Source organism: Flavobacterium poyangense (assembly GCF_011751075.1).
GTDB lineage: Bacteria > Bacteroidota > Bacteroidia > Flavobacteriales > Flavobacteriaceae > Flavobacterium > Flavobacterium poyangense.
In genome coordinates, this window is record NZ_JAALLN010000004.1 from 230,686 (window position 1) to 282,524 (window position 51,839).

Annotated in this window: 43 protein-coding genes (1 of these 43 running past the window's edge); 21 read left to right on the forward strand and 22 right to left on the reverse strand. The window is 35.6% G+C overall.

All coding sequences use genetic code 11. From position 1 onward, the window contains the following. Window positions 1–515 carry the 3' portion of an MBL fold metallo-hydrolase gene (locus tag G3A47_RS10550; RefSeq protein WP_166922124.1) on the forward strand. It extends 250 nt beyond the left edge of the window, so 515 of the gene's 765 nt are visible here — the last part of the coding sequence; its start codon lies off the left edge, out of view; it ends in the stop codon at window positions 513–515. A 256-nt stretch (window positions 516–771) separates the two neighbouring features. Here G3A47_RS10550 and G3A47_RS10555 read toward each other — a convergent pair whose 3' ends face one another. Next, the gene (locus G3A47_RS10555; protein ID WP_166922125.1) at window positions 772–2,976 is read right to left on the reverse strand and encodes a B12-binding domain-containing radical SAM protein; all 2,205 of its coding nucleotides are present in this window, start codon (window positions 2,974–2,976) and stop codon (window positions 772–774) included. Between the two features lie 144 nt (window positions 2,977–3,120). On the opposite strand from G3A47_RS10555, the gene G3A47_RS10560 reads away from it, so the two are divergent. After that, on the forward strand, window positions 3,121–7,176 hold the full coding sequence (locus tag G3A47_RS10560) for an Ig-like domain-containing protein (protein WP_166922126.1): 4,056 nt from the start codon (window positions 3,121–3,123) through the stop codon (window positions 7,174–7,176). 125 nt (window positions 7,177–7,301) lie between these two features. On the opposite strand, the gene G3A47_RS10565 is transcribed toward G3A47_RS10560, so the two are convergent. The 5 genes from G3A47_RS10565 to G3A47_RS10585 all read right to left on the reverse strand — a co-directional run bounded on the left by G3A47_RS10565 (window position 7,302) and on the right by G3A47_RS10585 (window position 12,511). Further along, complete coding sequence (locus G3A47_RS10565) at window positions 7,302–8,582, reverse strand: MFS transporter (protein WP_166922127.1); 1,281 nt, start codon at window positions 8,580–8,582, stop codon at window positions 7,302–7,304. A 466-nt stretch (window positions 8,583–9,048) separates the two neighbouring features. After that, window positions 9,049–9,579 carry a tetratricopeptide repeat protein gene (locus G3A47_RS10570; protein WP_166922128.1) on the reverse strand — a complete coding sequence of 177 codons (531 nt, stop codon included), beginning with the start codon at window positions 9,577–9,579 and terminating at the stop codon, window positions 9,049–9,051. 93 nt (window positions 9,580–9,672) lie between these two features. Continuing rightward, the gene (prfH, locus tag G3A47_RS10575) at window positions 9,673–10,362 is read right to left on the reverse strand and encodes a peptide chain release factor H (RefSeq protein WP_166922129.1); all 690 of its coding nucleotides are present in this window, start codon (window positions 10,360–10,362) and stop codon (window positions 9,673–9,675) included. 14 nt (window positions 10,363–10,376) lie between these two features. Next, window positions 10,377–11,768 (reverse strand): RtcB family protein, encoded by a 1,392-nt coding sequence (locus tag G3A47_RS10580; RefSeq protein ID WP_166922130.1) that lies wholly within the window; start codon window positions 11,766–11,768, stop codon window positions 10,377–10,379. Beyond that, a complete protein-coding gene (locus G3A47_RS10585; protein ID WP_166922131.1) occupies window positions 11,768–12,511 on the reverse strand; it encodes a hypothetical protein in 744 nt (247 codons plus the stop codon). The genes G3A47_RS10580 and G3A47_RS10585 overlap by 1 nt, the downstream gene beginning before the upstream one ends. A gap of 1,122 nt (window positions 12,512–13,633) precedes the next feature. Here G3A47_RS10585 and bshC point away from each other — a divergent pair. From bshC to G3A47_RS10600, 3 genes are all read left to right on the forward strand, one after another. Next, the gene (gene bshC / locus G3A47_RS10590) at window positions 13,634–15,223 is read left to right on the forward strand and encodes a bacillithiol biosynthesis cysteine-adding enzyme BshC (protein WP_166922132.1); all 1,590 of its coding nucleotides are present in this window, start codon (window positions 13,634–13,636) and stop codon (window positions 15,221–15,223) included. Between the two features lie 119 nt (window positions 15,224–15,342). Then, window positions 15,343–16,614 carry an acyltransferase family protein gene (locus tag G3A47_RS10595; RefSeq protein WP_166922133.1) on the forward strand — a complete coding sequence of 424 codons (1,272 nt, stop codon included), beginning with the start codon at window positions 15,343–15,345 and terminating at the stop codon, window positions 16,612–16,614. Between the two features lie 165 nt (window positions 16,615–16,779). Continuing rightward, window positions 16,780–17,199 (forward strand): nucleoside-diphosphate kinase, encoded by a 420-nt coding sequence (locus G3A47_RS10600; RefSeq protein WP_026984871.1) that lies wholly within the window; start codon window positions 16,780–16,782, stop codon window positions 17,197–17,199. Window positions 17,200–17,313: 114 nt separating this feature from the next. On the opposite strand, the gene G3A47_RS10605 is transcribed toward G3A47_RS10600, so the two are convergent. The 3 genes from G3A47_RS10605 to G3A47_RS10615 all read right to left on the reverse strand — a co-directional run bounded on the left by G3A47_RS10605 (window position 17,314) and on the right by G3A47_RS10615 (window position 18,930). After that, the gene (locus G3A47_RS10605) at window positions 17,314–18,033 is read right to left on the reverse strand and encodes a hypothetical protein (protein ID WP_166922134.1); all 720 of its coding nucleotides are present in this window, start codon (window positions 18,031–18,033) and stop codon (window positions 17,314–17,316) included. A gap of 176 nt (window positions 18,034–18,209) precedes the next feature. Beyond that, on the reverse strand, window positions 18,210–18,506 hold the full coding sequence (locus tag G3A47_RS10610; RefSeq protein WP_047778454.1) for a DUF721 domain-containing protein: 297 nt from the start codon (window positions 18,504–18,506) through the stop codon (window positions 18,210–18,212). Continuing rightward, window positions 18,487–18,930 (reverse strand): lipocalin family protein, encoded by a 444-nt coding sequence (locus tag G3A47_RS10615; protein ID WP_166922135.1) that lies wholly within the window; start codon window positions 18,928–18,930, stop codon window positions 18,487–18,489. Before G3A47_RS10615 ends, G3A47_RS10610 begins: the two co-directional genes overlap by 20 nt. Window positions 18,931–19,153: 223 nt before the next feature. Between G3A47_RS10615 and G3A47_RS10620 the strand changes: the two genes are divergently transcribed. After that, window positions 19,154–20,218, forward strand: a complete 1,065-nt coding sequence (locus G3A47_RS10620; protein WP_166922136.1) for a serine hydrolase domain-containing protein — start codon at window positions 19,154–19,156, stop codon at window positions 20,216–20,218. A 672-nt stretch (window positions 20,219–20,890) separates the two neighbouring features. Here G3A47_RS10620 and ftsY read toward each other — a convergent pair. The 10 genes from ftsY to G3A47_RS10670 form a co-directional block, all read right to left on the reverse strand. Continuing rightward, entirely contained in the window at window positions 20,891–21,844 is a 954-nt protein-coding gene (ftsY, locus tag G3A47_RS10625; protein ID WP_166922137.1) for a signal recognition particle-docking protein FtsY, read from the reverse strand. Window positions 21,845–22,085: 241 nt separating this feature from the next. After that, window positions 22,086–22,238 (reverse strand): DUF4295 domain-containing protein, encoded by a 153-nt coding sequence (locus tag G3A47_RS10630; protein WP_166922138.1) that lies wholly within the window; start codon window positions 22,236–22,238, stop codon window positions 22,086–22,088. Between the two features lie 7 nt (window positions 22,239–22,245). Continuing rightward, window positions 22,246–22,428, reverse strand: a complete 183-nt coding sequence (gene rpmG / locus G3A47_RS10635; protein WP_047778459.1) for a 50S ribosomal protein L33 — start codon at window positions 22,426–22,428, stop codon at window positions 22,246–22,248. Between the two features lie 27 nt (window positions 22,429–22,455). Then, window positions 22,456–22,692, reverse strand: a complete 237-nt coding sequence (gene rpmB / locus G3A47_RS10640; protein WP_008468080.1) for a 50S ribosomal protein L28 — start codon at window positions 22,690–22,692, stop codon at window positions 22,456–22,458. A 71-nt stretch (window positions 22,693–22,763) separates the two neighbouring features. Further along, on the reverse strand, window positions 22,764–24,017 hold the full coding sequence (locus tag G3A47_RS10645) for a CinA family nicotinamide mononucleotide deamidase-related protein (RefSeq protein WP_166922139.1): 1,254 nt from the start codon (window positions 24,015–24,017) through the stop codon (window positions 22,764–22,766). Window positions 24,018–24,229: 212 nt separating this feature from the next. Beyond that, the gene (locus tag G3A47_RS10650; RefSeq protein WP_035690254.1) at window positions 24,230–24,574 is read right to left on the reverse strand and encodes an Hpt domain-containing protein; all 345 of its coding nucleotides are present in this window, start codon (window positions 24,572–24,574) and stop codon (window positions 24,230–24,232) included. After that, entirely contained in the window at window positions 24,574–25,185 is a 612-nt protein-coding gene (locus G3A47_RS10655) for a fumarylacetoacetate hydrolase family protein (RefSeq protein WP_166922140.1), read from the reverse strand. Before G3A47_RS10655 ends, G3A47_RS10650 begins: the two co-directional genes overlap by 1 nt. Window positions 25,186–25,304: 119 nt before the next feature. Then, a complete protein-coding gene (locus G3A47_RS10660; protein ID WP_166922141.1) occupies window positions 25,305–26,075 on the reverse strand; it encodes a 3'-5' exonuclease in 771 nt (256 codons plus the stop codon). 165 nt (window positions 26,076–26,240) lie between these two features. Continuing rightward, window positions 26,241–27,590: a dihydrolipoamide acetyltransferase family protein gene (locus G3A47_RS10665; protein WP_166922142.1), complete on the reverse strand. Its 1,350-nt coding sequence runs from the start codon at window positions 27,588–27,590 to the stop codon at window positions 26,241–26,243. 84 nt (window positions 27,591–27,674) lie between these two features. After that, complete coding sequence (locus G3A47_RS10670) at window positions 27,675–28,838, reverse strand: glycosyltransferase family 2 protein (protein WP_166922143.1); 1,164 nt, start codon at window positions 28,836–28,838, stop codon at window positions 27,675–27,677. A gap of 294 nt (window positions 28,839–29,132) precedes the next feature. Between G3A47_RS10670 and G3A47_RS10675 the strand changes: the two genes are divergently transcribed. After that, a complete protein-coding gene (locus G3A47_RS10675; protein ID WP_166922144.1) occupies window positions 29,133–29,696 on the forward strand; it encodes a hypothetical protein in 564 nt (187 codons plus the stop codon). Between the two features lie 7 nt (window positions 29,697–29,703). Then, the gene (locus G3A47_RS10680; RefSeq protein WP_166922145.1) at window positions 29,704–30,105 is read left to right on the forward strand and encodes a hypothetical protein; all 402 of its coding nucleotides are present in this window, start codon (window positions 29,704–29,706) and stop codon (window positions 30,103–30,105) included. A 163-nt stretch (window positions 30,106–30,268) separates the two neighbouring features. Here the strand turns inward: G3A47_RS10680 and G3A47_RS10685 are convergent, their stop codons facing one another. Next, a complete protein-coding gene (locus G3A47_RS10685; protein ID WP_166922146.1) occupies window positions 30,269–31,459 on the reverse strand; it encodes a DUF5009 domain-containing protein in 1,191 nt (396 codons plus the stop codon). Window positions 31,460–31,594: 135 nt separating this feature from the next. Between G3A47_RS10685 and G3A47_RS10690 the strand changes: the two genes are divergently transcribed. Next, window positions 31,595–32,332 carry a tyrosine-protein phosphatase gene (locus G3A47_RS10690; RefSeq protein ID WP_166922147.1) on the forward strand — a complete coding sequence of 246 codons (738 nt, stop codon included), beginning with the start codon at window positions 31,595–31,597 and terminating at the stop codon, window positions 32,330–32,332. A gap of 150 nt (window positions 32,333–32,482) precedes the next feature. On the opposite strand, the gene G3A47_RS10695 is transcribed toward G3A47_RS10690, so the two are convergent. Beyond that, complete coding sequence (locus G3A47_RS10695) at window positions 32,483–33,901, reverse strand: undecaprenyl-phosphate glucose phosphotransferase (protein ID WP_166922148.1); 1,419 nt, start codon at window positions 33,899–33,901, stop codon at window positions 32,483–32,485. Window positions 33,902–34,469: 568 nt separating this feature from the next. On the opposite strand from G3A47_RS10695, the gene G3A47_RS10700 reads away from it, so the two are divergent. The 6 genes from G3A47_RS10700 to G3A47_RS10725 all read left to right on the forward strand — a co-directional run bounded on the left by G3A47_RS10700 (window position 34,470) and on the right by G3A47_RS10725 (window position 42,301). Then, on the forward strand, window positions 34,470–35,435 hold the full coding sequence (locus tag G3A47_RS10700; RefSeq protein WP_166922149.1) for a T9SS C-terminal target domain-containing protein: 966 nt from the start codon (window positions 34,470–34,472) through the stop codon (window positions 35,433–35,435). 304 nt (window positions 35,436–35,739) lie between these two features. Beyond that, complete coding sequence (locus G3A47_RS10705) at window positions 35,740–36,147, forward strand: HYC_CC_PP family protein (RefSeq protein ID WP_166922150.1); 408 nt, start codon at window positions 35,740–35,742, stop codon at window positions 36,145–36,147. Between the two features lie 78 nt (window positions 36,148–36,225). After that, window positions 36,226–37,611, forward strand: a complete 1,386-nt coding sequence (locus G3A47_RS10710; protein ID WP_166922151.1) for a TolC family protein — start codon at window positions 36,226–36,228, stop codon at window positions 37,609–37,611. 11 nt (window positions 37,612–37,622) lie between these two features. Then, window positions 37,623–40,772 carry an efflux RND transporter permease subunit gene (locus G3A47_RS10715; RefSeq protein WP_166922152.1) on the forward strand — a complete coding sequence of 1,050 codons (3,150 nt, stop codon included), beginning with the start codon at window positions 37,623–37,625 and terminating at the stop codon, window positions 40,770–40,772. Between the two features lie 4 nt (window positions 40,773–40,776). After that, on the forward strand, window positions 40,777–41,862 hold the full coding sequence (locus G3A47_RS10720) for an efflux RND transporter periplasmic adaptor subunit (RefSeq protein ID WP_166922153.1): 1,086 nt from the start codon (window positions 40,777–40,779) through the stop codon (window positions 41,860–41,862). Between the two features lie 4 nt (window positions 41,863–41,866). Next, window positions 41,867–42,301, forward strand: a complete 435-nt coding sequence (locus G3A47_RS10725) for a hypothetical protein (protein ID WP_166922154.1) — start codon at window positions 41,867–41,869, stop codon at window positions 42,299–42,301. Between the two features lie 268 nt (window positions 42,302–42,569). Here the strand turns inward: G3A47_RS10725 and G3A47_RS10730 are convergent, their stop codons facing one another. Then, the gene (locus tag G3A47_RS10730) at window positions 42,570–43,004 is read right to left on the reverse strand and encodes a DUF6326 family protein (protein ID WP_166922155.1); all 435 of its coding nucleotides are present in this window, start codon (window positions 43,002–43,004) and stop codon (window positions 42,570–42,572) included. Between the two features lie 234 nt (window positions 43,005–43,238). On the opposite strand from G3A47_RS10730, the gene G3A47_RS10735 reads away from it, so the two are divergent. From G3A47_RS10735 to secA, 6 genes are all read left to right on the forward strand, one after another. Next, entirely contained in the window at window positions 43,239–45,101 is a 1,863-nt protein-coding gene (locus tag G3A47_RS10735) for an ABC-F family ATP-binding cassette domain-containing protein (RefSeq protein ID WP_166922156.1), read from the forward strand. Window positions 45,102–45,247: 146 nt separating this feature from the next. Next, window positions 45,248–46,039, forward strand: a complete 792-nt coding sequence (locus tag G3A47_RS10740) for an O-methyltransferase (protein ID WP_166922157.1) — start codon at window positions 45,248–45,250, stop codon at window positions 46,037–46,039. 323 nt (window positions 46,040–46,362) lie between these two features. Next, window positions 46,363–47,049 carry an ABC transporter ATP-binding protein gene (locus tag G3A47_RS10745; protein WP_166922158.1) on the forward strand — a complete coding sequence of 229 codons (687 nt, stop codon included), beginning with the start codon at window positions 46,363–46,365 and terminating at the stop codon, window positions 47,047–47,049. 104 nt (window positions 47,050–47,153) lie between these two features. Further along, window positions 47,154–47,723, forward strand: a complete 570-nt coding sequence (locus G3A47_RS10750; RefSeq protein WP_166922159.1) for a cob(I)yrinic acid a,c-diamide adenosyltransferase — start codon at window positions 47,154–47,156, stop codon at window positions 47,721–47,723. A 318-nt stretch (window positions 47,724–48,041) separates the two neighbouring features. Then, window positions 48,042–48,263, forward strand: coding sequence for a DUF2795 domain-containing protein (locus tag G3A47_RS10755; RefSeq protein ID WP_007138072.1), 222 nt, complete (start codon window positions 48,042–48,044; stop codon window positions 48,261–48,263). Window positions 48,264–48,350: 87 nt separating this feature from the next. Continuing rightward, window positions 48,351–51,692, forward strand: a complete 3,342-nt coding sequence (gene secA, locus G3A47_RS10760; protein WP_166922160.1) for a preprotein translocase subunit SecA — start codon at window positions 48,351–48,353, stop codon at window positions 51,690–51,692. Window positions 51,693–51,839 lie beyond the last annotated feature (147 nt).

A 51,839-nucleotide genomic window follows, 5' to 3' on the forward strand; every position in this document is an offset into this window, starting at 1 on the left:
GAAAATCGATTCCTGTAATTTGTAGTGCAAAAGATGAAAATGCGCTGACAAAAAGAGGGGTTACTATTGCTCAAACTTTAGAGTATTGGCAACCGCAAGATTTTTTAGACGGAAAAATTACTGGTATACCTGCAGTACACGGTTACGGTTTTGTCTCAAAATTAATGGGAAATGTAATGGGTTTTCATATCGAACTCAAAAATGAAAAATCGGTTTACATTAGTTCTGATACTATACTCACAAAAGAGGTAGAAAAAGTACTGACAGAATTAAAACCAGATATTGCAACAGTTGCCTGTGGCACCGCAAGATTAGATTTTGGACAGCCTTTATTAATGAGAATGAATGACATTTTGAAATTTATAACATTAGCACCCGGAAAAGTTTTTGCCAATCATTTAGAAGCCTTAAATCATTGCCCGACAACAAGGGATGAATTAAAACTTGTTTTAGAATATAATAGTCTTTTATTTAAAACGGCTATTCCCAATGATGGTGAATGTGTGGAATATTAATTAACTCAAATTTTTAGTTGAATAATAATGTATACTGTAAAATGTATACCGTAAAATGTATACTGTAAAATGTGAAAAGTAATAAGTTTTGGTTAATTGACTACTATCACATCGTACGAACATATAGTTGTGTCAGATTACTTAAATTCTAACGCTTCAGCTAAAGGGAAGAAAATCCGTTAATTAAAGCCTCGCTCTTTCAGGCTATCATCTCACATTTTACATTTCACATTTTACAACTAGTAACTTAAATTAATTACAAAACCAACAACCCAAACTCTCGCAAAGTATTAACAGGCTTTGAATACCAGAACAATTCAAAATCATCCAGTTGCGTTTCGAAATCTGTTTTTATTTCCTGGAAAGTGTAATTTTTACTGTTTGAAATGGTTATTTTTTTCAGGATTTCAACAAGCCATTCTCCTTCATTGGTATTGGTTTGAATCTTAAAACTTTCTTTTTTATCGTGAAAAGTAAGTGTTAGCATTTCCCAGGTTCTGCCTTTTTTAGATTTTGTAAAATGTTCTACAGTCGGTTTTCCACCTAGCCAAACTACTTTTGCATTTGGTTTTGTATTAAAATCGTTTCCTTCTTCAAGTGCATTAAAGATAAAATCGGGATCAATTTTTGTCTTCGGAATTTTAAAGTCAAACCAATCCTGTAATTCGTAATCAAAACAGATTCCGTGCATGAAATTAAAGAGCGATTTTTTTAAACCGAAACTAAACTTATCATGATTAATTCCGGTAGAATCGGTATAATCGATATCGTTATTAGCGAAAGTTCCAATAGCTTCTGTTGCTTTGGTTACGCCAAACTTCTCCGGATATAATCCAACCGGACTGTGTGCGGTCATTGCAAACTGATGCCAAAAACCGGATTGCAAAATTCCGGCTTCAAATAGTTGTCGCACCATTTCTAAACTGTCAACGGTTTCCTGAACGGTTTGCGTTGGATATCCGTACATCAGGTAGGCATGCACCATAATTCCGGCTTCGGTAAAATTTCGGGTTACTTTGGCCACTTGTTCTACGGTTACTCCTTTGTCAATTAATTTTAACAATCGGTCTGAAGCTACTTCTAAACCTCCGGAAACGGCAATACAGCCTGAGGCTTTCAACAGTAAACACAAATCGGCAGAGAAACTTTTTTCAAAACGAATGTTGGTCCACCAGGTTACAGCCAGTTTTCTGCGCAAAATTTCCAGCGCCAAAGCACGCATCAAAGCAGGTGGAGCGGCTTCGTCAACAAAATGAAAACCATTCTGACCTGTTTGCTGCATCAAATCTTCCATTCGATCACAAAGCAAATTGGCCGCCACCGGTTCATACACTTTTATATAGTCTAACGAAATGTCACAGAATGTACATTTTCCCCAATAACAACCGTGCGCCATGGTCAATTTATTCCAGCGACCGTCGCTCCACATTCGGTGCATTGGATTTACAATTTCGATTACCGAAATATATTTGTCCAAAGGCAGATCGGAATAATCCGGCGTACCTACATAGGCTTGCTTGTAATCGTGTTTAAGCGAATTGTTTTTGTAAACAACTTCTCCATTTTCCAATAAAAAAGTTCTTTTATAAGAATTAGAATTTGGATTTTCCAGATTGAAAATTAACTCTTCAATTGGCACTTCACCATCGTCTAAAGTGATAAAATCGAAAAACTCAAAAACTCGTGTGTCAGAAAGAGAACGCAATTCGGTGTTTGGAAAACCACCTCCCATTGAGATTTTAATTTCGGGATGATTCGTTTTTACCCATTGTGCGCATCTGAAAGCACTATATAAATTCCCAGGAAAAGGAACAGAAATCAGAAATAAAGTCGGTTGAACAGTTTCTACTTTAGCTTTCAATAGCGAAATTAAAATAGAATCTATATAGGTTGGCTCTTGCTGCAAGGCTTCATATAATTCATCAAAAGAATTGGCGCTACGTCCTAAACGCTCAGCATATCGGCTAAAGCCAAAATTCTCATCGACACATTCTACAATATAATCGGAAATATCTTCCAGGTATAAAGTAGCCAAATGTTTGGCCTTATCCTGCGTTCCCATTGTTCCGAAAGCCCAATCAAGCTCTTCTAATTGTGCAAAACGAGAGGCTTCCGGCAAAAAATCTTCCTGACAGATTTGCAACGCCAATGTTGGGTTCTTTCCTTGTAGAAACTGAATTACCGCATCAATCGTTTTGATGTATTCGTCCTGTAAAGCAAAAATACGTTTGGAATTATCGGAAACTTCAGCACTGGCTTTTTCAAATTTGAAACCTGAAACGGCAAATAAATCAATCAATCCTTTCTTAGAAAACAATTCCAGAATCACATCAATACCCAAATCAGCCTGAACGGATGCTACATTTTTTGTATTCAGAAACCCCTTAATATAAGCGGTTGCCGGATACGGAGTATTCAGTTGAGTAAATGGTGGCGTGATTACAAAAAGCTTAGTTTTCAAAAGGAAATATTTTCTGCAAAAATACGGGATATTTCTAATCTTTTCAGGAAAAGATTTCGGCGGTTTTACTATTGCTTGGAGTTGGGATTTTTGGCTTTATTTTGTGGATATTTAATTACATTTGTGAAGTACTAATACCTACCTATGAAGCGGATTTTATTTTTTCTGTTGTTACTGATTTCCATGCCAATATTTTCTCAAAACAAAAACCAATCTATCGGTTTTAAGGAGAACAAAGGGCAAATTATCGATCAGAAGGGCAAGTCGAATCCTGTTGTAAAATTTTTACTTAACACAGGAGGATTGAATGTTCAATTGAGAAAAAATGGCTTCTCCTATGACATTTATGAAGCTAAAAAAATATCGACAGTACGCAAGGAAACATCCAAGACACTTCCCTATAAAAACCCTAAAGAAGATATCCCTGAAGAACCGGAATATAACTTAGAGTATAAATTTCACAGGATTGATATTGACTTTGTAAATTCGAATCCTAAGGTTGAATTCATCACCGATCAGGTAGCAAAAGATTTTGACAATTATTACAATGTACCCAATAAACCTGAAGGTATTCTTGGAGTACATCAATACAAGCAAATCACTTACAAAAACATTTACCCTAATATTGATGTTGTTTTTACAATTCCAAACGATCCGAAAAAAGTAGTGGAATACAATTTTGTTGTTCATCCAAAAGGAGAAATTTCGGCTATTAAATTAAAATTTAGCGGTGCTGAAACAGAATTGGTTGATAACAAAATCCAGATGAATGTTCGTTTTGGAAAAATGGAAGAAACACTTCCCGCAAGCTGGACTGAGGAAGGCACAACCAAAAAAGAAATAGCAGTTGGGTACAGAAAAATAAAAAAAGGAGTTTATGGTTTTGAAACTTCTGATCCTGTTTCTGATAAAACTGTGATTATTGATCCGGTGCCTAATCGATTGTGGGGGACTTTTTATGGAGACCAAACCGGAGTACATTATTCTCTTAAACCATCAAGTATTAGTACGGACTCTTTTGGAAATGCATATGTAGCAGGGAGTACAAGTGCCTTAAATTCATCATATGCTACAACAGGTGCTCATCAAACGACACCATCTTCTCCATATTTAAATGGAGTGATTGAAAAGTTTAGTCCTGGTGGAATACGTTTATGGGGGACTTATTATGGCGGGCAAAATTACTGTGATATAGCTGATATAAAAATAGACTCTCAGAATAATGTTGTGGTAACAGGCACGACACAAGATCAAACAAATATAAGTACAACAGGATCTTATAGCCCGACTTTATCAGGATATCAGGACGCTTTTCTGGCAAAATTTAATAGTTCAGGTGTTCGATTATGGGGGACATATTTTGGTGGTGAATATCAAGAACTGGGCAATGCTATCGATGTTGATACTAACAATAATATTTATATGATTGGCGAAACTACTAGTACAACTGGTATTGCTATAAATAGTAACTTCCAAACACATCTCAATCAAGATCCTAATTCTACTATTGACGGGTATCTAACTAAATTTGGATCGGCAGGTAATTTAATTTGGAGTACTTATGTAGGAGGTGAAAATCGTGATCAGCTTAATACCATTGCAGTAAAAAACAATTTCTTAGTTCTAGGTGGTACAACATACAGCTTTAACCATATTTCTACACCTGGAGTTTTTCAAGAATTACATGACCCAATTACTCATCCGGATGGAGTTGTCTACAAATTTTCACTAAATGGCCAAAGAATATGGTCTACTTATTATGGAGGAGAACAGGTTGACTATATATATGCAGTTGAGATTGATGATGAGGATAATATTTATGTTGGTGGACAAACAGCAAGCAATAATAATATCACTACTCCGAACCGTTTTGACAGTAGTAATTCCTATATGTATAAGGGTTTTTTAGCAAAATTAAACACGAATGGGAAAAGAATCTGGGGTACCTATATTGGTCAGACTCATGTTTATTCTATTGTATTCAGAAACAACTCCCTATATCTTGGTGCTGAAAACTTTGGATTTGCTTATCCTAAATTAACTACCACTTGTTCCTATAGGTCAGAAAAAGATTCTGAAGGATATATTGCCAAATTTTCTAAAGAGGCAGATTTTATATGGGGAACAGATATTGGAGGAGATTCCAGTTATAATCCAGTAAAAATAGCATTAGACAGAAACAATAACATATTTGTTAGTGGAATCTCTAGTGAAAATAATGGTATTGCAGATGCCAGTTCTTATCAATCTAACGTTCTTGGGTTTTATAATTATTTCTTAATGAAATTTCAAGAAACCAATATACTAGGTAATCCTAAGGTAGAAAGCAACTCCCCAGTCTGCATAGGAAATTCAATAGAACTAAAAGCCTCCGGAGGCACAAATTATGTATGGACAGGACCAAATGGTTTCACATCTACAGTACAAAATCCAATTATAACTAATGCAACCATAGTAAACAATGGAGAATATAATTGTGCCATCACCGGAACCGGTGGTTGTGATGACACTAAAAAAATCAATGTTGTCGTTGGTGATTTTGTCGCTCCTATTCCTGATTTAGCTACACTTCCAACTATAACCGGCGACTGCAATACAACAATAACGATAGTTCCTAAAGCTACCGATGCCTGTGCAGGCGTAATTACAGGAACAACCACAAACCCGTTATCGTATGCATTAACCGGAACCTATACCATTGTCTGGAACTACGATGATGGAAATGGAAATACTGTAAACCAAAATCAAACAGTTGTCATAAGCAGTCCTCCATGGCCAAATATAAATTCGTCTCAGTTTTTCTGCATTCAGGAAAACGCAACTTTAAATACAATCAACATTACAAGTGGACAAAATATAAAATGGTATGATGCTATAATTGGCGGAGCACTTTTACCCAATACTACCTTACTTCAGGACAATACCAGTTATTACGCATCGCAAACCGTAAGTGGATGCGAGAGTGAGAGAACTGCTGTAAAGATACAAATTTACGATACTCCCGCCCCAACCGGAGATGCCAATCAACCTTTTTGTACGGGTCTAAATCCGACATTGGACAACATTGTCGTTACGGGAGAAAACCTAAAATGGTATGACGCACCTACCAATGGAAACAGCTTACCGAATACTACTAATCTGCAAAACGGTATTACTTATTATGTTTCGCAAACACTGAATTCTTGCGAAGGTAAAAGATTAGCCGTTACAGTTTCCATTCAAAATACACCGGGAATCCCTACGGGTGATTTAAATCCTAAGTTTTGTAAAAGCGAAAACGCCACGCTAAATGATATTATTCTGAATGAACAAAATCTAAAGTGGTACAATTCTGCTATTTCTGCAGCTACATTGCCGGGCAACACACTGTTACAGAACAACACTACTTATTATGTATCACAGTCCATAGGATGTGAAAGTGACAGAATAGCGGTATTGGTAACCATCAATGATACTCCTTTACCTACCGCCAAAACCACACAAACTTTCTGCATTGATGCGAATGCCACACTAAATGATATTGTTATTATTACGGGGCAAAACCTAAAATGGTATGATGTGGCAACGGCAGGAAATCTTCTAAACGGTACAATGGCTCTTGAAAACCGCACTTATTATGTAAGTCAAACCGATACCAACTGCGAAAGCCAAAGGCTGGCAATTAATATCGAAATTCAAGATACGCAAGCGCCGATTGCTCATGCAAATCAATCTTTTTGCGTACAGGAAAACGCTACTATTGACAAAATAAAAGTTAATGGACAAAACATAAAATGGTACAATGCGATAACAGCCGGGGCAACTTTATCTGAATCAACTCCTCTTAAAAATGGAGTGACTTATTATGCTTCTCAAACCATTAAGGAATGTGAAAGTGTACGAACTCCAATAACCATAAAAATCGCTGAAGCCACAACTGCTGAATGTGCTAAATATATAAATGAACTCCCTTATCCGAAGTTCTTTACTCCTAATAATGATCCTTATAATGATACCTGGACTATTGATTTTAATTATTTAGCTCCCAACACAGGAATCCGAATATTTGACCGATATGGAAAATTCATCAAAGAACTAACTGTCAATACTTCCTGGGACGGGACTTATAACGGTCAGGATATGCCAGCTTCTGATTATTGGTTTACCGTTACCCGTTTGAACGGAGCAGAATTTACGGGGCATTTTGCTTTGAAACGATAAAACAAAAAAGGTTGTCCAAAATATAAATTGGACAACCTTTTTAGTTTTGTGTGTCAATAAATAAGTCGAATCTTTTCTACTTGAGAAAAATTTATACCCTGGAACAATTTCACTTAACCTGCACTCTAAAACTTATGTTCTTTTTTGCTGATTGCCAATAAAGAAAACAGGGAAATACAGGCCGCTATAGTCAGATAAAAACCTACGTAGGTTAAACTGTATTTACTAGCAAGCCAAATCGCGATCATTGGAGCAAAAGCGGCACCAAGAATACCTGCCAGATTAAAGGTTAAAGAAGCTCCCGAATACCGAACGTTGGTAGGAAATAATTCGGATAAAAATGTTCCCAAAGGTCCATAAGTAAATCCCATTAATGCCATTCCCAAACAAACATAAAAAGTTACCAAAGCTGGACTTCCTGAATTTAAGAAATAAGAGAAGAAGAAACCAAAAACAGCGATAACAATTGTCGTTATAACCAATACTTTACGACGTCCTATTTTATCTGCAACAAGTGCTGAAACCGGGATAAACAATGCAAAAAACAATACCGAAAACATCTGAATCAATAAAAAATCTCTTTTCGCAAAACCCAAATCAGAAGTTGCCCAACTCAAAGTGAAAACGGTCATTAAATAAAAAACCAAAAATGTTGTAATAGCCGCCAATGTTCCAAAAATCAATTGATTCTTATAGGATTTAATCAGCGTTAAAAAAGGCACTTTTACTTCTTCCTGCTCTTTTTTTGAATTTTCAAAAGAAGGGGTTTCAGTAATTTTAGTTCGAATATAAAACCCAACAACAACCAAAAGAGAACTGGCTATAAATGGAATTCGCCATCCATAATTCATAAAGTCTTCGCTATTCATAGTGTCCGTTAGCAACAGAAAAGTTCCTCCCGAAAGCAACAATCCGATTGGTGCTCCTAATTGCGGAAACATACCGTACCAGGCACGTTTATTTGGTGGTGCATTTTCGATCGCCAGTAAAACAGCTCCTCCCCACTCACCTCCTAATCCAACGCCCTGCCCAAAACGGCATAACATCAATAACAAAGGAGCAGCGACCCCAATACTGGCATAACTTGGTAAAAAACCAATGGTAACCGTAGATACACCCATTGTCAACAAGGCAGCAACTAAAGTAAATTTACGCCCGATTTTGTCGCCATAATGTCCAAAAAAAGCTGAACCTAAAGGGCGTGATAAAAAGGCTATTGAAAAAGTCGCCAGTGATTCTAAGGTTGCCATGGTCTTGTCGGAACCCGGAAAAAATAGTTGTGGGAATACCAACACTGCTGCATTAGCATAAATATAAAAATCAAAAAATTCGATTGTAGTACCAATTAAGCTGCCAAAGAGAACGTGTTTTAAAGAGTTCTTCTTTTGATTTGGGTTATCTTTCATTAAATTCTGATATAGTTTTATTTTAAGAAAATAGACCACAAAAATGAACCTAATTCCTGAAATCAACAAATATTTATCTGTTAAAATAAAATATCATTGTGAAAAACTCATAATCCCACTACTACTAAAAAAGGATGCCTTTGCGAACTACACCTAAAAGTTCAAAAACGATTTGGCTACAGCTCATACTGGCATCCTAATTAATTCAAGTTACTAGTTGTATAATGTGAAATGCCAGTCTGAAAGGGCAAATGATTTAATTAGCGGATTTCCTTGCCTTTAAGCGAAGCGTTAGATAAGTATTATTACTGTATTTTAGCGACTTGACACAACTATATGTTCGTACAATGTAAGATACAAATCAATTAAACAAAACTTATTACTTTTTACATTCTACATTTTACATTTTACAGTATACATTTTACAATATATATTATTATTCAACTAGCAACTTGAGTTAATTAATCTATTTGCTCTTTTTCTTTTTAGGCTTCTCTTTTTTAGAAACCTTATCCGTTTTTTTATTCACTTTTTTATTTAGTCGTTTTTCGGCTTCTTCTATAAGAAAATCAAACTCATTATTTAATATTTCAAGCTTCACTTCTTTTAAGATTTTCAATGCTTTTTTGAACTGTTTTTGGCTCTCCAGTAGCATTACTTTTTTAAGAAGAATTTCAGCTTTATTAATTCCTTTAAGAGTCAAAGCAAAATCGATAAGTTTCGTCGCTTCTTCATAATCTTCATTCAAAACCAACGTATAAATATAATGCGAGTATACTTCGATTGCATTTATATCTATAGCAATTGCCTGCTGAAAATATTCTTTGGCTTCCTCATATCTGAATAATTGATCCGCCTGAATCCGGCCATATAAGCACAATGCCATTGTATTTTTATTGTCATAAGACAAAGCATAATCCAATGATTCTATGGTTTCTACCAGCGAATAGGGATAATTGTCTAATGCCTCAAAAATATATTTATCTACTGTTTTCATAACTGTATTTTTTAGTGCCGTTTATCGCAACAAACAGCGTTATAATAACGATTTCATAAATCGTTTCATTTGAAAGTTCAAAAACCGGAAGCTTTAATCTCGATCGAAATAATCTTCTCTTTTTAATCTTTGTCTTTCCTGTTTATACTTTTTTTCCTGTTTTTGTTTCTTGAAATCGGAACCCTGAAAAACCCGAACCGGATTTCCTCTCTGAATTTGCAATTGATTCATCCATTGCGCCTGAAATTCGGCTTTGAATTGTTTTACCGTTTCTTCTTTAAATTTCTGCAATAACCTTTCGGTTGCCAACTTTTTATTCTGATGTTGCGAACGGGAGTCCATCGAAACCACACTAATTCCGGTTGGAACATGTGTTGCTCTAACAGCCGAACTTACTTTATTAACATGCTGACCTCCGGCACCCGAACTTCTCATTGCCTGATACTGAATATCGTTTTCTGAAATTTCAGTTGCAGTTGTTCTTTCGATTTCGAAAACTCCGATAAACCAATTTTTGCGTTTGTGTAATTTCCTAAACTGGCTTTGTCCAATCCATTGAATTGTTCCGACCCACGAATTCACAAAATCATTCAGAGTAGTACCTTCGAGTAACACTGTTGCCGTTTCTACGGTTCCGTTTTCAATTCCGACTTCTCTTTGAAGCATTGTTGTTTTGATGTTCTTCTCTTTTGCTTCTTCTATAAAGGTTTTTAAAACCTGGGCAACAACCCAGCTGCACTCAGCCGGGCCACGCCCTGATGTTATTTGAATTATTTTTTCCATAATTTCTATTCTTTTTAGCGATCCATTCTAACGATTTTTGGAGTGAATGTTCCCAGAACATCAACCAATTCGTTTTGGTTTGCCATTACTTTATTAATGTCTTTATACGCCATTGGAGCTTCGTCAATATTTCCGCCAATTAGACTCACGTCATTTGCTTTCAGCACTTTATTAATCTCACTTTGCGTAAATGATTCTTTACATTTTTTGCGCGAAAAAAGTCGTCCTGCACCATGTGATGCTGAATTTAAACTCTCTGCATTTCCTTTCCCCTGAACAATAAACCCAGGAGCAGTCATAGAACCCGGAATGATACCCAGTTCACCAACATTTGCCGGAGTAGCGCCTTTGCGGTGTACAATTGCTTCTTTGCCATTTACAACTTCTTTCCAGGCAAAATTGTGGTGATTTTCGATTGTTACCACAACGCGTTTCCCTATCGCTTTTGCAATTCGACGGTGAATATCGTCGTGACATGCTTTTGCATAATCACCCGCCAGATTCATCGCCAGCCAATATTCCTGCCCATCATGTGTGTTCAAATCAAGCCACGCCAAATGTTGTACATTCTTAGGCAAGGGACATTGCTTAGTAGCCAGATACGTATAATGTTTAGCGATATTGGCCCCCAATCCTCTTGAACCACTATGCGAAAGCACTGCAAAATATTCTCCAACACCAATCTTCCATTCGTTTAGCGGATTGGTAATCTTTGCAATTCCGAACTCCACAAAATGATTTCCTCCGCCCGAAGTTCCCAATTGTTTGTAGGCTTTGCTCAGCAAATTTTTCAAAAGTGGAATATCCTGAAACTCGCTTCGGCTAAACAATTCATGATCCGCTCTTATCGCGTGAGTTTCATACATACCGAATTTGGTATTGTCTTTTAATATTGCCTGCAATTGATGTTCTTTTCCTTTGAAAAAACTGGCGGGAATATCAAAAATGGACAAACTCATTCGGCACCCGATATCTACACCAACACCGTACGGAATTACTGCATTGTCTGTCGCAAGTACACCTCCAATTGGCAGTCCGTATCCTGAATGTGCATCGGGCATTAGAGCGCCTGCTACTGAAATTGGTAATTTCAAAGCATCGTACAACTGATATTTGGCTTGTTCGTCAATTTCATTTTCTCCGAATATTGAAAACGGAGCCCTTGTATTATTCAGCTGATGCATTCTTACCTGCACCGGATTTACCAAGCCTTCTGCCACTTTCCCCCAGGTTCCGTGTCCGGTAAATTTTTCCGGAAACAGCAAAACCTCTTTGGCTTCGGTTAGTATACTCTCTTTTTTTTCTCTTTTTCTGTATCGGTTTATTTGCCCTAAAGCAATATTGATACTATTATTTTTTGGAAAGCCTATTTTAATCAGGTCTTTTCCGGATAATTTATTTCCCATTAGGTATATTTTTCTTCTAAATACATTTCATAAATCGTATTCAGATTTTTGTTTTTTATTTGATTATGGTGCTTTAATTTTTCTAAGCTCCAATAATAGTCTGCCTTTGTGTTCCACATTTTATAGATCTTACATCGTAAATTCCGATTCTGTATGTAATTTTCTATGAGCCTCAATTCGCTTTCAAGTGCTGTATCAATCGCTTTTTTATGCGTAATTATGTTGGGCTCAATTTTAAATACAAACCTCCACGGCTCATTAAATTTGTAATATCTCACAAAACGCTTGTATAAATCAGACCATTTTTCGATTAGTGTAAAACAGGATTTTTCTTTGTCAGTTAGTTCGAATTTGTTAGTATTCCAATCGCTGACACTGATGTTAGCAACAAATCGTTCTCTTGGATGAATCGATTTCTTTCCAAAACGCTTTTTCCTGTTGGTGAACTCTTTTTGATTAGAAAACTGAAAAGTATTTATTTTTTCAAGTATCTTTTCATAAAACACACCCTCGGCTGAACGCAAAACATCAACACGAACTACAAAATATCGAACCCAGCCTTTTTGATAAGGCTCTTTCAATTCAACCAAAGGCAAATTTCTAATTGCCGAATAGATTGCGCTATTTCGTTTTGCTATTTGAACAAGTTGTTTTTCAAAATCCTCTTTAACCAATCTTTTTTTTTGTCTTTTAGTCTTTAGACGAGCATATAACATGCAATCGTCCAAAAGAAAATCGTCCATTAAAAAAAATTAAATTATAGATTTCCTGTCCGGTATAAAAAAATACAGGACAACAGCATTTTATCTGAAACAGATAAATTAAATTCAGGTAATCGGGAATTTTTTGAAGAGTCTAGAATAAAAAAAAGCCCGAAAGTTATTTTCCTTCGGGCTTAGCTCTTATATCTTAAATTGATTTGCTAGGATTGAGAAAAGCCACGAAGACACATGCCAACAGAATTAAATCCTGATGCGATGTTTTGAGAGGTAAAGTTTAATACAAACATTGTCTTCGTTATTAATGGTTAATGATTTATTTTTCTGAGGCAAATTTTGTGAAATATTTTCTTAATAAACAAATAAATTTTAAAAATATTTCATAAAAAATTAACAATACACTGATTTACAAATAATTACAAATCAACAAAAAACAGCTACAACTTCAATTATGCAATAAAAAAAGACCAATTTTAACATATCTTCCAAGTTTTACATGTCAATCTATGCAAATTCGTTGCTAAAATTTTTGCCACGAATTGCAAGAATTTTCACGAATTATTATGTTTCACTTCGAAATCTATTGTTGATTAATAACTATCACTAAGAAAAAAAATCCTTTAAATCTGTGAAATCTGTGGCTAGTTTTTTTGCCATAGATTAAATCGATTAAAAAGATTTTGCTAAGTTTTTAAAAATTAATTCGTAAAAATTCGTGGTGAGAGTTTTTGCCTCTAATTGCACAAATTTTCACGAATTGTTGTGTTTAACTTCGAAATCTATTGTTGATTAATAGCTATCACTAAGAAAAAAAATCCTTTAAATCTGTGAAATCTGTGGCTATTCTTTTTTTACCACAGATTAAATGGATTAAAAGGTTTTTGCTACGTTTTTAAAAATTAATTCGTGAAAATTCGTGTAATTCGCGGCGAGATTTTATTTACTGTAAAAATGCTGCGACATTCTCTTATTAACATTTTGTTTACTAAAACAACGTTTTTAGCAATGTAGTCAAAAACACAAAAACCACTGACTAACAACACATTACAATAAAAACAAAAAATCAAATCCTAAGCAATAGTTAAAACCGTTTTTAACTGTATATTTTCATTAAATTTACTGCTATCAAAAAATAAACCTAAAACTATGCCAACCGACTGTATCAGCTACCAAAACTCAGGATATTTCTCTACATTGATACAAGATTATTTAGAACAAAAACCGGATCTGAAACCGCTTTATACTAATTTCCCCACGCTGGAAAACTTTGAAAAACAAATCATTGAGAAACAGCAGAATTTCAATAATCAAAATAGAATTCCTCTGGTTGCTGTTTTAGAAGAGCAATATTCGGGAATTCAAATGTCTGATCTAACCAAACAAAACATTGCTCTTTTAGCGCATGAAAACACGTTTACTGTTACAACCGGGCATCAATTAAATCTTTTTAGCGGGCCTTTGTACTTTTTGTATAAGATTATATCTACTATAAATCTCACTAAAGAATTACAATCAAAATACCCGGATTATAACTTCGTCCCAATTTACTGGATGGCGACCGAAGATCATGATTTTGAAGAAATCAATTATTTTAATTTTAAAGGAAAAAAATTCAGATGGAACAAGGAAAGTACCGGTCCTGTTGGAAGACTTTCAACAGAAGGACTTGCTGAATTTTTAGAAATTTATGCTTTAGAATTGGGATCCAGCACAAACGCTACTACTTTAAAAAAGCTCTTTGAAAATGCTTATCTAAAGCACAATAATCTTGCTGATGCCACTCGTTTTTTGGCTAATGCCCTATTTGCTTCTCAAGGTCTGGTCATTATAGATGCGGATAGTACCGATTTGAAACATGCTTTCATTCCTTACATTAAAGAAGAATTAACAAAGCAGACTTCATTCAAAGCCGTTCAGGAAACTATTGAAAAGCTGAAAGATTATACGGTTCAGGTAAATCCACGCGAAATCAATTTATTCTATATTGAAGATGATTTACGCGAACGCATTGTTTTTGAAAACGATAAATACATTGTTAACAATACTAAAACTTCCTTTACAAAAGACGAAATTCTGAAATTAGTAGAAACCAATCCGGAGAAATTCAGTCCAAATGTGATTATGCGTCCCTTGTATCAGGAAATTATTTTACCCAATTTATGTTACATTGGCGGAGGCGGAGAAATTGCTTACTGGCTGGAATTAAAATCTTTTTTTGATGTGGCACAAATAACTTTTCCGATATTACTGGTTCGAAATTCTGTTTTGCTGACTACGGAAAAACAAGCAAAAAAAGCCGATCAATTAGGCTTAAGCTGGAAAGATTTATTTACCAAACCAGCCGATTTAATCAATGCTGTAACTTATAAAATCTCAGAATTCCCAATAGACTTAACCCCTCAAAAAGAAATTCTGGAGAAACAATTTCAATACCTGACCGAATTAGCTCAAAAAACAGATCAATCTTTTACCGGAGCTGTGAAGGCTCAGGAGGTAAAACAGAAAAAAGGATTAGAAAATTTAGAAAAACGATTGCTTAAAGCGCAAAAAAGGAAATTAAGCGACCAATTAGAGCGAATCGAAGACTTACAACTTCAATTATTTCCAAATAGAAGTTTACAAGAGCGTCAGGCTAATTTTTCTGAGTTTTATTTAGAAAATGGAGAAGAATTGATTCCTTTATTAACTCAAAAATTAAGACCTTTAGAAGCTAATTTTTCGATCATAACGATCTAAATTTTACAACATACAACAATAATTTCGGAATAAAATAACCACCTGATTCCGGAATTATTGTTCTTAAACCAAATAGCGACTTTTAAAATTTATTAACTAAACCAATTTACCCAAAACCAATGGTAAAAGAACGCTTAATTTCGCTAGATGTCTTTCGTGGACTAACTATTTTATTAATGACAATTGTCAACAACCCCGGAGACTGGGGTCATGTTTTCCCTCCACTTTTGCATGCCGAATGGAATGGTTGTACCCCGACTGACTTAGTTTTTCCTTTTTTTATTTTTATAATGGGAGTTGCGGTTCCCCTTGCAATGCCCGACAAAAGGTACGACGACACTACTTTTAATAAAATTCTGGTGCGTTCGCTCCGAATGTTATGTTTGGGAATTTTCTTCAATTATTTTGGAAAAATACAGTTATTTGATCTTACAGGTATACCGCTCCTAATTGGTCGACTAATTATTACGATTGGTGTTGGCTATGCTTTGATGGGCAATTTCAGTTCCAGACTAAAAAACATTTTTGCTTTTTCTATACTGCTTATTTATTTGTTTCTGGCCTATAGCGGAATCGAAGCTTATCAGGATGCGCGTCTTCCGGGAGTTTTACAACGCATCGCGGTGGTGTATTTTGTTATCTCTTTTTTGTATTTAAAAACAACACAAAAAACACAAATCCTAACCGGAATTGTTCTTTTATTTGGCTATTGGGCCGTAATGACTTTGATTCCCGTTCCCGGAATTGGAGAAGCCAATCTGGAAAAAGGAACCAATTTAGCTTCATGGCTCGACGGTATTCTTCTTAAAGGTCATATGTATCGCGGTACTGTAACCTGGGATCCGGAAGGGCTTTTAAGCACAGTTCCATCTATTGTAAACGGAATTATCGGTCTATTAATTGGTCAATTATTACAACTTAAAGTTGCAAAAAAAGACATTGCCCAAAAAATGGCATTAGCCGGAATTGCCTTAATTATTGCCGGTCAAATTTGGAATCTGGTTTTTCCAATCAACAAATCGATCTGGACAAGCAGTTATGTATTGTACACAACCGGCCTGGCGACAACTGCTTTAGCTATTCTATATTATGTGATTGATATTGCGGAGTATCAAAAAGGATTCAAATTGTTTTTAATCTGGGGTGTAAATCCAATGATCGTATTTTTCACTTCGCAGATTATTCCACAGGCTTTGGTGATGATTGAATTTGAAAACCCGCATAAAGTCGGAGAAAAGATTAATCTGCTAAAATATTTGTATGAGTACGGAATTGCGCCTTTTTTCAGCAATCCAATGATGGCTTCCTTTGCAGGAGCTTTGGTCTACGTGGGAATCTGGACTTTTATTTTATGGATATTCTACAAAAACAAACTCATTTTTAAAGTTTAATAACCATATAAGTGATATAAGTTCATATCATTTTTTCTAAAGCATGACTTAACTGAACTTATATCACTTATATGGTTGAAAAAAAACAGGCTTTTATTATAAATTAATTAAAATCAATTGATAAAAAAGTCTATTTTTGCACAAAATTTAAAAAACGCAAGTAAAATGGCAACAAATAGAACTTTTACAATGATTAAGCCGGATGCTGTTGCAAACGGACACATCGGGAACATTTTAGCAATGATTACTAACGGAGGTTTCAAAATCGTTTCGTTAAAATTAACTCAATTAACTGTAGCTGATGCTCAGGCATTTTATGCTGTTCACGCTGCAAGACCTTTCTACGGAGAATTAGTTGAATTCATGTCTCGTGGACCAATTGTTGCTGCTATTTTAGAGAAAGACAATGCAGTAGAAGATTTCAGAACTTTAATTGGAGCTACAAATCCAGCTGAAGCTGCTGAAGGAACTATTCGTAAAGCATATGCTACTTCTATTGGAGAAAATGCAGTTCACGGTTCTGACAGCGACGAAAATGCTGCAATCGAAGGTGCATTCCACTTTGCCGGAAGAGAGCAATTCTAATTAAAGATTTTAGACTTTAGATTTCTGATTTTAGATTTCTAATCTTTTAATTAAAAAATCCCGTTTCAAATTTGAAACGGGATTTTCTTTTTTATGCATATGATTGCAAAACCATTAAATATTACCAGCTGTCTTTTTAACAATTTTAGCTACTCTTTTATCTAAATCTTTTAGAAGTTCTTCTAATGCACTTTCGCACATCGGTAGTACTTTTTCAGGAGTTAAGACAGGAATTCCACCAACAATAACTCCGGTTTTTTTAGAATTTTCTCCTTCACTGAATGCAAATACTTTTTTACCGTTTTTATCATACAAAGCAAGTCTTGCATATGCTCTCATTTTAACTGTTCCGGTTCCACCAACAGCGAATCCTTTTTGCAAAGCAAAATGTATTTCTGTAAACAAAACACCATCTGCAACATCTTTAAACAAAGTAGCCGTTCCTACTTCATTAGCCTCACCGTTTGTTCCTTCATAAATATATTTGTATCCAGGGTAGTTGATTATCGTTTTTCCCTCATTCCCTTCTCTGGCAAACTTAGGCGTAAAATCAATGTACTCTTGTTTTTGAATTACTTCATTCTCCGGAACTAAATCAAACGGAAATTGTTTAGAATAAACATTAAAAAAAGCATCATGATATTTCTCTAAAATTGGAGTAAGATTAAAATTTGGGTCAATTCCTAAATCTGCAATTGCAGCAAGACTATTCAAACCAAGATCAGAAAGATCAATTGTTTTGTCAGTATAAAAAGCAACAACCGCCACTTTTTTCTTTTGTGAATAACTGTTTAAAGCGCAAAATACGGTTAAAATAAGTAATAGTTTTTTCATTCTTTTTTAAATTTGTTTTTAGGTTTTGATTATTAAATAAGTAGTAGTTTTTATTTATTAAAAAAATACTTACCGCTCAAATGTATCATAAAAAAAACACTTCCAGAACAGAAGTGTTAAATTTATTTTTCAAGAACCAAAGCCTAATAAACTAAGCCGGTATAGCATTAAAAAGACTAACGTAAAATAACATCTTTTACCACGTCCCTGCCTAATTCCTCATTAATCATCCTGATAATTTTAGATTTTCCGTGGCTCAGTTCGTCTCTTAAAACAGAAGATCCAAGTTCAACATACAAGGTACCATTTTTTAAAACAACGTTTCTGGTATAGGTATTTACACCATTCCCCATTAGCTGTCTCCAGGCTTCCTTAACATCAATCTGATCCATGCCGGGCTGCAATTTATTTACCTGAATAATTTGCTTTAAAACAGCGCCTATCGTGCTTTCGTTATTTAGTCTCTTTGCCATCGTTTAAGATATTTATTGGTCCTGCTTTTTTGTAATGATACTCTTTATTCTCAGCATTTTTCACCACCAATTCATCATCAGACAACGTTAGTAATTCCTCGCTCCACTTTGCATAAGCTGTTTTGTAATCTAAATAAACTTTATCTCCGGCAAAACGAACCGAAACATTCTCGAATGTATCTGTAGACAAAAAAGTACCATCGAGTTGTGGTGCTACTTTTGTTCGTACTCCTTTGTTATTCTTCTCTATTTTGAAGAAATCAAAAGTTTCATTCATGCCAAAGTCCTTTATTTCACCTTTATCAAAAACCACTTTAGTAATTTCCCAATACCCATTTAGTTTCGCAATATCTGCCGGTTTAATTTCCTGTTTGCATCCTGCAAACAAAAGAGACAAAACCAAAATCATAAAAGTGTTTTTCATATTCTAAATTAATTAAAAAAATCCAATTGTTAACCTTCTTGCTCTTACCGGCTAAAATCGAAAAAAGAATCCGTTTTACCAGTTGACAAGTTTTAGTATTCAAAAGAATATTTCGTGAAGCACAAAGTTAACTTTATAAAAATTCAAAAGAAATAAAAATGCACAAAACCCATTAAACTATTTTGCTTACTTTTAGTCAAACCTCAAGCCAAAACCAAAAAACATGACCAAAACTATTTTTAAATTCCTGATAATCTTTAGCTTTCTCAGTTGCAGCAAAGAATCCACCGACACAGAATCCCTTCCTGTTCAAAGCATGTATTTTCCTCCATTAACAGGAACAATCTGGGAGACACAATCGGTTTCAGATCTAAAATGGAATCAAAGCGCGGTACAACCTCTGTTAGATTACTTAGAATTAAAACACTCTAAATCCTTTATTCTTTTAGTGAATGGACGAATTGTTCTGGAACATTATTTTAATGGTCATACTACCACCACAAACTGGTATTGGGCAAGTGCCGGGAAAACCCTAACATCAGCCGTTACCGGAATCGCACAGCAAGAAGGTCTAATCAACATTAACAATAAAGTCTCCCAATATATTGGCACGGGTTGGACAAGCGAAACCACTGCTCAGGAAAATGCAATTACCTGCAAGCATTTACTAACGATGACATCAGGACTCGATGACAGCACTGATGATGTAGATCCTGCCAGTTTAATTTACAAAGCCGATGCAGGAAAACGATGGGCGTATCATAATGTATATGTAAAACTACAAGACGTTATTGCACAGGCAAGCGGTCAAAGCTGGGCAAACTATTTCAACAGCAAATTAAGAGACAAAATCGGGATGAATGGCAACTGGGTACAACTTGGCAACAATAGTGTTTACACAAGCACTTCCAGAAGCATGGCACGCTTTGGACTTTTAATGCTCAACAAAGGTAAATGGAACAACACTGTCATCCTCAATGAAAATTACTTTACAGAAGCCACAAACACCTCACAAACAATCAATTTAGGATACGGTTACCTATGGTGGCTGAATGGAAAAGCAAATTATCATTTACCACAATCACAACTCAGCTTTCCGGGAAGCATCATTCCAACAGCTCCAAATGATCTGTTTATGGCTTTGGGCAAAAACGATCAGAAAATATATGTTGTACCAAGCAAAAATATGGTCGTAATCAGAATGGGAGATGCTGCCGACGATACCAACCTCGCCTTATCTGATTTTGACAAGACTTTGTGGGAGAAAATTAATGCTCTGTATCTATGAAACAAAAAAAAACTTTAGTCGAACGTTTAAAAAAGTTCGGCTAAAGCCTTTTTTATTATTAATCAATTCTTGACCTCCAGCTAAAGCAGGAGGCAATTAATGAAATCAAGCTCAAAAATTGTTGTTGTTTTTACAAAATTTCTTCTGCCAAAATATACAGTTTATTTTAACCGCAGAGAGCGCAGGGATACTTATTTGCTCTAATCGCAAAGTGTGCAAAGTTTTATAAAAAAGCTATTTATTGTCTTAGCGACTCTTGCGCAAAACCTTTGTGAGCCTAGCGGTTAACAAACACAAAGTTAAGATTTCTATTTCTTTACAACTTCTCGTGTTGATCCTCTATAAGATGATCATAAAACACCTCCTACCTTATTTGGTGGCCTTTTCATAAAAATGAAAAAGGCCTTAACCGAACTTCTTTGAATGTTCAGCTAAAGCTTTTTTTATTAATCAATTACTACTCCATAATCGATTTCAAATCTCTGACTATCTTTTAGTTCGGATTCTTTTCAGCATTCCCATAAAAAAGAATCCCAAACCCAAAACCAATAAAATGTAATAAAAAGACAAACTTTTATCTTTTAAAACATTTGCTAATACGAAACTTACCACGCTTGCAAAATAAAAAGTAAGTGGCGTTATATTTTTTAAAGAAGAAAAACTCATGCTGTATTATTTAAAAAAACTATCTACAAATTCATATTTATTAAAGACCTGAAGATCTTCAATACCTTCACCAACTCCAATGTATTTTACAGGAATCTGAAATTGGTCTGAAATACCAATTACAACACCACCTTTAGCAGTTCCGTCTAATTTAGTTACGGCAAGTGAAGTAACTTCTGTAGCAGCAGTAAACTGTTTTGCCTGCTCAAAAGCATTCTGACCTGTTGAACCGTCTAAAACCAAAAGTACATCATGAGGAGCGTCTTCAACCACTTTCTGCATAACGCGTTTTACTTTTGTAAGTTCGTTCATTAAATTGATTTTATTATGAAGACGTCCGGCAGTATCAATAATAACAACATCTGCATTTTGAGCTACGGCAGATTGCAAAGTATCAAAAGCAACAGAAGCAGGATCACTTCCCATATTTTGCCTTACAATTGGCACATCTACACGATCTGCCCAAACCTGCAATTGATCAATAGCAGCAGCACGAAAAGTATCGGCAGCCCCTAATACAACCTTGTAACCGGCTTTTTTAAACTGATAAGCCAATTTACCAATAGTAGTTGTTTTACCTACTCCATTGACTCCTACAACCATTAAAACATATGGTTTTTTATCTTTTGGAATTTCAAATTCAGTAGCTTCACCTCTATTGGTTTCAGATAACAAAGCACCAATTTCTTCACGAAGAATTTGATTTAACTCCTCGGTACCTAAATATTTGTCTTCAGCAACTCGTTTTTCAATTCTTGAAATTATTTTCAATGTTGTATTTACACCAACATCAGAAGCTACCAGGATTTCTTCCAGATCATCTAAAACATCATCATCAACTTTAGACTTTCCGGCAATGGCTTTGCTTAACTTTGAAAAAAAAGTAGTTTTTGATTTTTCAAGACCTTTGTCTAAAGTCTCTTTCTTTTCACTGGAGAATAATTTTTTAAAAAAACTCATTTGTTATTTGTTGTTAGTTTTTCAGACCACCTGATGTTTTGAAGATCTAAGCAATCTTAATAGATACAGAAGCGTTATTAGTGCTCATCAGTTTAATCAATACCTCCTCTGTTACTAGGCGAGAAATCGAAAACTTTTTTACAGTGAAATACTACCTGCTTCTATAATTTTTTAGACAAATATAAAAAATAAAAAAGCTACTTCCGAATGAAAGTAGCTTTTCTATATACTGTGTATGTTATTATTTCTTTTTCAAGAAATTATCAACTTCTTCAGGAGCCATAATAGATTCTACGAATGTATATGCACCAGTTTTAGGAGATTTTACCATTTTGATGGCTTTTGACAATCTCTTAGAAGCTGTTTGTAACGATGCTACGGTTTTCTTTGCCATGACTTAATTATTTAATTTCTTTATGAACAGTTACACGTTTCAAAATTGGATTAAATTTTTTAATCTCAAGTCTGTCCGGAGTATTTTTTTTGTTCTTAGTTGTTATATATCTAGAAGTACCTGAAACACCAGAAGTCTTGTGCTCAGTACATTCTAAAATCACCTGGATTCTATTACCTTTCTTTGCCATCTTGCTATATATTTATTTTGGAAAAGATTATTTGATAAATCCTTCTGACTGTGCTTTTTTCAAAACAGCAGTGATTCCATTTTTATTAATTGTTTTTATCGTAGATGCTGCTACTCTAAGAGTAATCCATCTATCTTCTTCTGGAAGATAAAAACGCTTTTTAACTAAGTTTACAGAAAACTTTCTCTTAGTTTTGTTCATAGCGTGAGAAACGTTATTTCCTACCATCGCTCTTTTACCTGTAAGGTCACAAACTCTTGACATTATACTTTACTTTTATCGTTATTCAAAATCAGGGTGCAAAGAAAAGAAAAATAAACCATTGTAGCAAAAAATTATTGCACAATTTTTAAAATTTCTTTCTGTAATATTTCCAAACTCTTAATAGTCGCCCTATCTATCACTTTTTCACGGGGTTGCCCAAAGTTAAACTCTTCGACAATTATTTCGTTCGGAGTAGCCAAAGCGATAAAAACGGTGCCAATTTCTGCATCCGAGTCTCCTTTTGACGGTCCGGCGTTACCGGTTGTCGCAATGGCATAATCTGTTTTAAGCATCTCTTTCACACTCAAAGCCATAGCAGATGCAACCTCAGCACTTACCACCGAAAATTTCTCTATTAATTCCTGCGAAACCCCAAGAACACTAACCTTAAGCTCTGTTGCATACGGAACAATACTTCCTCTAAAATAACTTGAAGCTCCGGGAACGGCTGACAAAATCGACGCTATTTTTCCTCCGGTAAAACTTTCAGCCGTAGCAATGGTTTTATTTTGTTTTTTTAACAATTTACCAAGCACAACCTCTATCGTTTCATTTTCTTCATAGCCAACTATAATATCATGAATTATAGCGTCTAATGCTTTTATTTTATCTTCAAGTGCTGTTTCAAGAATTTCTTTATCCGTACCTCGTGCCGAAAGACGCAAACGCACTCTGCCGGGACTAGGCAGGTACGCCAGTTTAATAAAATCAGGCAAATTATTCTCCCAATCTTCTATACGTTCCGCGACTAAACTCTCTCCCTGACCATAGGTTAAAATTGTTTTATGAATGATGTAAGGTCGTTTGTATTCCCTAACAATCTTAGGAACTATCTCGTGTTCGACCAAATATTTCATCTCATACGGAACCCCCGGAAGCGAAACAAACACCGTATTTTCTTTCTTCATCCACATGCCGGGTGCTGTCCCCACTTTGTTATGCAAAACCGTACAGGTAGAAGGTACCAAGGCCTGGTCTTTATTCAATTGCGAAATAGGTCGCTTGTAAAAACCTTCGATCAGCTCTGTTACATGAGCCAATACTTCGGGATTCACAACCAGTTCGTCATCAAAATATTCACAAAAAGTTTTTTTGGTCACATCGTCTTTTGTCGGCCCCAAACCACCCGTTACAATGACAACATCAACTTTGTTTTGCAATTGCGCAAAGGTGTCTAAAATATGCTTTTTATCATCGCTTATCGAAATCATTTCTTTGACTTCTACGCCAATTCTGTCCAGTGATTGAGCAATAAAACCCGAATTGGTATCAATAATTTGACCAATCAATATTTCATCCCCAATAGTTATAATGGTAGCCTTCATATAAATGCTGTTTTATTTACCGTGATAGGTTATTATTAAACGAAATAAATTACGCAGTTCATTGCGTAAGAAGCAGAAAAAGTGCTCTTTCACAATAAAAGAAACACTTGATTAGGGCAAAATTCTAAAAACAAAAATCAAGCAGAAAAGCTAACTTGATTTTAAATCCTAAACCATGCAGACAAAAGACAAATCCGGATCAATGTAAAATTTTACAGATCAAAGTCTTTTTTAATTTCTTTGACCGCATCTTTCACCTGTTCTCTGATACTCTTAAAAGTTTCAATGATTTCTTTTTTCTTGCCTTCTGCTTTTGTCCAGGCTTCCACTTGCAGGATTTCTTCAAACGCCACATTAAGCCCCATTAAATCTAATGTTGGTTTTATCTTATGCGCATAAGAATAAGCGTACTTATGATCTTTCTTTTTAATCCCTTCTTTGATTTGTTTTAAATCTTCAGGAACTTCAGTAACAAATAGTTTCAGAATCTCGTTTACGAATTCAGGATCGTTATCTGAAAGCGCATAAACTTTCGAAAGGTTGTACTTTAAAGCCATTATTTTACTTGTATTCTAAATAGTTTTTTATCTTCCAAAAAGCCTTCTAAAACATCATTGGGTTTTACAGCCGCAACACCTTCGGGGGTTCCTGTAAAAATAATGTCGCCAATTTTCAATGTAAAATACTGTGACACATACGCAACCAGCTCATCAATTTTCCAAAGCATAAAGCCTGTATTCCCTTTCTGAACCGTCTTAGAATTATTTGTTAATTCAAAAGTAAGATTTTCCATAGAAACAAAATCGGTTTTGGGCAAAAATTCACCAATGACAGCAGAACCGTCAAATGCTTTTGCTTTCTCCCACGGCAAACCTTTTTCTTTTAATTTTCCCTGTAAATCTCTGGCGGTAAAATCGATACCAACACTAATTTCGTCGTAGTATTTATGAGCAAACTTTGGCTCTATATACTTCCCTACTTTATTAATTTTAACAATTATTTCTAATTCGTGATGAATATCCTCAGAAAATTCGGGGATTACAAACGGATGTTGCTTTAATAAAACAGCCGAATCGGGCTTCATAAAAACAACTGGCTCGGTTGGTCTTTCGTTTTTTAACTCTTCAATATGATTGGTATAATTTCTACCGATACAAATGATTTTCATTCTTTTTTTTTCTAAGTTGCTAAGTTACTAAGTTGCTAAGTTCCTGAGAGGCTAAAGGCCAAGATACTGAGCTTTCAGTTCAAATTCTTACTAGCTCAGAAACTTAGATCCTTAGAAACTTATTTAGTATTTAATCTTCTTAATTTAATTGCTGTTAAAACCTTTTTGGTATATAACGGGAAATCTGCATTTTGAATCCAACTGAAATACCCGGGCTCTGTTTCTAACACCTTCTCTACTTTTGCCCCTTTGTGTTTTCCGAAAGTAAAAATCTCTTCATTGTCTTTATCAAAAGCAATCATTCCGGCAAAATCGGCAATTTTTTTACGAGTTGTAAATTCAGACAACACTTTCATATCGTTCTCTAATTCCGGGTAACGATCTAATTGCGCTTTCAAAATTTCGTACGTTGCCATGGTATCTGCTTCTGCCGAATGGGCATTTTCTAAGCTTTTTCCGCAATAAAACTTCAATGCAGCACTTAAAGTACGCTCTTCCATTTTATGAAAAATAGTCTGTACGTCTACTGAAACTTTATTTTTCATATCAAAATCAACTCCGGCACGAAGCAACTCCTCAGCCAATAGCGGAATATCAAAACGATCTGAATTAAACCCACCCAAGTCACTGTCTTTAATCATCGCATAAACCTGTGGAGCAAGCTCCTTAAAAGTAGGCTCATTAGCAACCTTCTCATCAGTTATACCATGAACAGCAGTAGTTTGAGGCGGAATTGGAATTGTAGGATTCACCAACCAGGTCTTACTTTCTTTATTTCCGTTTGGAAAAACTTTAAATATTGAAATTTCTACTATTCTGTCTTTTCCAATATCAATACCTGTGGTTTCAAGATCGAAAAAGCAAATTGGTTTATTGAGTTTGAGTTCCATTTTTGAATTTTATAAGTTTACAAATATAATTTTTAAAGCTGAATTTCTCCCCTTTTTTTCATAAAGTTCCCAATACCCGCTTTGACTTTAACACTAAAACCAAAAGAAAAACCCTTTCAACGTTTAAATGTTGAAAGGGTTTTATATGTATCAAAACAACTGATTTTAGAAATCTCTGTTTACATCAAATGCTTCTAAATATTCTGCTACTCTTTTCACGAAACTTCCACCTAGTGCACCATCTACAACTCTATGATCGTAAGAGTGAGACAAGAACATTTTTTGACGGATTCCGATAAAGTCACCTTCAGGAGTTTCAATAACAGCCGGCACTTTACGAATTGCTCCCAGAGCTAAAATTCCAACTTGTGGCTGGTTGATAATTGGCGTTCCGAAAACACTTCCAAAAGTCCCCACATTGGTAACCGTATAGGTTCCGCCTTGTGTATCGTCCGGTTTCAGTTTTCCTGCTTTTGCACGATTACCAAGATCGTTAACCGCTTTTGCCATTCCAACAAGATTTAACTGATCTGCATTTTTAATAACCGGTACAATTAAATTTCCGTTTGGTAAAGCCGCAGCCATTCCTAAGTTTATATTTTTCTTTTTGATGATATAATCACCATCAACTGAGATATTCATTCCCGGGAAATCTTTTAATGCTTTCGCAACAGCTTCCATCATAATTGGAGTAAAAGTAAGTTTCTCGCCTTCTCTTTTCTCAAAAGCAGCTTTAACTTTATCTCTCCATTTCACGATATTCGTCACATCAACTTCAATAAACGATTGTACGTGAGCCGAAGTCTGCACCGAAGCCACCATATAACCTGAAATCAATTTACGCATTCTGTCCATTTCGATGATTTCATCACCTCCGTTTACAGAAACCGGAACTGCTTGCTGACTTTTTTGAACCACAGGCTCTGCAGCTTTTGGAGCTACAACCGCTTTAACCGGTTCTACCACAGCTTTTGGAGCAGCTACCGCACCAGCCTTGCGATCGCTGATATATTTAAGAATATCTTCTTTAGTAACACGTCCGTCTTTTCCTGAACCCTGAATACTTTCAAGTTCAGCAACAGAAACACCTTCTTCTTTTGCAATGTTTTTTACAAGTGGGGAAAAGAATTTCTCTGAAGCAGAAAAATCCTGAGGAGCAGCAACCGCATCTTTAGCTACTTCAATCGTTTTTTCGATTTCAGCCGCTTCAGCAGGAGTTGATTCTTCATCAGCAACTTTATCAACCAAAAACGATGATGCTGTCTCAGCGCCACCTTCTGTTTCGATAATTGCAATTACTTGTCCTACCTGAACTAAATCATCTTTGCCAAATAATTTTTCGACTAAAATCCCAGTTACTTCACTCGGCACCTCGCTATCAACCTTGTCAGTTGCTATTTCCAGTACCGCTTCGTCAGCTTCAATTTTGTCTCCAACCTCTTTCAACCAGTTTGTAATAGTTGCTTCGGCTACACTTTCTCCCATTTTAGGAAGCTTTAATTCAAATCTTGCCATATTGTTAACCTCAAGGGTGATTTTGATTTTCCGATTGCGAAATTACTGAATATTTTATATATAAATTACATTTAATATAATTTTTTACTCGATTTTTATAATTTGCCCCCTTTCATTCCTTGAATTGCTTCCAATAATAAAATTTGCATTTTTGGGGAAAATCTTAAAAGTAATACGCTTATCTTTAATAGTTTCTATGATTTTGATACAATTTCTAAATGAAACATGCTGATTATCTAAAATAACCTCCACACTTTTACCCTTCAAAACCTGGGACGAATTTACCAATTTTTCTTTTTTGAAATCGAATATATCGACTTTATTTTTCAAAATAACCGACAATTTTTCAGACAATTTCACATCTGAAGAATACAAAACATAACTTTCGGGACCCGATTTGACTTTTGACTTTCCCTGAAACATTTTAACAAATGAAAAAAAGACAATCCCAATTTTTATGAAAAGAGAAAAAAACAATGATTTCTTAAAATGCTTTTGATAAAAAAACGTCATGGCCTCCTGAAAACGCTTCATATATTTTTCATCTTTCACCGTACTCTCGCCTTTGTAATGCAAAACGGTTGTTTCATGAAAATAGTAGTTTTCTTTTCCTTTCAACAAAGCCCGATACGAAAGATCAATATCGTCTGCATACATAAAACAATCTTCATCAAAGCCTTCCAAATCAAGGTATAATTCTCTTTTCATCAGCATAAATGCCCCCACCAGAATGTCAACTTTTCCTGTTTCATTTTCTGAAATCTGTTGTGCATAATACTGATTAAAAAGGCTCCATTTTGGGAAAACTTTGTACAACCCAAAAATCTTGGTAAAAGCCACCCAAGGTGTTGGAATTCCGCGTTTACTTTCGGGCAGGTAGTCGCCCGTTCCGTCTATTAATTTACAACCTGCAATACCTAAATTTGACTGTTTTTCGGCGAAAGCTAAGCTTTTAACAAAAGTATCTTCCGCAACAACTGTATCGGGGTTCAGAATACAAATGTATTTTCCTTGTGCTTGCGCAACTCCAATATTATTTCCTTTCGGGAAACCGAAATTCTCTTTATTTTCAATCAGCTTTACAGTAGGAAAACGCTCTTTGATCATCTGACAGCTATCATCTGATGAATTATTATCTATTACAATAATTTCGGCATCAAGATCTGAAATCGCATTCTGAACACTTAAAACACATTGTTCCAGAAAATAACGCACATTATAATTGAGAATAATAACTGATAATTGCATGAAAAAAATAAAATATAGATTTTTGTGAAAGTTAGAAATTTTCGGCCAATCCCAATCGTAAAGACCAATCGTTTTTACTGACTCCAAAATCTAAAACCAAATTGCTGCTATTTTGTTCGTTCTACTTAATTCACAATCCCGCGCAGAAGTGTATATTTGGAATTACTTAAAACCATATAAGTTATTTAAGATCATTTCATTGAGCGTAAACTAAAAATAGAATATTAACCGAACGCTGGAAAAGCTTCAATCTGTGTCTTTAAAATAATTGAGCCAAATAAACACTTTAAAAATATGATTCGCTTATTGTCTTCATTTCTGATTCTGCTATTTTTTACTTCCGGTTTCACCAATAAAGAAAGTACTACCGATTTGGTAAAACTAAATTATTGGTATGTCGCCGGACCGGTAAAAGAGAGTCAGGAAGTCCTTAACCAAATCCGCGAGAAAGAAGGAATTCTTCGCTTAACCGCTAAAGATTCCCCGGTTGGAGAAATTGAACTGAATGTGATGATTACACCATCTGATTCAAATGACGGTCGCGCTACTAATTTATCTGATCAGTCTAAATTTGTGAGTATTACCTATAAAACAACTCAACTTATTAAACTTCAGGCCCGAGAAGGAAACGAAGAAGGAACAGGTTGCGTACACGGAGGCTCACACCCGAGAGTTGATTTACCGGCTTCTCCGAATAAATTTACAAGCCTGAAAATTCCGTGGACTCATTTTAAGCAAGATGGTTTACCCAACGGAAAACTTTTAAACATACATAATCTTTGTAAATTCAATTTTGTGAATTACAACCCGGTTTCGGGATCAGTATTGGAAATAAAATCAGTCGTATTTCAAAACTAAAATCAATATGAAAAACAAAATTCAGTTCGTTCTATTCTTCTTACTGGTCTTTTCAAATTTCAGCTTCAGTCAGGAAAAAACGATTCCAAAAAATGCAGATATAAACGGTGTTTGGGAAGATATAAACTCAGGCGTTCAGCATGCTGTTGCCATTATCACGGAACAAAACGGAAAAGTCCTTTTCTCTCATTATTTAGAATGGAAAGGGCAAAAATTTACAGAAAGCGGCATTGGAAAAAGAATCGGAAATACCATAACCTACACCGTTGATGTAACACTCCCAATTGAAGGCTGGGCAACACAAGGCACCCACACCCTAACACTTTCTGAAGATGGCAATACCCTTGAAGGTACTTTCATAGACAATAAAAAGAGAAGCGGGCCGATTGCGTTTAAACGAATTAGGTGAGGGAGAAGTTTTGGGTTTTGGTCTTTGAGTTATGAGTTATCAGTTTCTGTTTTTTTTTGCGAATTTTCCTTCGGCTTCGCTCAGGATGACATTCCTTCGGCTTCCCTCAGTGTGACATTCAGTATTGAATTGGAATTTGGAATTTATAACTTGGAATTTCTTACTACAGGTGCAACTGAATCTTATATCTATTGCAGATTTTCATAACCAACAACATGATTGTGGAAAAAACTAACGACCAGATAATTCCGAGAATGCCTTCACGGAAATAGTCGGGAATTATGTGAAGATTAAAGGCTAAATTGAAATAATAGATAACGCCGGGTAAAATATAAATCAACAAGGGATTTGCGGCGGCAGGCATAAAGAAATTACTCCATTTGGTTTGTTTTTTAATTTCCATTAGCCAATAAAGAAAATAAAACAGTACTGTACAAATTGTTGCCGAAAACAGAGTCCAGGATGGTGTTCCTTTTATTTTTGAGATCCCGAAATAAGGTCTTAACAAATAAGCTGTTATAAAAAACAAAACAGCAAAACCAATTACAGCCCAATTTACTTTTGGCGCCACTTTTCGATCAAAAAACAATAACGAGATCACTACACCTGCAGCTACTAACGAAGCATGTGTTAAATGTCCTGCAATAAAACTAAGCCACGAATTATTCTGAATTACAGATCCTTGCATTAAATTCATTGAATTGGCTACAACACAAACAATCAAAAACAAAATCATTGCTCCTAATTTCCCTGAAACCAACCAATAATACACCACTGTAAACAGATACGCCCAGCCGATTAATCCCAAAATTCCCCACCATTGTGGTGTTATACCTATTGCTCCGGTAGTCTGAACGTATAGAAAATAAAGAGCTACTAATACTGCCATTCCACCATATTGCAATGTATTTTTTAGCCATAGCGGAAAATCTTTACCATACTTATTCCAAATCGGAATAGGCATTAGAAAGGCCAAAAGTCCCCAAAAAGCAGGAGTTATAATCATTTTTGCAGCATCATAACCGTCGCTGGCATTGACCATATAAACACCGATAATAATTAGAGCCACTGCTCTTTTTAAAGTATGCGTCCAAATTGTTTTAGAACTATCTCCTTTTAATAATCGCGCGTTAAAAGCAAAAGGAATCGACATTCCCACAATAAAAAGAAAAGCAGGAAAAACAACATCTACAAAAGTCATCGCATCTGCATCTGCGGGCATATGTTTCATCCATTGCGGGACATTTTTTACACTTGCCAGCTCATTAACAAAAATCATCACAAAAATGGTGATTCCACGTAAAGCATCTATCGAAATAATCCTTTGATTGTATAAATTTTCTTTTATTTTCATAAATTATTGCACTTTTAACACCGCCAAATATAATATAATTCTAAAATGATAACTTAGATTACCCGCTTAATTTTGGATGCTAAAATTCTATTTAACAAATTCTCTGCAAACACATCTTTTTTTTACTTTTGCCGCATGTTATCATTTTTTAAATCAAAACCGCTTCTTAAAGATCTTCTCTCCGAAAATTATGTCGATATTCATTCCCATTTACTGCCGGGAATCGATGATGGCGCAAAAACGATAGCCGAAACTACAGCCCTTACCAAGGGTTTTCAGGAAATTGGAATTTCGCAATTTATTACAACGCCACATATCAAACGTCATTTTTGGGATAATTCGTCTCAGACAATTAGTACAAAGCAAAAAGAAACGGCACTTGTATTAGAAGATAGCAACGTTAAAATTCCATTTCGGGCTGCTGCGGAATATTTTATGGATGATTGGTTTGAGAATCATTTTAAAACTGAAAAACTACTTACCTTAAAGGACAATTATGTATTGGTTGAGATATCCTATATAAACCCACCGATACAATTACACAAAACGCTATTTGATTTACAGGTTGCCGGTTACATCCCTGTTCTGGCACATCCTGAAAGATATTCGTATTATCATAAAAATTTTGCTGAGTACGAAAAGCTAAAAAAAACCGGTTGCCTATTCCAATTGAATTTACTGGCTACAGTTGGCTATTACGGTCCTCAGGTTACCCAAATTACCGAAGAGTTGCTAAAAAAAGGAATGTATGATTTTGTAGGGTCAGATGTGCACCATCATACCCATCTTAAGGAATTTTATAACAAAGTAAAAGTGCGCAACATTACCGGTTTAACCGAAATTATTTCGAACAATCATTTTTTTCGTTTCTAATAATTCAGATAGTAAAATGTGAAATGTGAGATGGGAAAGTAAGCCATTCATTAAGTTTTGTTTCTATAAACAAAATTTATCATTACTCAGACTTGCATTTCACTTTTCACTTTTCACTTTTCACAACTAGCAACTAGCAACTAGAATTATTTAATAAGCGTTCTCTTCTCCACTAAAAACATTGATAATAGTTCTGACAATAATTTTCATATCCAATAGCAAACTCCAGTTTTCGATATACCAAATATCATACTCAACCCGGTTTTCCATATCGATGAGTTCTTTTGTTTCACCACGATAACCATTAACCTGCGCCCAACCTGTTATCCCGGGTTTTGCATATTGTCTTACCAAATAATTATTTATCAACTCGCTGTATTCTTTTGCGAGATTTACCATATGCGGTCTTGGTCCTACGACAGACATATCTCCTAAAAAGACATTAAAAAACTGTGGTAATTCGTCGACACTTGTTTTCCGAATAAAAGAACCAAATCGGGTAATCCTGCTGTCTCCTTTGCCTGCTTGTTTGTCATGTGCCAAATCATTGACATACATGCTTCTGAATTTAAAACACATAAAACTTTGATTGTCTCTCCCCGATCGTTCCTGTTTAAAAAAAACCGGCCCCGGCGATTCTATTTTAATAATCAGCGCTACTATTGGCACAAGCCATGGGAAAATCAGTAAAATAACAGCCAGCGAAAAACAAATATCAAATATCTTCTTAACAAGTCTGTTTGAAGCAAATTCTAAAGGTTCAGGCCGAAACATCAGAACAGGTGTGTTTTCATAAAAAACAACCTCAACCTTACTTGATTTAGTGTACAATTGAAAATCAGGTATGAACTTGATTCGAATCATATTCTGATCACAAATTTTAATGAGTCTATTGATTACTTCGACTTTATCGATATGAAGCGCCACATACATCTCATCAATCTTCTCTCTGTCGATAAAGTCCTGAATTCCGTCAAATTCTCCTAAAAATGGGCCTGATATATTTGGAGAAACTGCTGTTTTATCATCAAAAAAGCCTAAAAAACGATAGCCATAGGTTAAATCCTTGGCCAGTATTTTACGCATTCTTTCTCCGGTATCGTTAGCTCCAACAATAATCACCTTTTGAAAATTATAGCCGTTGGCTCTTATTTTCTTTAGAATTTTCATAATTATATACCTAAATATCATAATGATAAAAAAGAAAAACAAATAAAAGAACAGCAGCCTAAGTCTTGAAACGTCTTCGTATTTTAAAAAAACAACAAAAATCGAAACAATCGCAGCATGAATAAGGATTTTATTTATAGTTCTTCGTAATATTGATTCGATGCGCTCAATTCGCACCATTCGGTATGAATCTCTGTAAAGCAACAAACCAATCCAGATTAAATTCATTAGTAACATAACTGCTCTCTCTTCTTTTGAAGAAAGCTCCTGTAGATTTCCAAACCTCGCCAAGGCTGAAAGATTAATCGCTGCATTTAATAATAAAATATCAAAACAAACAAACAAAAGTTTGAAATAACGGGAGATACGGTAATTGGAGAGCTTCTGTGAAATTGTCATATTTGGGGAACCAAGCTTAATCGTTTTGAATCTAAACTTAATAAAATTTTACTTACGCAAAGTACTATTTTAATTATACAATTCAAGATGTTAATTATAATAATCTGTTTAATTGTAATACAAATCGAAACCGCATTACAGCTATAAAATGAAACCACTTGAGAATGAGCTGTCCAATTGTACGGTTCTTACCAAAAAGTTTCTTACTCTCATCGGCTATCTCTTTTACTTTACTTACTCCTTTCCGAATTCGATCCTACAAGCAATTTGATTTTTATCAACTCTTTCAAAAAACATGCTCTAAATTGATAGCACAAATCTAATCCGAAATTACAGAATAAAGGCATCTAAAATTACAATGAGTTAATATCCGCATAGTTTTAGTTTATAAATAATAATTCATCCCGCATAATTAGAAAAAATCTGACCTAATTTCAGTTCAGTAAAACACTGTTTTAATGCAAGAACCACAAAAAACTTCTACTTCTTATGTTAACTGACAATCTAAAATCAGTCTCTTAAATTATTTTTTTTTACTTTTAACTGACCTGATCGTAACGTTTACGCAATGATAAAAACAATTTCACTATTTCTTTTAACCCTATCGTCAACATATGGTCAAATTTCGGGTTGTACAGATCCGTTTTCTCAAAATTACAATCCGTCCGCCACATTAAATGACGGAAGTTGTTTATATCACAACTTAAAGATAAAACCGGAATACTCGATTAAATTAAGCGATTCTTTAAAAGAAACTTCCGGCCTGATTGCTTTTGGTAACCTGTTATGGACCCACAATGACGATCATGATACCACCGTTTATGGATTAGATTCTCTGGGAAAAATCAGAAAAAAAATTCTTCTTAACCACGTCGTTAATCAGGACTGGGAAGAGATTTCGCAAGATAGTACACATATGTACGTAGGCGATTTCGGGAATAACTTGCGCGGAAACCGAACCGATCTGCATATTTTGAAAATAGCAAAAAAGTCCCTTTTAGAAGAAAGTCCAATTATAGATACTATTTCTTTTTCCTATTCCGGCCAAAACGATTTCACAGCTAAGAAAGGTAACACAACCAATTTTGATTGTGAGGCCTTTATTGTATCCAAAGACAGTATTTATTTGTTTACCAAGGAATGGAGTTCTTCTAAAACCAGCATTTATGCATTGCCAAACAAACCAGGAAATCATATTGCCCAATACCAAGAAACTATCAATACAGAGGGCTTAGTAACTGGTGCCACTTATTTGGAATCCAAAAAACTGATTGTGCTTTGTGGTTATTCAAAAACAGGAAAAACCTTTTTATATCTTTTATACGATTTTAAAGATCATCTTTTCTCCAGTGGAAATAAAAGGAAGATTAATTTAAAATTACGTTTTCATCAAATAGAAGGAATAGCAACTCCGGATGGGTTACATTATTACCTGACTAATGAGTCTTTGGTTCGAAAACCGATTCTAAATGTTCCGCAACAATTGCACTATTTGGATTTAAGTCCTCTTTTAAATTTCTATCTGACACCATAATTGCTAAAGATCAGAAAAAAGTTTAACACGAATTACACAAATTTTCACGAATTGTTTTGTTTTACTTCAAACTAAATCATTGAATAGCAAGTACGAAACAGAAAAAAAATCCTTTTAATCTGTGGCCATTCTTTTTTTTACCACAGATTAAATGAATTAAAGTGATCATTTTTAAAATTTAATTCGTGAAAATTCGTGCAATTCGCGGCAAGCTTCTTTCTTGTGATCTTAGTAAATTTTACAAATCTCTCCCAAAATTATACAACAACCGCTTTAAAGAAGAGAACGACCTTTGTGCTCTGATATGAAAAAAGCATTTATCCTATTCCTCTCTTTCTTTTATTTGGTATTGTCCAGTGGCTTTACCAAGAACATTCATATTTGTAAAGGAATTCAACAGGAGACTTACTTTTTTGCTAAAAATAAAGAAGGGCAACCGTGCAGCAAATGTGCCCGAAAAGATGGAAAAATACTTAAGAACTGCTGCAAGCATGAAACCAAGCTGGTAAAAATAACCGAAAAGGCTCAAAAAACGTCTACTGATAATCCTGTTTTAAAATATTCGGGAATTGCCTTGCCTTTCCATTTTTTTAAAATTGTATTTGGGTACGAACTTCCCCAAATAAAAAACTCCTCCTTTTCAGATGTACTAACAAGCATTCCGATCCGGAATACTTTACTCTACATCTACTATTGCGTTTACCGTATTTGATTTTATACAATTGAATAAATCTGGCTCTTTTCAAAGAAGTGCCTAGGATTTCTATTGTTTAATTTTAAATATAAATGTATGAAAATGCAATTTTTTGCATGGGTATTCTTTGGTTTTACCACAGTAAATCTGTCGGCACAAACCATAACACTACCCAATGCACTTGAACATGCTGTTCAAAATTTTGAAAAAATAAAAGCCAAAGAAGCCTTGGTCTTGGCTTCTAAAGAAAATACAACGTATCAAAAAAGCCAGTATTTACCTGACTTTACTTTGATGGCGCAACAAAGTTATGGAACCATTAATGCTCAAAACGGCCCTTTATACGGTTATGGTGGTTTGGGTGTTGCTTCTACTTCTATGCCTTTGCAGGAGCAAAACTGGAATGCCGCTTTTGGTTCACTTTATCTGGCAAACTTTAACTGGAACCTCTTTACTTTTGGCAAAATAAAAAACCAGGTAGCCATAGCCAAAGCCGATGAAACGGTTGCTCAAAAAGATCTGGAGCAACTGAAATTCCAGCATCAGGTAAAAGTTGGCGCTGCTTATCTGAACCTTTTGGCTGCACAACGCATCAAGTTTGTACAGGATAAAAATCTCGAGCGTGCCGAAGTGGTTGCCACTACAACAGAAAGCCGCTCTAATAGCGGTCTGATTCCCGAAGTTGATTTTTCTTTAGCGAAAGCAGAAGTTGCCAATGCCAAATCGGCGGTAATAAAAGCCTTTGATTTAGAACTTGATTACTCCAAAGCACTTGCTGTTATGATGGGAGTAGAATATCAAAAATACGAACTGGACAGTTTCTTTACTAAAAAAATACCAGCGGTACTTTTGGAATCTTCAGTAACAACCGACAAACATCCTATTTTGGAATGGCAAAACAGTACTATTCAAAAAAGCATGCAACAAGAGAAATTGCAATCTGCTCTTGGACTTCCGTCAATTTCGTCATTTGGTGTGTTACAAGGTCGTGGTTCAGGTTTTGACTGGAATTATGTTCAGGACAATGCTGCTTTTTCCAAATCTTATTCTGATGGTGTTGGTATAGACCGCAGCAATTATATTGTGGGTATTGGTATCAGTTGGAACCTGATGAATTTATATCGTCAATCTTCAAAAAAGAAAGAACAAAAGTTCATTACGCAATCATTGCAGAAAGAATATGATTATATGAATCAGGAGCTCACGGCACAACAAAAGCTGGCGGACGATAAACTAAAAAATGCCTTTGAAAATTTTAAAGAAACAGAGACACAAGTAAAAGCTGCTACTGAAGCCTACCAGCAACATACAGCACTGTACAATAACGGATTAACCACTATTGTTGACCTGACACAATCTTTTTACACGCTCAACAGAGCCGAAATTGACTACGAAATAGCACAAAACAACATCTGGCAGGCCTTATGGATTAAAGCTGCTGCCAAAGGTGACCTGACTATTTTATTAAATGCTATTTACTAAAGCCTAACACTATGAATTTAATACGTTTTGCCCTGCGCAAGCCCATCTCTATTATGGTGATGGTGCTGGGACTTTTGTTCTTCGGAATTAAAGCGACCAAAGATATAAAGGTAGACATACTGCCCGATATGAATCTTCCTGTTGTGTATATAGCCCATTCTTTTAATGGTTATACTCCACAACAAATGGAAGGCTACTTTACAAAAATGTATGTTAATATGATGCTGTTCACCAGTGGTATCGAAAGCATAGAAACCAAGAATACGCAAGGACTTACCTTAATGAAAATCAACTTTTATGAGGGTACCAATATGGGACAGGCGATTGCCGAAATCAATGCCTTATCCAATCGCTCGCAAGTATTCTTGCCTCCCGGTGCTCCGCCTCCGTTCATTATCAGATTTGATGCATCGTCACAACCTGTGGGACAATTGGTTTTTAAAAGTAACTCCAAAACCAACAATGAGTTACAGGATATTGCCAATTTTACCGCACGACCATTTTTGATTAAAATTCCTGGGTTGACAACGGCTCCTCCTTTTGGCGGAAGCCCAAGAACCATCGAAATCAATATCGATCCGAACAAATTGCGTACTCATCAATTGACTCCTGAGCAAATTGTAGAGGCCATTAGCCGCAATAATATTACTTCTCCATCGGGAAATATATATGTAGATGATATTAATTATTTAACTCCTACAAACAATACAATTAAAGAAGTTGCCGATTTTGGAAATATTCCAATCTTTAAAAACGGTGTAGATAATGTTTATATCCGCGATATCGCAACGGTAAAAGACGGAGCCGATATTACAACCGGTTATGCCTTGATTAACGGAACACGTTCGGTTTATATCAATATCGCAAAATCAGGTAATGCCTCGACATGGGATGTGGTGAAAAATTTAAAAAAAGCCATTCCGATGATCCAGAACAATTTGCCCGAAGATGTAACCATCTCTTATGAATTTGACCAATCGGTATATGTGATCAATGCGGTAAAAAGTTTGATTTTGGAAGGTGTTTTAGGAGCTTTGTTAACCGGATTGATGGTTTTATTATTCCTGCGTGATAACAGAGCGGCTTTAATTGTGGTATTAACCATTCCGATTTCGATTATCTCGGGAGTCTTATTTTTGAAATTATTCGGGCAGAGTATCAACATTATGTCGCTATCCGGACTGGCTTTGGCAATTGGTATTCTAGTTGACGAAAGTACCGTTACAATCGAAAACATCCATCAGCATCTGGCAATGGGCAAAACAAAAGCCAAAGCAATACTTGATGCTTGTCGCGAAATTGCCTTCCCTAAACTATTAATTCTGCTTTGTATTCTGGCTGTATTTGCACCTGCTTTTATGATGACAGGAATACCGGGTTCTTTATTTATGCCATTGGCACTGGCTATTGGATTTTCAATGATTTTATCGTTTATCCTGTCTCAAACCTTTGTTCCTGTAATGGCCAATTGGTTAATGAAAGTTAAAGCGGAAAATCACGAACATAAGGAAGACAAGTTTGATGCTTTTAAAAATCGTTTTGTAACATTTCTTCAATCTATTATGCAAAAACGCAAAACAATTCTGACTGTTAGTTTTGTTTTGGTTGCACTAGGCATTTTTATTACCTATAATGTTACAGGAAAAGATGTACTGCCAACCGTAAATTCAAGTCAGTTTCAGGTACGTATAAAAGCACCGGAAGGAACCCGCATTGAAAAAACCGAATTAAAAATCAAGCAGGTTTTGCGCGAAATGGAAACTGTAATTGGCAAAAAACACATTGCTATTTCTTCGGTATTTATTGGTCAGCATCCTTCATCCTTTGCTGTAAGTCCGATTTACCTGTATAACGCAGGACCACACGAGGCTTTGATGCAAATAGCATTAAAAGATTATGAAGGAAACACAAACGATTTAAAAGAAAAAATTCGACATCATATGAAAGAAAAAATGCCCGAGCTGCATTTTTCCTTTGAACCAATAGAGCTAACAGAAAAGATTTTAAGTCAGGGTACCAATACGCCTATTGAAGTTCGTTTCTCCGGAATGATGAAAAAAATGAATGTGATGTATGCCAACAAACTATTGGCTAAACTAAAGGAGATTGACTATTTAAGAGATCAGCAAATTCCACAATCCTTAAATTATCCGGCTTTCGAAATTAATATCGACAGATTAAAAGCCGCACAATTAGGAATTGATGCTCAGGATATTGCTCGTTCCCTAGTTCCGGTTACAGCTTCTTCCCGTTACACCAGCAAAAATATGTGGGTAGGCGGAATGATGGGAATCGCCTATGATGTACAGGTGCAAACACCTCAAAACATATTAACCACTAAAGATGAATTGCTTAATATTCCGCTGGGAAAAAACTCCGACCGACCGGTTCTTGGCGATGTAGCTACAATTACACCAACCAAAGTTCTGGGAGAAAGCTACAACTTGGGAACAATGGGTTACACCCCGGTTACTGCCAATATTCATAATGCTGATTTAGGCAGAGCCCAAAAAGATGTACAAGCAGCAATCGCTTCTTTGGGAGAGTTACCAAAAGGAATAAATATTCAAATCTCAGGAATGGTACCCGTTCTGGACGAAACCATGAACAGTCTGGCTGTAGGATTATTAATTGCCATTATTGTTATCTTTTTGATGTTGGCAGCCAATTTCCAGTCGTTCAAAGTTTCATTTGTAATTCTTACCACCGTACCCTTTGTAATATTAGGATCACTCCTACTGATGAAAGCTACGGGCTCAACCTTAAATCTGCAATCTTATATGGGAATTATCATGTCGGTGGGAGTTTCTATTGCCAACGCCGTCTTATTGATAAGCAATGCTGAAACATTACGAATGGAAAACGGAAATGCATTAAGTTCAGCCATTCAGGCAGCCTCACTCCGTATTCGTCCAATTATTATGACCACACTGGCTATGATTGCAGGTATGTTGCCTATGGCTATCGGACATGGCGAAGGTGGTGATCAAGTTGCCCCATTAGGAAGAGCCGTAATCGGTGGATTAATTGCCTCATCCTTTAGTGTATTACTGCTATTACCGCTAGTATTTGTATGGATACAAGGCAAAGCCTCTACACAATCCCCTTCATTGGATCCGGAAGACGAAAACAGTACATATTATTTAACATCAGAAAAATAAAATCATGAAACTAATTTATTATATCCTTATCGGAATTGTATTTGCATCCTGCAATTCAGAAAACAAAAAGGCCGAAAAACCAGGCGCGATGCCAATGATGATGCCCAATTTTGAAACAGTGTCTATCAAAAAAAGCAATCCTCTTGTCCCCTTAAAATTAGCGGGAGAATTAATTTCAGACCAGGAAACTGCTATTTATGCCAAAGTCAATAGCTATGTTAAAAAACTTCCCGTAGACATTGGTTCAACAGTAACAGAGGGACAAGTTATTCTTGTACTCGAAGCTCCGGAGATTCAGGCACAACTAGCCGCAGCAAAATCAAAATGGAAAGCGCAAGAAGCCATATATATTGCCACAAAATCGAACTATGATCGAATGTTTAAAGCAAATGAAACAAAAGGAGCCATTGCCAAAGACGCCTTAGATCAGATTACAGCCAGAAAACTAGCTGATCACGCGCAATTGGAAGCAGCTAAATCAGCCTATCAGGAAATACAAGTCATAAACAATTATCTGGTGATTCGTGCACCTTTTAACGGAATCGTTGCCGAAAGAAATATCGATTTGGGCTCTTATGTTGGCCCAATGGGAAAAGGCTCCGACAAACCTTTATTGGTGCTTCAGGACAACAAAAAACTGAGAGTTTCGCTTTCTGTTCCAGAAGCCAATACCGCTTATTTGAATCTGGGAGATTCGATACACTTTAAAGTCAGTTCACTTCCTCAAAAAAAGTACATGGCAAAAATATCGCGAAAATCAGGCGTCTTAGATTTCAAACTTCGCTCCGAACGCATCGAAGCCGATTTAATAAAAATCTTTCCTGAACTAAAACCGCTAATGGTGGTAGAAGCAATGCTTCCGTTACAAGCAAAAGAAGCCACCTTTTTCATTCCGAAAACAGCTTTGGTGGAAAGCAATATTGGGATTTATGTAATTCGTGTCGAAAACGGAATAACGAAAAACATTCCTGTTGCCAAAGGACGTCCGTTAATGGATAAAATCGAAGTTTTCGGCGAATTAAACGAAGGAGACAACCTACTCCTAAAAGCTACAGAAGAAATAACAGAAGGAACAAAAATTAAAAAATAAAGCAATGATCACCTATAGCAAATACTTAATTATCGCTGCAGTCACTGCAATATTCATTTCGTGCAAAGACAAAGAAAACAAAGCGCAAGTCATAACGCAAACTCAACAAGAACAGCCCATACAGCAAAACACGACTCCCAACAAAGCCCAACATGTTCCTAACGATGAAGTATGTATGGTCAATAACAAACACATGGGCAAAAAACAAATAGAAGTTCCGTTTGATGGAAAAATGTACTACGGATGTTGCAATATGTGTGTAGAACGCATCCCATCTGACGAAACGGTCCGAAATGCAACAGACCCTCTTACCGGACAAAAAATCGACAAAGCCTCAGCCTATATTGTATCACTAAACGAAGAAGGAAACGTCGCTTATTTCGAATCACAAGAAAATTTCCAAAAGTTTATAAAAGAAAATCAACCTATAAAAAACTAGTTTCGGAAAATTTATAAGCTAAAATTCTTCATACCAAAAATCCACTTTACTAACAATAGAGTGGATTTTTTTGTTTGTTAAAACATCACTTTAAGGAACTAATTATTTCATCGGTTCGCTCGCGCTAATAATAAATCAGAGAAAAAAATCCTTTTAATCAGTGAAATCAGTGGCTATACTTTTTTGCCACAGATTAAAGGCATTAAACTGGTTTTTCTAAATTTTAAAATTCAATTCGTGATAATTCGTGTAATTCGTAGCTAGTATTCTAGTGGGCTGTTCTGGGCCATTTATAGGCATACCAAACGATTAATGCTGTAATACAACTTTCAACTACTGCAAGAAATACGTAGAAAGTCCACCATGGGGCAATGGTAGTAACGGCTATCAATACCATAATTGCGGTGTACAAAACTCCAAAAACGATATTTAACCCTCGGTTTATTTTAGGTTTTAGTACCACTGACAAAAAAATCATTAAGGCCGGAATTGTCATCAATAGTGCTGCAGCAAATAATTTCACCGGAGAATCCAACAATGTTTCACCACTTATAAAATCCTGAACTTTACCCGGCACATAAAGTGAAAAATAATCTCCATAGATATAACAAAACATAATCGACGACCACATAGCCGAAAGTTTTATTTTTATGTTTATTTCGAAGTCTGCAAATTTCCCGGAGTTGGTTTCGTTTTTACTCATCTTTAAGGTTTTAGGTTTTCTTAATAGGTCTGAGATTTTCAGAAATTGTTACAGGTTGTTTTTTTTGGATTATAACGTATTTATGTCAAAATTTGGCCATCTATAAAAGCTCTTTTTTTGTTTGCTCCAAAAACCTATCTTTGCGCCATCTTTTTTAGAACACTCAAAAGTTAGAGGCTAAATTAGTTATCTATTTTTAAACATAAAAAAACTGACTTTCAGTTACCCATTTTCATGAATTACCTATCTGTAGAGAATATATCCAAATCTTTTGGCGAAAGAACCTTATTTGACAACATCTCATTTGGAATCAATAAAGACCAAAAAATTGCTTTTATTGCCAAAAATGGTTCAGGAAAAACAACCATCATGAGTATTATTAATGGTTTAGACGAGCCTGATACCGGTCAGGTAGTTTTAAGAAAAGGGATTCGAATGGCGTTTCTTTCGCAAGACAATAATCTTCAGGACGAATTGACGATTGAAGAAAGTATTTTTGCTTCAGACAATGAGACTCTTAAGATAATTGAAGCCTACGAAAAAGCATTAGAAAATCCAAACGATGAAGAAGCGTATCAAAAAGCTTTTGACGGAATGGATCAGCACAATGCGTGGGACTTTGAAACGCAATACAAGCAGATTTTATTCAAATTAAAACTGGAAGATTTTAAACTAAAAGTAAAAAATCTTTCAGGAGGACAGAAAAAACGTCTTTCATTGGCTATCATTTTGATCAACCGTCCAGATCTGTTGATTTTAGATGAGCCAACCAACCACTTGGACTTGGAAATGATCGAATGGCTTGAAAGTTATTTTGCCAAAGAAAACATTACGTTGTTTATGGTAACTCACGACCGTTTCTTTCTGGAACGTGTTTGTAATGAAATCATCGAATTAGACAACGGAAAACTATATCAATACAAAGGAAATTACTCCTACTACTTAGAGAAAAAAGAAGAACGAATTACTTCTGAAAATGCCAGCATTGACAAAGCCAAAAACTTGTTCGTAAAAGAATTAGAGTGGATGCGTCGCCAGCCAAAAGCGAGAACGACAAAATCAAAATCGCGTCAGGATGACTTTTACGTAATCAAAGAAAAAGCACAAAGCCGACGAAAAGAAAACAAAGTAGAGCTTGAAATCAATATGGAAAGAATGGGAAGCAAAATTGTTGAGCTTCACAAAATTTCCAAAAAATTCAAAGACCATGTGATTCTGGATAATTTCAGTTTTGATTTTCAACGTGGTGAACGTATTGGAATCATTGGTAAAAACGGAACGGGAAAATCAACTTTCCTGAATCTTCTTACCGGAACACTTCCGCTTGATAGTGGTCGTGTAGTAAAAGGTGACACCATCAAAATCGGTTATTACACCCAAAGCGGAATCAATCCGAAACCGGGTCAGCGTGTTATTGATATTATTAAAGAATATGGCGAATTTATTCCACTTGCAAAAGGAAGAATGATTTCAGCCTCACAATTGTTAGAGCGTTTTCTTTTTGATGCTAAAAAACAATACGACTATGTCGAAAAGTTAAGCGGTGGGGAATTAAAACGTTTGTATTTATGTACCGTTTTAATTCAAAATCCAAACTTCCTGATTCTTGATGAGCCAACAAACGATTTGGATATTGTTACGCTGAATGTTTTGGAAAGTTTCCTTTTAGATTACCCGGGTTGCTTACTGGTAGTTTCGCATGACCGTTATTTCATGGATAAAATTGTAGATCACCTATTTGTCTTTAGAGGACAGGGTGAAATCGAAAATTTTCCCGGAAACTATTCTGATTTCCGCGCTTACGAAGACAGTGCTGATGTTGCCCAAAAAGAAGAAAACAAAGCCGAAAAGAAAGATTGGAAACAAAATAACCCAACAGGAAATTTAACTTTCAACGAGCAAAAGGAATATCAAAAACTGGAACGAGAAATTAAAGACTTAGAAATCGACAAAACTAAAATCGAACAATTGTTCTCTGACGGCAAAGTAGCCGATGCTGACATCGAGAAAAAAGCGAAAGAGCTTGAAAACATTATCAAAAAAATTGACCAGAAAGAAGAGCGTTGGTTTGAGCTTTCTGCTAAAATGGAAGGATAGGGTTTATTGTTTATGTTTCAAGGTTTAGCTTGTCATTCCGAGGTACGAGGAATCACACAAGAGAATCCGTACAGCATGTCGCCAATCTTTGCCGAAATGCTGATGCGATTTCTCATTCCCAGGAATGACAACTGTAAAAATTAAATATGCTTCATATTATACAATCATACCTAAAATTCCTTTGGCATTCTAAGAACGAACATGCCGTTCATTCTCCGTTTGTATTTAATTTACTGACGAAATGTTTTTACGACAGAAAACCAAAACCCGAATATTTGCTCTTAAAAAAGTATCGGGAATCACTTCTACAAAACAAAAGCTTTATTGAAGTAACTGATTTTGGTGCCGGATCCAAAGTCTTTAAATCGAATACCCGTCAAATTGCCAAAATTGCCAAAACTGCCGGGATTTCTCCAAAACGCGCCGAATTATTATTCCGTGTTGTACGCTATTTTCAACCCAATACGATTTTAGAGATTGGAACTTCACTAGGTCTGGCTACTTCCGCCCTTGCCTTGGGGAATCCAAAAACAAAAGTAATTACCTTAGAAGGTTGTCCCGAAACGGCACATATTGCACAAAACCAATTAAAGGAATTTGACTGCGATAATGTCAAAACAGTTGTAACGGAGTTTGAAAATTATTTCAAAAGCCTTCAAAAAGACCTGAAAACCGAAACTGAAAACTTCGACTTGATCTACTTCGACGGAAATCATTCCAAAAAAGCTACTTTGGCTTATTTCGATCTTTTATTACCAACCATTACCAACGATACAGTTTGGATTTTCGATGACATTCATTGGTCTTCGGAAATGGAAGAAACCTGGGAGGTCCTTAAAAACCATCCAAAAGTAAAAGTAACCATCGATACGTTTCAGTGGGGCTTTGTCTTTTTTAGACGCGAACAGGAGAAAGAGCATTTCGTAATTAGAGCCTAATTAAACTATAAATATGATAATTAATTCAAGTTGCTAGTTGATCACTTTATTTACTTGTAATCCGAATGCAAATTTTATTTGAATAACCTCCAGTTAAAACTGGAGGCAATTGATCTAAATCAATCAAAAAATCAACATTTCTCACTTTTGGCTCTAACTTTTTATCTTTTTAGACTAGTAGCTTGAATTAATTAGAAAATTTCAGATCATTATCTAATTATCTAATCCTAAGCAAAACATTTCTGTAACAAAAATCAAATAATGCCTACTCATCAATTATTGAAAAGTGTTTTGTACTTTTAAATCCAAAATTGTAAACTGAAATGGCAAATCCATTAATTAAAATAACCGACATCAAACGAAACTTCGTTTTGGGTAATGAAATTGTTTATGTCTTAAAAGGTATTGACCTAAAAATACACAAGGGAGAGTATGTCGCTTTGATGGGACCTTCGGGCTCAGGAAAATCAACTTTAATGAATTTATTAGGTTGCCTCGATACACCAACTTCCGGGAATTATATATTAAATGGTAAAGATGTGAGCCAAATGCGCGACGACGAATTGGCAGAGATCAGAAATAAAGAAATTGGTTTTGTTTTTCAGACCTTTAATCTGTTACCCAGAACTACCGCTTTAGACAATGTGGCACTACCTATGATTTATGCCGGTCATTCTAAGTCAGAAAGGGTTGCACGTGCTACACAAGTACTAAAACAGGTAAATCTTGGAGACAGGATGGATCATCAACCGAATCAGCTTTCGGGAGGGCAGCGCCAACGTGTTGCTATTGCCCGTGCTTTGGTCAATAAACCCTCAATTATCCTGGCCGATGAACCAACAGGAAATTTGGACAGTAAAACTTCTGTCGAGATCATGAAACTTTTTAGCGACATACACGAACAAGGCAACACCGTAATTCTGGTTACACACGAAGAAGACATTGCCGCCTACGCACATCGCGTGATTCGTTTACGTGATGGCTTGATAGAAAGTGACACGAGTAAGTAATTTTAGATTACAAAAAAGTTTCAGGTTTCAAGTTTCAGGTTATAAAACTTTACAGTCTTATTCAAGAAATCTCAAAATCTCAGAACCTTAGCACCTTAAAAAAAATGAAAGTATACACAAAAACAGGAGACAAAGGCACTACCGCCCTTTTTGGTGGTGATCGCGTTCCTAAAGACCATATCAGAATTGACAGTTACGGAACTGTTGATGAGCTTAACTCTTACATCGGTCTTATCCGAGATCAGGAAATGGATGACCATTATAAAACGATTTTAATCGAAATTCAGGATCGTTTGTTTACGGTAGGCGCCATTTTGGCAACTCCTGCAGAAAAAGAAGTCTTAAAAAACGGAGAACTTCGCTTAAAAAATCTTGGAATTATCGATACCGATATCGAATTATTAGAAAAAGAGATTGATCAGATGGAAGAAAGCCTTCCGCAAATGACTCATTTTGTTTTACCGGGTGGTCATCCCACTGTGTCACATTGTCATATTGCACGTTGTATCTGTCGTCGTGCAGAGCGTTTGGCAGTACATTTAAGCCATAATGAGCATGTACCCGAAATCGCAATTCAGTACTTAAACCGACTTTCTGACTACCTTTTTGTCTTGGCACGGAAGTTGTCCTCAGACTTAAAAGCGGAGGAAGTAAAATGGATACCGAGAAAATAAATTTTCTCAAAATTCCAATTTTTGAAATCCCAAATTCCAACCAAAGATTAAAAATTCTTCGAATTTTGAAATCTTATTAAAAATTTCAAATCGGGAGCTAAAACATTAGAGTTTCACAGTCCTTTTTTTGGAATTTGGAATTTAGATATTGGGATTTAAAACTCAAATATTGGAATTTCATTTTTCGTTTTTGGAATTTGGAATTTAAATATTTGGAATTTAAAAAAAAGACGTTCTTAAATTTTCTTAAAATAAATCAAAATTTACTTGTCTTTTTCAGTAAAAAATTTATTTTTGCACAAACTAAACAGATAACAGATGTATTGGACATTAGAATTAGCATCTTATTTAAGTGATGCGCCATGGCCTGCTAACAAAGACGAACTTATTGACTACGCTATTAGAGCTGGTGCTCCGTTAGAAGTAGTAGAAAACCTTCAGTCTATCGAAGATGAAGGAGAGATATATGAATCAATGGAAGAAATTTGGCCTGATTATCCAACAGACGAAGATTATCTTTGGAATGAGGATGAATATTAAAAAATAAACCAAAGGAAAAAGTCTCATCACCGAGGCTTTTTTTTTGGTTCAAATACACATTTACATATAATAGAAATACACTAAATCATGAGTTTCATAAACAGTATTATTAAAGTCTTTGTAGGTGACAAGTCACAAAAAGATGTCAAAGCTTTACAACCTTATTTAAACAAAATTAAAACATTCGAAACCAGCCTAATGAGTTTGTCTCACGACGACTTGAGAGGCAGAACCGTGTATTTTAAAGACAGAATTAAAGAAGCCAGAGCAGACAAGGATGCTAAAATTGCAGCGCTTAAAGCTGAAGTTGAAAACATCGAAGACATCGACAAAAGAGAAGATCTTTATGATGCTATTGATACTCTTGAAAAAGAAGCATACGAAATCTCCGAGAAAACTTTATTAGAGATCTTGCCTGAGGCATTTTCTGTTGTTAAAGAAACAGCTCGTCGTTTTAAAGACAATTCATTCATCGAAGTTACAGCTACTCCAAAAGACCGCGAATTTTCAGCGGCTAAACCGTATATCGAAATTCAAGGCGATAAAGCAGTTTGGGCGAACAAATGGAATGCTGCCGGTAAAGAAATTACCTGGGACATGATTCATTATGATGTTCAGTTAATTGGAGGAATGGTTTTGCACGAAGGTAAAGTGGCCGAAATGCAAACGGGTGAAGGTAAAACATTGGTTGCTACACTTCCATTATACCTAAATGCTTTGACAGGAAACGGAGTTCACTTAGTAACTGTGAATGATTACCTTGCAAAACGTGATAGTACCTGGAAAGCACCTTTATTCGAATTCCACGGTTTAACAGTTGATTGTATCGATAATCACCAGCCAAGTACAGAACAAAGAAAAAGAGCTTACGACGCTGATATCACTTACGGAACCAACAACGAATTTGGTTTTGACTACTTAAGAGATAACATGGCACATTCGCCAAGCGATTTAGTACAAAGAAAACACAATTACGCTATTGTCGATGAGGTCGATTCTGTATTAATTGATGATGCCAGAACGCCACTTATTATTTCAGGACCGGTTCCTCAGGGAGACCGTCATGAATTTAATGAATTGAAACCAAAAATCGAAAACTTAGTAGCGCAACAACGTCAGTTAGCGAATGGTTTCTTAGCAGAGGCTAAAAAATTAATCAAAGAAGGAAACACTAAAGAAGGTGGATTCTTATTGTTAAGAGCTTACAGAAGTTTACCTAAAAATAAAGCATTAATTAAATTTTTAAGTGAAGAAGGAATCAAACAATTGCTTCAAAAAACCGAAAATCAATACATGCAGGACAACAATCGCGAAATGCATAAAGTGGACGAAGCTTTGTATTTTGTAATTGAAGAAAAAAACAATCAGGTTGAATTGACTGATAATGGTATCCAATACCTTTCAGGAGATACTGATCCGGACTTTTTCGTACTTCCGGATATCGGAACTGAAATTGCTGCTATCGAAAAGCAAAAATTAGACAAAGATGCTGAGGCTGAAGCCAGAGAGCGTTTGTTCCAGGACTTTGGAGTAAAAAGCGAGCGTATTCATACTTTAACACAACTTTTAAAAGCATATGCTTTATTTGAAAAAGATGTAGAATATGTGATCATGGACAACAAAATCATGATTGTCGATGAGCAAACAGGTCGTATCATGGATGGTCGTCGTTATTCTGACGGTTTACATCAGGCGATCGAAGCGAAAGAAAATGTAAAAATCGAAGCTGCTACACAAACATTTGCAACCGTTACATTACAGAATTACTTCAGAATGTACAGCAAATTGGGTGGTATGACGGGTACAGCAGTTACAGAAGCTGGCGAGTTATGGCAGATTTATAAATTGGATGTTGTTGAAATTCCAACCAACAGACCAATTGCAAGACAAGACAAAGAAGATTATATCTACAAAACGACACGTGAGAAATTTAACGCTGTAATTGAAGATGTAACAGAATTATCAAATGCAGGAAGACCGGTTTTGATCGGAACAACTTCTGTAGAGATCTCAGAATTATTAAGCCGAATGCTTAAAATGAGAGGCGTTACCCATAACGTTTTGAATGCTAAAATGCACAAGCAGGAAGCACAAATCGTAGAAGAAGCAGGTAAAGCCGGAGTAGTAACTATTGCAACGAATATGGCTGGTCGTGGTACCGATATTAAATTATCGCCGGAAGTAAAAGCTGCCGGAGGTTTAGCAATCGTTGGTACAGAGCGTCACGATTCCCGTCGTGTAGACAGACAGTTACGTGGTCGTGCAGGACGTCAGGGAGATCCGGGAAGTTCTCAGTTTTATGTTTCTCTTGAAGACAACCTAATGCGTTTATTCGGTTCTGAAAGAGTAGCTAAAGTAATGGACAGAATGGGATTACAGGAAGGTGAAGTTATTCAGCATTCTATGATGACCAAATCGATTGAGCGTGCTCAGAAAAAAGTAGAAGAAAACAACTTTGGTGTTCGTAAACGTTTATTAGAATATGATGACGTAATGAACTCGCAACGTGAAGTAGTATATAAACGTCGTCGTCACGCTTTGTTTGGTGAGCGTTTGAAACTGGATATCGCCAACATGCTTTACGATACTTGCGAATTAGTTGTAAGTCAAAATAAAGCAGCAAACGATTTCAAAACTTTCGAATTTGATTTGATCCGTTATTTCTCTATCACTTCTCCAATTTCTGAAGCTGATTTTACAAAATTAACAGACATCGAAATCACCGGAAAAGTATACAAAGAAACTTTAGCTTTCTACACCGAGAAAACAGAAAGAAGTGCCAGAGAAGCTTTCCCAATTATCAAAGGCGTTTTTGAAGAGCCAAACAATCATTTTGAGCGTATTGTAGTTCCGTTTACAGATGGAATCAAAACGTTGAATGTTGTGACAGACCTGAAAAAAGCTTACGATACAGAAGGCGCTCAGTTAATCGCTGATTTTGAGAAAAACATCACTCTTTCTATCGTTGATGAAGCCTGGAAAAAACATTTACGTAAAATGGACGAGTTGAAACAATCTGTTCAATTAGCCGTTCACGAACAAAAAGATCCATTGCTTATCTACAAATTAGAAGCTTTCAAATTGTTTAGAGGAATGTTAGACAACGTTAACAAAGAAGTTATTTCATTCTTATTCAAAGGTGATTTACCGGCTCAAAACGTTCCTGAAATTCAAGAAGCAAGAGAAGTTCGTCAGAAAGAAAACTTCAAATTAAGCAAAGATGAAATCGTAAACAGCGAAGACATCAATCGTGAAGCCGGACAAACGCAAGAACGTCAGGTTACGGAAACTATCGTGAGAGATATGCCAAAAATCAATCGTAATGATACTGTAACCGTTCAGGAAGTGGCTACCGGAAAAACAGAAACAATGAAATTTAAAAAAGCGGAAACTTTAATCGCCAATGGCGAATGGGTTATCGTTAAATAATTTATATTTTTTTAAAAAATAATATTCAAGCCCGGCAGGTTTTAAAAACCTGTCGGGTTTATTTTTTTAATGTCTTGTCCTGAAAAAGGTTGACTACAATCCAATTAATTATGTCAACAGAAAGGAAAGTTCTAAAAAAAGTAATGC

Excerpts from the sequence above, each read along its gene's own strand:
- G3A47_RS10560 (WP_166922126.1), top strand. The coding sequence starts at position 3,121 with ATGAAGCGGATTTTATTTTTTCTGTTGTTACTGATTTCCATGCCAATA.
- G3A47_RS10565 (WP_166922127.1), bottom strand. The coding sequence starts at position 8,582 with ATGAAAGATAACCCAAATCAAAAGAAGAACTCTTTAAAACACGTTCTC.
- G3A47_RS10570 (WP_166922128.1), bottom strand. The coding sequence starts at position 9,579 with ATGAAAACAGTAGATAAATATATTTTTGAGGCATTAGACAATTATCCC.
- prfH (WP_166922129.1), bottom strand. The coding sequence starts at position 10,362 with ATGGAAAAAATAATTCAAATAACATCAGGGCGTGGCCCGGCTGAGTGC.
- G3A47_RS10580 (WP_166922130.1), bottom strand. The coding sequence starts at position 11,768 with ATGGGAAATAAATTATCCGGAAAAGACCTGATTAAAATAGGCTTTCCA.
- G3A47_RS10585 (WP_166922131.1), bottom strand. The coding sequence starts at position 12,511 with ATGGACGATTTTCTTTTGGACGATTGCATGTTATATGCTCGTCTAAAG.
- bshC (WP_166922132.1), top strand. The coding sequence starts at position 13,634 with ATGCCAACCGACTGTATCAGCTACCAAAACTCAGGATATTTCTCTACA.
- G3A47_RS10595 (WP_166922133.1), top strand. The coding sequence starts at position 15,343 with ATGGTAAAAGAACGCTTAATTTCGCTAGATGTCTTTCGTGGACTAACT.
- G3A47_RS10600 (WP_026984871.1), top strand. The coding sequence starts at position 16,780 with ATGGCAACAAATAGAACTTTTACAATGATTAAGCCGGATGCTGTTGCA.
- G3A47_RS10605 (WP_166922134.1), bottom strand. The coding sequence starts at position 18,033 with ATGAAAAAACTATTACTTATTTTAACCGTATTTTGCGCTTTAAACAGT.
- G3A47_RS10610 (WP_047778454.1), bottom strand. The coding sequence starts at position 18,506 with ATGGCAAAGAGACTAAATAACGAAAGCACGATAGGCGCTGTTTTAAAG.
- G3A47_RS10615 (WP_166922135.1), bottom strand. The coding sequence starts at position 18,930 with ATGAAAAACACTTTTATGATTTTGGTTTTGTCTCTTTTGTTTGCAGGA.
- G3A47_RS10620 (WP_166922136.1), top strand. The coding sequence starts at position 19,154 with ATGACCAAAACTATTTTTAAATTCCTGATAATCTTTAGCTTTCTCAGT.
- ftsY (WP_166922137.1), bottom strand. The coding sequence starts at position 21,844 with ATGAGTTTTTTTAAAAAATTATTCTCCAGTGAAAAGAAAGAGACTTTA.
- G3A47_RS10630 (WP_166922138.1), bottom strand. The coding sequence starts at position 22,238 with ATGGCAAAGAAAACCGTAGCATCGTTACAAACAGCTTCTAAGAGATTG.
- rpmG (WP_047778459.1), bottom strand. The coding sequence starts at position 22,428 with ATGGCAAAGAAAGGTAATAGAATCCAGGTGATTTTAGAATGTACTGAG.
- rpmB (WP_008468080.1), bottom strand. The coding sequence starts at position 22,692 with ATGTCAAGAGTTTGTGACCTTACAGGTAAAAGAGCGATGGTAGGAAAT.
- G3A47_RS10645 (WP_166922139.1), bottom strand. The coding sequence starts at position 24,017 with ATGAAGGCTACCATTATAACTATTGGGGATGAAATATTGATTGGTCAA.
- G3A47_RS10650 (WP_035690254.1), bottom strand. The coding sequence starts at position 24,574 with ATGGCTTTAAAGTACAACCTTTCGAAAGTTTATGCGCTTTCAGATAAC.
- G3A47_RS10655 (WP_166922140.1), bottom strand. The coding sequence starts at position 25,185 with ATGAAAATCATTTGTATCGGTAGAAATTATACCAATCATATTGAAGAG.
- G3A47_RS10660 (WP_166922141.1), bottom strand. The coding sequence starts at position 26,075 with ATGGAACTCAAACTCAATAAACCAATTTGCTTTTTCGATCTTGAAACC.
- G3A47_RS10665 (WP_166922142.1), bottom strand. The coding sequence starts at position 27,590 with ATGGCAAGATTTGAATTAAAGCTTCCTAAAATGGGAGAAAGTGTAGCC.
- G3A47_RS10670 (WP_166922143.1), bottom strand. The coding sequence starts at position 28,838 with ATGCAATTATCAGTTATTATTCTCAATTATAATGTGCGTTATTTTCTG.
- G3A47_RS10675 (WP_166922144.1), top strand. The coding sequence starts at position 29,133 with ATGATTCGCTTATTGTCTTCATTTCTGATTCTGCTATTTTTTACTTCC.
- G3A47_RS10680 (WP_166922145.1), top strand. The coding sequence starts at position 29,704 with ATGAAAAACAAAATTCAGTTCGTTCTATTCTTCTTACTGGTCTTTTCA.
- G3A47_RS10685 (WP_166922146.1), bottom strand. The coding sequence starts at position 31,459 with ATGAAAATAAAAGAAAATTTATACAATCAAAGGATTATTTCGATAGAT.
- G3A47_RS10690 (WP_166922147.1), top strand. The coding sequence starts at position 31,595 with ATGTTATCATTTTTTAAATCAAAACCGCTTCTTAAAGATCTTCTCTCC.
- G3A47_RS10695 (WP_166922148.1), bottom strand. The coding sequence starts at position 33,901 with ATGACAATTTCACAGAAGCTCTCCAATTACCGTATCTCCCGTTATTTC.
- G3A47_RS10700 (WP_166922149.1), top strand. The coding sequence starts at position 34,470 with ATGATAAAAACAATTTCACTATTTCTTTTAACCCTATCGTCAACATAT.
- G3A47_RS10705 (WP_166922150.1), top strand. The coding sequence starts at position 35,740 with ATGAAAAAAGCATTTATCCTATTCCTCTCTTTCTTTTATTTGGTATTG.
- G3A47_RS10710 (WP_166922151.1), top strand. The coding sequence starts at position 36,226 with ATGAAAATGCAATTTTTTGCATGGGTATTCTTTGGTTTTACCACAGTA.
- G3A47_RS10715 (WP_166922152.1), top strand. The coding sequence starts at position 37,623 with ATGAATTTAATACGTTTTGCCCTGCGCAAGCCCATCTCTATTATGGTG.
- G3A47_RS10720 (WP_166922153.1), top strand. The coding sequence starts at position 40,777 with ATGAAACTAATTTATTATATCCTTATCGGAATTGTATTTGCATCCTGC.
- G3A47_RS10725 (WP_166922154.1), top strand. The coding sequence starts at position 41,867 with ATGATCACCTATAGCAAATACTTAATTATCGCTGCAGTCACTGCAATA.
- G3A47_RS10730 (WP_166922155.1), bottom strand. The coding sequence starts at position 43,004 with ATGAGTAAAAACGAAACCAACTCCGGGAAATTTGCAGACTTCGAAATA.
- G3A47_RS10735 (WP_166922156.1), top strand. The coding sequence starts at position 43,239 with ATGAATTACCTATCTGTAGAGAATATATCCAAATCTTTTGGCGAAAGA.
- G3A47_RS10740 (WP_166922157.1), top strand. The coding sequence starts at position 45,248 with ATGCTTCATATTATACAATCATACCTAAAATTCCTTTGGCATTCTAAG.
- G3A47_RS10745 (WP_166922158.1), top strand. The coding sequence starts at position 46,363 with ATGGCAAATCCATTAATTAAAATAACCGACATCAAACGAAACTTCGTT.
- G3A47_RS10750 (WP_166922159.1), top strand. The coding sequence starts at position 47,154 with ATGAAAGTATACACAAAAACAGGAGACAAAGGCACTACCGCCCTTTTT.
- G3A47_RS10755 (WP_007138072.1), top strand. The coding sequence starts at position 48,042 with ATGTATTGGACATTAGAATTAGCATCTTATTTAAGTGATGCGCCATGG.
- secA (WP_166922160.1), top strand. The coding sequence starts at position 48,351 with ATGAGTTTCATAAACAGTATTATTAAAGTCTTTGTAGGTGACAAGTCA.